Source organism: Serratia sp. NPDC078593 (genome assembly GCF_050268245.1).
Classification (GTDB): Bacteria; Pseudomonadota; Gammaproteobacteria; order Enterobacterales; family Enterobacteriaceae; genus JBNNGK01.
In genome coordinates this window covers 57672-115113 of record NZ_JBNNGK010000002.1, presented here as the reverse complement: position 1 = coordinate 115113, position 57442 = coordinate 57672, and the positions used below count along the sequence as shown (strand labels likewise).

The following is a 57442-nucleotide window of genomic DNA, read 5'->3' as shown; positions in this document are numbered from 1 at the left end:
GATGTTCCTGAAGCCAGGCGATCGCGTACCGGTTTCCAAGCTGACACGCGGCATCAACCTGCAATCCGGTAACGACGCCTGTGTGGCGATGGCCGACTATGTGGCCGGCAGTCAGGACGCGTTCGTCAACCTGATGAACACCTATGTTAAGCAGCTTGGTTTGAAAAACACCCACTTCTTAACCGTTCACGGGCTAGATGCAGAAGGTCAATACAGCTCGGCGCGCGACATGGCGCTGATCGGCCAAGCATTGATCCGCGATGTGCCGGATGAATATGCGATCTACAAAGAAAAAGAGTTCACCTACAACAATATTCGTCAGATGAACCGTAACGGTTTGCTGTGGGATACCAGCCTTAACGTAGACGGTATCAAAACAGGCCATACCAACGCCGCAGGTTATAACTTGGTCGCATCGGCAACCGAAGGCCAAATGCGCCTGATTTCCGCCGTGCTCGGCGGCCGTACCTATAAGGGCCGTGAAACCGAAAGTAAGAAACTGCTGACTTGGGGCTTCCGCTTCTTCGAAACCGTTGCGCCATTGAAAGCCGGTAAAGAATTTGCCTCTGAGCCGGTGTGGTTTGGCGATGCCGACCGCGTGGAGCTTGGCGTTGATAAAGACGTCTATCTGACGATCCCACGTGGCCGAATGAAAGATTTGAAAGCCAGCTACGTGCTGAACACACCGGAAATTCATGCGCCATTGGCCAAGAATCAGGTGGTCGGCAGCATCAACTTCCAACTGGATGGGAAAACCATCGATCAACGCCCGCTCGTGGTGTTGAATGAAGTGAAAGAAGGCGGTTTCTTCAGCCGCATCGTGGATTACATCAAACTGATGTTCCACCACTGGTTCGGCTAAACTTGAAATCGGCGATATTGCCCCCATATTGCAAATAACACTAACTCCCGCCCCGGCGGGAGTTATACTTTACAGAAGACGTAACGCTGGAGCACACATGCAAAAAACTAAACTGAACGAACTGCTTGAATTCCCTTGTTCTTTTACCTACAAGGTAATGGGCTTGGCGCAACCCGAGCTGGTAGACCAGGTAGTTGAAGTGGTGCAACGCCATGCTCCGGGGGATTACACACCACAGGTTAAACCCAGCAGCAAAGGCAATTATCACTCGGTGTCTATTACAATTACTGCCACCCATATCGACCAGGTGGAAACGTTATATGAAGAGTTGGGTAACATTGAAATTGTTCGCATGGTACTGTAATTTCAGCATAAAACTCTGCTTATCAACCCGGGCCAGACGATCCTCTGCCCGGGTTGCGCATTTTTGGTCAGCTAAATGCTGGTCGCGAGCGGGAGCGCCCGGTATAATGACTTTACCACTTCTGTAACCTGACGATGACTCGTTTGCAACACAATAAGATCATACTGCGTCAGCTGGGGTTGCAGCCCTATGCGCCTGTATCCCAAGCCATGCATAACTTCACCGATCGCCGTACCGAAAGTACGCCAGATGAGCTGTGGTTGGTGCAGCATCAGCCTGTATTCACCCAAGGCCAAGCCGGTAAAGCAGAACACGTTTTGATGCCAGGAGAGATTCCGGTAATCCAAAGCGATCGCGGTGGCCAAGTGACCTACCATGGCCCCGGTCAGCAAGTGATGTACGTGATGGTTGATCTTAAACGCAACAAAGTGGGTGTACGTCAACTGGTCACCGCGCTAGAAGATACGGTCATCAATACCCTCGACCATTTTCATATTCATTCGCGTGCGCGCCCTGATGCACCCGGCGTGTATGTGGGCGAGCAAAAGATTTGTTCTCTGGGCTTGCGGATCCGTAAAGGAAGCTCCTTTCACGGTCTGGCGCTCAATGTTGCCATGGATCTCAGCCCATTCCAGCGTATTAACCCTTGTGGTTACGCCGGAATGCAGATGACACAGATCGGCGCGCTGGTGCCCGGCGTTGGCATAGACGACGTTCATCCAATCCTGGTACAGAAATTTGTTCATCTACTCGGCTACCAGACGGTCGAGTCTCGTAACTGGAACCTGCACGACTATGAGTAAACCAATTCAGATGGAACGCGGCGTTAAATACCGCGATGCAGACAAAATGGCGTTGATCCCGGTTAAAACGGTGGTCACCGAACGGCAGGAGCTGTTACGTAAACCCGAGTGGATGAAGATTAAATTGCCAGCGGATTCAACACGCATCCAAGGCATCAAAGCGGCTATGCGTAAGAATGGTTTGCATTCGGTGTGCGAAGAAGCATCTTGCCCTAACCTGTCTGAATGCTTTAACCACGGCACCGCTACCTTTATGATTTTGGGTGCCATCTGCACCCGACGCTGCCCATTCTGTGACGTTGCACACGGCCGCCCGGTCGCACCCGATGCGCATGAACCGGAAAAACTGGCCCAAACCATCGCCGATATGGCGCTGCGCTATGTGGTCATTACCTCGGTTGACCGTGATGACCTACGCGACGGTGGCGCACAACACTTTGCCGATTGTATTACTGCCATTCGCGCAAAAAGCCCGAACATCAAGATCGAAACGCTGGTGCCCGACTTCCGTGGGCGCATGGATCGTGCGTTAGACATTCTGACGGCGACACCACCAGACGTGTTCAACCACAATCTGGAGAACGTGCCGCGAGTCTACCGCCAGGTTCGTCCTGGTGCGAATTACGAATGGTCATTGAAGCTATTGGAACGCTTTAAAGAAACCCACCCAGATATTCCAACCAAATCCGGTCTGATGGTGGGTCTGGGCGAAACCAATGCTGAAATCGTCGACGTCATGCGCGACCTACGCCGCCACGGCGTCACCATGCTGACTTTGGGCCAATATTTACAGCCAAGCCGCCACCACTTGCCGGTGCAACGTTATGTCAGTCCGGCTGAGTTTGACGAAATGAAAGAAGAAGCATTGGCGATGGGCTTTACCCACGCGGCCTGTGGCCCGTTTGTGCGTTCTTCTTACCATGCAGACTTGCAGGCCAAAGGCATGGAAGTGAAATAACCTTTAAATTTGATAATAGTTATTTTTTGTTACGCTTCACTGAATCAATAGGCAACAAAAACGGATGCGTCAACGCATCCGTTTTTATTATTTAACGCATCACAAAAATCAGCGATCTTTCTTTTCGACTTGTTGTGCAGCGGTCGAGTTAGCGCCACTGCTCTGTGACGGAGACGCATCATCGCCCAGCGCTTTTTTAAAACCTTTCAACGCGGCCCCAAGATCCGCCCCCAAGGTACGCAATTTGCTGGTGCCGAACAGCAATACGATTAACACCGCAATCACCAGCAGCTTGGTAATACTGATACCTTCCATACTCACCTTCTTTATTCATACCAGCTGCAGAATGCAGCGAAGAAATAAAACTTGCCTGCCATTATTTACCTACTTTCTTTAGGGTAAAACAACCGCAACGTGTAACAGAGTAAGACGGTAATCGCCCCGCGTATCATGCAATAGCTTCTGTAAAATGGATGACACAAGGTGTAAAATCGCCCGCGACGGAGATGACATTCCTCCATAACCGCCTTAACGGGCTGATGATGTCTACGTAACCTCTCAGAGAGGTGCGTAGCGTTGCGCCTTAACCTTTCTGAGCCCGTATCAATAACCGAAAGAGTTTTCTACCATGTTGAGTTCGTTACTGGCTGTTTTTATTGGCGGTGGTTTGGGCAGCGTATTGCGTTGGGCGATCAGTATGAAACTGAATCCGCTGCATGCACATATTCCGGTCGGTACACTGACGGTTAATCTACTCGGGGGCTTTATTATTGGCTTAGCGATGGCGCTGTTTAGTCGCGTCCTCTCTCTCGACCCGACCTGGCGTTTATTGATCACCACCGGCTTTTGTGGCGGCCTGACCACTTTTTCAACCTTTTCGTTAGAAGTGGTGTATTTGATGCAGGACGGCCGCATGCTTTGGGCACTGACTAATGCACTGATTAACCTCGCCGGCTCACTGGTGATGACTATCTTGGCGTTCATGTTAGTCAGTTGGATCACCGGCCAGTAACCCCCGCTTAATGTTTTCTTAATCTTACACATGAATAATCTCATCCAGTCGCGCTAACTGGATGAGAGATCGCATGCTAATTTTACCGAAAACCACGTCGGAAACGATGGCCACCCTACTCTGCCTGGCGATTGTCGTCGCCTTTATCAAAGCCTATCTTTTTACCTGAAACCATTTACCACTGAGCGCTGGGCGCCAAGCGCCTATGCAATGCTTTTGGTAAAACACTCCACAATCGCCCCACCTTCCATTACAATTGAGAATGAACGTTCACACTCAAAAAAAATACAGACATTGCTATAGGATGGGAGATGCTAACTCCAACAGAAAGCCGACGTATAAAAGCCGAACAGCGCCGCAATCAGATTGTCGACGCGGCGAAAACCTGTTTTCGCCAACACGGCTTTCACGGTGCCAGCATGGCGGAAATCGCCCAGCGGTCGATGCTGAGCGTTGGCCAAATTTATCGCTATTTCGCCAATAAGAACGCCATCATCGAGGAAATCGTTAACCGCATCATTAGCGAAAAAATGCATCGTTTAGAAGACATGAGCGACCATATCAACCTGATAGCCGGCACGCTGGCTGCTCGCGCCTTGTATCAAACAGCAGGCCAAAGCGAAAATGATCACCTATTGATGCTGGAGGTCACTGCAGAAGCAACGCGCAATCCGCTGGTAGCCAAAATGCTGAGTGATGCCGAAGCACGCCTGTTTCGCCACGTATGCCACAACCTGAAAAAACTCTACCCTCATTTCAGTGATGCCGACATCGCCGCGCGGGTTGAATTTATCGCAGTTCTCAGCGAAGGCACCGGCTATCGCATGTTAACAACGCAAAAAGCCGATATTAAGCTGCTGGAAGGATTATACCAGCAAGCCCTTTCCCACCTGTTCCGCGAGCCAGAAACCCCTCATGACTAAACAACAACACCGTCAACGCCTGATGTATGCCGTGGTGCTCGGCCTACTCGCGGCACTTGGCCCTCTGTGCACCGATCTCTATTTACCGGCGCTGCCCGAACTGGCTGGGGAGCTCAATACCGCCACGGCCACCGCTCAGTTAAGCCTGACGGCAGGATTACTGGGGCTAGGGCTCGGCCAACTCATTTTTGGTCCTTACAGCGATAAACTGGGGCGTATGCGTCCACTGCTGCTGTCGTTACTGTTATTACTGGCAGCCTCACTCTGGTGCGCCTTGGCACCGAACATCGATCAGTTGCTGATTGCCCGCTTACTACAAGGATTGGCCGGTGCCGGCGGTGCCGTAATTTCACGAGCCATTGCGCGCGATCTCTATTCCGGCCATGAACTGACCCGTTTCTTTGCCTTACTGATGCTGGTGAACGGATTAGCGCCGATCGTCGCGCCTATTCTTGGCGGCTTATTACTGAAGTTTATGGATTGGCGCGGTATTTTTGGCGCGTTGGCATTAATCGCGCTGTTGCTGTTTACGCTATCGCTATGGAAGCTACGTGAATCGCTACCACAGGAACGACGCAGCCAAGGCGGTATTCTGACAATGTTGTGCTCATTGGGCAGCCTATTGCGCCAGCGCCAATTTATGGGTCTGTGTCTAACGCAAGGCTTCGTCATGGCCGGCATGTTCGCTTATATCGGCGCATCGCCTTTCGTATTACAGGAAATCTACGGGCTCAGCCCACAAATGTTCAGTCTGTGTTTCGCTATTAACGGCATCGGCTTGGTGATTTCCGCACAAACCGCAGCGCGCCTGAGCCGTCGATTTGGCGAGTTACGTGTACTTAGCGCCGGGCTAAGTATGGCTGCGGTATCATCACTGCTGTTATTACTGGCAGCGTCACTGCATGCTCCATTGGTGATGTTGTTAGTGCCACTCTTTTTCTCGGTAGCCGTGATTGGCACGGTAGGGCCGACCGCTTCTTCCTTAGCCATGCAAAGCCAAGGTGACAAAGCAGGCAGCGCATCGGCATTGATTGGCGTTTGTATGTTCGCGCTCGGTGCGTGCAGCGTACCGATTACCGGGCTCGCCGGCACCTCTAGCGTATCGATGGCACTCACTATCGTCGGCTGTTATTTCATTGCGATCGTACTGTTTACCACATTCGTACGTAAACGTGTCAGTTGAGATAGTGGCAATAAAAAACCCGCTCGTTGAGCGGGTTTTAACAATATTGGCTACTGTAGCTTAGATAGCGATAACGTTAGCAGCAGATGGCCCTTTGGCACCGTTCGTGATTTCAAATTCTACACGCTGGCCTTCAGCAAGCGTTTTGAAACCATTGCTAGCGATGGCAGAGAAGTGAACGAAAACATCCTTGCTACCATCTTCTGGGGTAATGAAGCCAAAACCTTTAGATTCATTAAACCACTTAACGCTACCTTTAATCTTAGACATCAAACTTACCTTTAACGTGAATGTAAGACACAAAACGTGTGTCTCATACAGTACAGCAAGTAGACGGGATTTTGTCCACCACCGAGATCACATAAAACCAATAAACAGTGAAATAATCGGCATTCGCTCTGTTAGCAAGTCGGATGTTTGCAGAATCTATGACGATACTCTTTTTACTGCTGTCATCACCGAACTTGGGGCAAGTACACCGCTGAACACGATCGCGCAACCGGCACATGGCCGAGCATCGGCACCCTGTCCATATTTGGCATTCCGCGCTATCATAAGCAGCGTATTGAACAAGTTTATGAGAATAATGATGAACGGCAAGATAACGACTTTTTTTGAAGACAAAGGCTTCGGCTTTATTACCGATGAGAACGGGGAAAATCGTTATTTTCACGTGATTAAAGTACAAAACCCGGAGCTGATTAAGAAGAACGCAGCGGTAACCTTCGAACCCACCAACAACACCAAAGGGCCATCCGCCTTCGCGGTGAAGGTATTAGCGCCAAGCAAATACATCATCATCGCCAATGAACGCATCAAAATCAGCAGCATTAAATCTTTTCACACCTTCACAAAAGAGGTACCGGTAAAAGCCGAGGTGGATAAAGAAAATACCGTGCTATCGGTGGGGCTACTGATGAACCGCATTCGTCCACAAGCCACAGAAGAGCCGCAAGCCATGCAAAGTTTGCGTATGCTGTCGATCGTGACCTTCCAGAATGTCACCCATACTTTCTCCGAACACGAAATCGATATGGATGATACGCTGAGCGCGCTAAAGCGCCTGTAATATCCCGCGCGCGAAAAAGAAAAACAGTAAAGCTATTTTAAATCACCTGTGTTAGCGTGGATATTCACCTCACACAGGTAACCGTTATGTCTGACTCGCGCAGTGCCAAAGGCTTTACCAACCGCACCACGCCCATTGCGTGCCCCAAATGTGCCTATGTCACCGATCAACAATGTTCACGCTTGCAACAGAACGTGGTTCTGATCTGCCCCAATTGCGGCGTAAAATTTAAACCCCAACAAAACTGAACCGCTATTTAAACAGAATATGATCGATGCTGGTGCCATTAACGGCATTGAAAGGTTCGACACGGTTGCGGCCCAGTGATTTAGCACGATACAACGCAATATCAGCCATATTAATTAGCTGTTCTAGCGGCTTAACCTCATTCATCGCCAAACTGGCAACCCCGACGCTGATGGTCATTTTCAGTGGGCTGTGGTCGCCAATGTTAATTTCCGCTTTCGCAACCTGACGCCGTAAATACTCCCCAAGCGCCACGGCATGCGCCGCCAGCGCCCGTGGCAGCATAATAACAAACTCTTCGCCACCAGAGCGCCCAAGCAGCTGATCGGGGCGCAATTCACGGCGCAAAATATGGGTCAAATTCGCCAACACCCGATCGCCAATCACATGGCCGTGGGTATCGTTAATTAATTTGAAATGATCAACATCGATCAACAGCAATGAAACGGCTTCTTTCGAGCGTTGCTTATGTGCTAACAACTCACGCGCTTTGCGCATGAATGCGCTACGCGTTAGCGTACCGGTGAGAAAATCATGATTGGCGCTGTGCTCTAATCGCCGCATCAACTTGCGATTGACCGCAATCGAACTGGACAGAATCAGCGGCCCCATGACCAACATGGCGATGCCCAACCGTGCCGACATCAGCGTATCCAATGGCACACCGTGCGTACCCGGCGTGCCATAAAGCATCAAATTGGCTGAAATGCTGCTTATCTCAATAACGCCGGTCAACAAGGTCAACAGCGTGACGGTAAACAACTGGTAGCGTACCGCACACCAAAGCAGCGCGGGAATAGCAAAAGCAATAGCGCCGGGTCCACCGATATATACGCTGACGAGCAATGAGCCAATCAGCGCCAACAGCGGCAAACTTGCACTCAATTGCCAGTTTATCCGCATCTGCAATAAAGGTTTCAACCGCGGCGCGGCCAACAGTACGGGCAATATTAATAAGGTGGTGGAAAACTGTTCGGTGAACCATGCCAGCCAAGCGGTGACCATCGTATTATTATACAGGCTGTCGGTACGGAACACCGACAGCGTCGAGGCCACAGCCGCACCGGCTAGGCTAGCGGAAAACAGATACAAAATCGCCTGCGGCTTACCCATTCGCCGCTGAGACTTCGGCAACAGCAACATCACAACATAGCCGGTAGCAATCAGCGACATATTACAAGCGTTAAGCCACAACGCCAGCGCTAACCCCTCCCCCGTGCTCAAATCAGCACAAATCATACCCAAATAGGTCGCCAGCCATCCCAGTGGGGTGGCATAAGTGGGTTTGCGCAGTAACAGTCCAAGCAAAATGGCATTGACTGGCCAGAATAAAGACAGCGCACCTATCGGCCGCGAGAATATTCCAACCAAGGAAAGCAGGAAGGTGAGCAAAAAAAGGTTAATAAGTTGAAGGGCAACCGGCAGACCATGTTTAGAGATTATCCTGGCGTTCATTGTCTGAGCCTCGCGCGCATAATAACCAAAGTAATTGTGTGCATATTCAATGACCCAGCGAAACAAGTAAGATAAATAAGCCAGATTGTGGCTTAAAAAGCCAGATAAAATAAATCACTCAGTGCATTAACGCTTATTTAACAGAATCATCTTAAGATACGTCCCCCGCGGAGCGGTTCTACACCAAACATCCCGCCCCCCCATTAATAAAAAGCTGTGTAAATTTCACCAATAGCCTGATGGTAATAGCATAGCGCAAGCCACTGTAATCTGAAACAAACCATTACTCACTTTATTATTAAGGTTACAAGCCGCAATTTGCAGAAGAGTCAGTGGTTCCTCAGCAGATTCACGCTCAGTCAGCTCCCAGCAAACACCGTGATATCTGTAGGTAAACGTGATAAATCAGTAGCGATCTGTTTCGCCTACGCGCTACAGCGTTAGAATAAAGCACAAGCGGCATGCGACGACAGGTAGATCGCGGCAACCCACGCTGCAACGCCGGCCAATTACGGGTGGAGCACCAGCACAGACACCGCGTCTTGGTGCAGGGTTAAACATGGTGTACTGAATAGATAAAAAAAATCCCGCACAAGGCGGGATAAAAATAACAGGGATGGGTAATACACTACAGGAATGGAATAACACACAACATCATCGGGTGAGCTAACAGTAGCAATTCGAATGTATAGAAGTGTCATTACACGGTAAGTTTGTTGCGGTAGATGTAACGCCGAATGGAAAGTATGAACCTTACTGCTATCCGATAACGGTAGCATCAAAATTTGTTGCCGGTCTTTCCCGGCTGTCATTGAACACCAAGCGGTAACACTTACGGCTACATGGAGTGTAAATGTAAGTGCCGCGCCTGTTGTGAACAATCAAAAACGCCACGCGCCCTTTATCAAGCGGTTCGTTTTAATCCATGCGAATAATACCCAGAAATAGCAATATAACAATCATTAAATAGGTATGGATATATTTCCCGCTCTTACATGCTGTAATAATCACCATGATTTAAAAAATCTACTGAAAAAGTGCCATAGATAACATTTAGAGGCTTAACTCCACCCTCCCCGCCCCACAAAACCACCTTCACTGTGATAAAAATACTATAAATTTAAAAAAATAATCGCAAGATTACTAAAACAAGCCAGCAACCCGACCGTTTTCTTATAAAAACAATCACCTTGCCACACCATTACTTTAAGGTTACAAACCATAAAAAATGCGCTTAAAAAAGGTAACGCGAACCCCTAATCAATAAAAAGCATAGAGTTGCAGAGCGGTCAATCATGCACTCACCCTAAATAAAATAAATTTTTGTATTAAAAACCAACCTAAAAAGGAGCGAAATGAATATTAAAAAAACAGCAAATCACAACAATCAAAACTAAACATCAACTTTTTTGCACAGTATTCCTAATAGCCTACACGCCTATATAGATAGAATGTCATCCCAAAAAAACCTTACATCTAAACACCCCGTATAATTATGAAGTTTCTTAAAATCACCTTCCTCTATTGATTTTTTATTTATCTATTGCAATTATATAATTAACACAGTGATATAATTTCATCATGAGTGTTTTTTGTAACAATCTATTTTCCAGATTATCATCAACATTATGGATAAGTAGTTTAATATGGAATTTTAAAAAATCATGACCATATATTTTTTCTGTGAAGATAATTTTTTTTCAAGCGGCGCAGTTGCATTGCTGCAATCCCACAATGTATTGGCGGAAGTCATTGATAGAGATCGGGCGAATCACTCATTTAGCAAAGATGATGTGGTTATCATTGAAACCACCTGTGATTTAATTATAAAGAATATGGTAACGCAGGCAACGCATGATGGAGCGAATTTTTTATTGGTTTTTGACATACCTTGTCATATAACCCAATCTGTAATTTGGTCACATAATCATTTTTCTAAAAAAATTGACAAACACACACTTATCAATCTATTACAGCACATAAAGATTCATAACAATAAATATCGAGAAGATCTAAGCTTGTGTGAAATTCAAGTCATGGTGCTACTATTAAAAGGGAGAAAGACAGATGAAATATCATTGAACTTTGGCATACCATTAAAAAAGGTACTGGAGCACAAAAACAGCGCCCTTATAAAAACGGGCATCATTAATGACAACTCACTCTACCTATTAAATTTTAAAAAAATAATTACCGCACAATATTACTGCGAGCATGCGCAAGTAAAATAAAAAACATTACACAATTAACACCAGGGCTTCCCCACCTCAATGAGGCAAAAAATGACAGCATGACACGTTACGCCATGCCATCATGATTAAAAAATATCAATTAAACGTCACCATCATTTCTGTTGAAGCGCGAACCGTCCCCATGGGTAACGTTTCCCCACCGGAGCATAATCGCCATGTTATTTGGTTCGAATGGCTGGAGCTTGATTCGCCACTCGTAATATGACCCACTTTAAACGGGGTACTGTCGAAAGAGATACCATTATTTGTATTGCAGGCACCGCTGCCAGTCACTGCGTTATCGATTTCACCGGTGATATAACCGCCCCCCTGGTTTAGCGACAATTTATTTTTATCGCCATCAAACAATCCTGAAAGTGCACGGAATTGAACATTCACATTTGCGTTAATCATATTGCTGTTTTGCGTGCAGTTCGTCACCATCGTTTTCACTTGCTTTGCCAACTCGGCTCCAGGCTCCACATTGCGTTCCACATAGCCAAAATCGACATTAGCATCCGTTGTAACATAACACTCCAACGACGATATTCTCAGTTGAATATCACTCGGCAAAATGGATTGTGAGCGGTCTCCTTTTACCCCCCCTTCAGTGAAACTTGCAAAATACATAGGCGGTAGCTTGGTCGTCCCATCTTTTTGATTACCATTGGTGACAATGGTCCCCCCCCCCTCGGCTGTCACCTGCCGGTCTTTATCGTAAAAAGACGAGGAACCCGCATTGCGCGGGGTCAAACACCAAACGTAGCCTTCACTATTTGGGCTCACAATGGTATCACCGTTCGAGGTTGTTGCTGTTGAACTGGGTAAGCCCAGGCTCCCCGTCAACACTTCAGGTTTTCCCCGATGGCCATAAACCGCAGATACTGTAGCTCGTGGTACCAAAGCGACACCCTCAGCAATTTTTATCCCCCAATGCCCTTGCACCTGCGTTAACGAAGGAGTCGTGGTTTTCATACAACGGGAGTTAGAGTTAGAGATAGCGGCGACGCCATACATTAATCTCATTCCCAATTGGTCAAAATCGCCCGACAAGTTGACATGGAATGGCAACCCCTCCCAAACCACCCCCGACCCTTTACCTATAGTGATCACCGTGGCTGTTTCCCCTTGTGCAGAAGCACATATAGCCAGTAGCGTAATAAAAACACGCTCTGTTACGCGGCGCCATAAGCACATTTTCCCTGATTGCATCTTCCCACCTCCCTTTTGATAAAACATGTTATTCACATGGATTATTTATGTTTTTTTTCACAGGCAACGGTCAATTGCCGGATCGGATTATTTTCAGAAACGATCACCCCCGCCAACTGGAATGCAGCCAGACACTGCTGATCTGGCGATTTGCCCCATTTCACCGTTAAATGTCCGGATTCCGGCAACCCGCCCAGATAGGACTGGCCCGCATCCCCAACAATACTCGCGATCTCCTCACCATCTTGGGGCTCTGCCAGTGCGACCACCGCCCCGAAGGGAACGACCCCATCATCCAGGCGTAACGTAATCAATGCCTGCAAGCCTACACGGGTAGCAAAATTAGCCATTACCACAGCCCCCTTGGTGGGATAAACATCGATGCTTGATTGGGTAATATCCACATCATCAGGCAACGTCGCTGGGTTCAGAATGATGTTGTTCTTCTGGTAATCCGACAAATACGGCACCACCGCATATCCCCGACTATCAATCTGAGTATTGCCATTCATCACCGTAGTGCCAACAGCACCCGGTGCGCGGATTAAGGCCACCGAGCTACCTAACGTCTGACTCAGCGTGGCACCTTGTGGATGTATCACTAGCCCACCGCTCGCGCCCACATGCAATGAGCGGTACTGTGCTGCATGGCTATAGCCCATATTGATCGCGCCCTGGCTACCCTGATAACCCAGATTCAGGGTGCTGCTGGCACCATTGTCACCGGTGTTTCCATTCGTCCACCCCTGCATCGCGCTGTAAGACAATCGGTTGTCAAGTGCACTGCCGTTAATGCCAGCCTGCTGTTGTACACCACCGCCATTGCTGTGGGTCATTTGGTAGCTAGCGTAGCTGTTACGCGCCACCTCAGAGTGGCTGAACAGACTCAATGGCACCTGAACATTCATGGATAACTGCCGATTTTCCGGCCAGTTGCCATCCCCTTTCACGCGGTCGATGCTATAAGCGAGGCCGTAGCTGATGCTGCCAATACTGCCGTTAAAACCGGCAGACAGGGTATTATTCACCTGTTTTCTGCCCCAATAATCATCACGGGAAGAGGATAAATAGAGAGCCCCCCACTCCCCCATTTCCTGACTAATACGCATTTGAAAACTACTGCGGCGACGGTCTAGCGCCCAAGGCACCTGCCCCTCACTGAGCTGATACCCCAAATTATTAACGTCTGAAAAACTGTAGTAATTGCGCGTTGAATAACGATACGCCGCCAAGTCGATCGCCGTTCCGGTACTGAGCAAGCTTTTGGCATAGCGCAAACGATAGGATGCTCCCTGTTCACGCGATGACCGATGACGCAACTTAGCATTCGCTGCGGTTATATCCGCCGATATTGCGCCAAAATTACCCAGTGATACGCCACTGCCCACGACCGCAGAGAAGTAGTCTTTCGCGAGCAATCCGCCGCCATAGAGCGTCACATTGTGGGGCAAACCATAAATCAGTGTCCCCAAGCCAAACGTCAGCTTCTGCGAGCCATCAGTCACACCGCCGTGATAACGCCCCGTGGTAAGTTCGTACTTTAGCGCCCCCGGCCGCAGCATGGTCGGCAATGATGAATATGCAATCGTCTGCGTACGAACCCGACCATCCGATTCAGTGATAGTGACCGTCAAATCACCCGCCAAACCGGTTTGGTAAAGATCGCTAATGGTAAAAGGGCCTGGAGCAACATAAGTCTGGTAAATAACATTACCATTCTGGCTGATCGACACCCGGGCATTGGATTCGGCAATACCTGAAACGATCGGGGCGAATCCTCGCAGGCTATTGGGCAGCATGGGCTCACTGGAATTCAGCTTTACGCCGCGAAAGGGAATGCTGTCGAACACCTCATTACCGGTCGCATTTTCACCTGCCAATATTTCTGAACGCCATGGCCGAATATCACGCTGAATATAGGTATTCATAAACTGGGTGTTATGCAGCCTCTGCCGGCGTTGACCCGCGCTTTGGTATTCATTTTGTGTATAAGTTACATCGCTGCGCAGCCGCCAAGGACCAACATTGAAACCACTTCGCACGTTAGCAAAAATGCTAGTTTGCTGACCTTTCCAGTCACTTTGCCGTGCATCCTGCCAATTGCGATTGCCGTTTAAGGTATAGTTGAACAACAAAGAAGGCATACCATCGTCCCATAAAGCAGGATCAACATAGCCGCCTATTTTCGGCTGCATGGCGATTTGTGGAATGCTCAATTCAAGCCGTAGCTGGGAAAAATCAAATTTTATTTGTGCCTGCGGGATCCGCGTTTTCAGATTATCAACCGGCACATCCCGCGGCAGGTTCTTAAACGCGGGTAGCGATTCGGTATTAACGCCGACATAATGCAAAAACTCAGGTGTCAAAGCTGGGGTTAATGCGCCCTGCGCATTTTTTTGGAAAACCAATGTGTGTTGCCCACGATCGCTTTGGTTAACAAACACGCTCACCAAATATTTACCCTCCGCTATTTGGCCGGCAGTTTCAAACTGGCTCAAATCAACGGACTGCGCACCCTGCTGGCCATTAATCCGCAACAGACCCGGATCAAAATAATCCCGCCCCCAAGCGGGTAATACACCGCTTATAATCAATACGCTCAAGCCGATTAGCCTTGAGCTGGTTTTAACGGTAAAAATATCAGCGCCACACGCTGAAAGTGTCCTTGTCATGGTTCTATGTCCTTATCATTTTGGGCCCCAGTTTATGAGTTACAGGGCCTGACGTTGCCACGGCGTATCCCAGCCGTCTTCATCAATCAGTTGCCAGCTCACCTCACCGGCGGCTTGATCTGGCAAGACATAAGCTTGTTGCCCCTTTGGCGGCACCATCACGCGTAAACGCGCTTTATCCAGCAAGTCATTTCCAATCTTTAAACGGGAAAACGTCAGCCAATAGGGTGTGGGGTTTTCAGCGATTAACCTCTGGCCCTCTCGCCGAAAGCGTAATTGATGGGCAACCTCAGCCACCGCGCGTGGCTCCAGACTTTTCGGCCGATAAAACAATTTCAGGTTGCTCACTACGGTTAAGGTCAGCTGTTGTGAGACGGTGCTCTGCTCTTGCCCCTGCTGTAACGGAATAGCTTTTAACGAAATAAAAAAAACCGATTCGCGATCCTCAGGCAAGGCAACCTGAGTACGGCGTATACGCAGCGTCAAGGCATCACCAGGGTCAAGCCGCTGCAAGGGTGGCGTAACAATAAACGGCATCGGCGTTTGCCCATCATGCGGCAGCACGCCGCCAGTCTTAACATCAACGGGCTGGATCCACGACTGCATCAAATAGACATTTTGCGTCTTGTTATTGGCCGTTAGCGTCACCCCTTTCTTCTCTTTCTCCGGAAAGATCACCCGCAGTACATAAAAAGAGATGCCTTGAGGTTCTTCCTTCTGGTTCGCTACCGCACCGCTGCTGGCCAGCGAGGCGCCCAACAGCCACAGCATCATAAGTTTCTTCATAAATCGTCCTTAGTCCTGGGCCATCGCCTGCCGACAAAAGGTTGAAATGCCGCCGTAATCGGTAACCACTTGCCACTGCCCTTTCACCACACGCTGCGGGGCTGGGTAATCTTGTTGAGTGAAGGGGGCGATCATGGCCGGCCAGCGATCGAGGTCAATGGCTCGTTCGTCGAATGCTAGCGTTGCCAGCGTTAAGGCGTACGGCGTTGGGTTCACAACTTGCACGTTGTTCCCTCGCTGTTTCAACCGTAATCGACAGCCCGCCTCTTCTGCCGTCATGGCTAACCCTGCTGGGCGATAAAGCAACTTGATATAAAAACGAAACCCCATTGACAGTTGAATACCGTTCTTTGATTGCGCCTCTTCTATTTCACCCGCGGGTATCGCCAACGCAGAAAGATAAAATACCGATTCACGATCGTCCGGCAGGACGGTGTTCCCGCTGCGCAAAACCCGCAGACTGTTTTTGCTCCCCGGTTCTAGCCGAAATAACGGCGGCGTGACGATAAAGGGGGCAGGCTGGATATTGTCCGGCGAAATTTGGCTACCGGCCTGAATCAAATAGGTTTTCTCATCCTGATTTTTAATCGTCAGGCTTTGCGCCGTATCCGATGCCTGGAAGATCAACCGGGTAGGGGTAAGGCTAACCCCCCCATGCTGAACCGCCGGGGCGATAGGTAAATACCCGCCGACAAGCAAAATCACCCCACGATAAAACAACCTTTTTATCTTTTTATTCATAAAATTCAGCGATAGGTGAAATCAAAAATAATGCGTGCCGTCAACCTGCCGGGTTTTATCGCACTTGATCTGCAAGCCGTATTGGAGCCACAGGACACACCGACATACAAAGGTAAATCAGTATCAACCGGCACCACATTCGCCGGTCCAACGGATAAATAATCCCCATTTTTTACTTCTTTCTGCCCATATTCTGGCGGGGTATCTCCCTGAGTCAGTAAGATGCCAATACCTATTGCCTGTGAATCGGCACTGCGAAATAGCCATTTGTTATCGCCACTCGCGGCAAATCCTTCACCCGTCACCCTGACCATCGGCTTTAAATCACCGCCAACCACGCCATCACACTGGCGAACCTGAAGAGTAAAGGGCTGGGGAAGCGCCACCACGTTACCCACGCTCAAGGCGGACAACGATACACTGCCCAGATACACACTGCTTTTATCCAGACTTAGTTCACAGGTTGCCGGAGTAAGTACAGCGGCAAAGTTAATCCTCACGCCGTGCGCGGGGAAAAGCGTGAGTAAACAAAGGGAAAATGCGACAGGTAATAGCATACGCGGCTTAAGGCAACGGATATTCATAACTGTCGATACCTCCCTGATCATTAATGGTTTTCCAACTTATGTGCCCGCGGGATAGCGTCGTCGGGTAGGTGTGTGAACCAAATGGCTTCAGCATCAATGCGTCAGGTGAAATGAGCGGTAAGGTTTTCCCAGCAAAATTCAATCCCGCCAAACTGACAAAATAAGGCGAAGGATTAGTGACCGTTAACCCAGTCGCGGAAACGGCAAATTTAAGGCCTTTCTGGGCTTGAACGCTACTACCGGATAATCCGGCTGGTCGATAAAATAATTTAATAATAGTGCCTACGCCCAATTGGACCGCACCACTAACTTTTTGCGTGAGGTCGTCACTCCCCGTCGCCTGGCTTGCGGGAATGGCGCGAGTATTTAAATAAAAAACCGATTCACGATCATCTGGGAGTGATTCACCTTTTAACGCGATACGCAGCTGATTAGTGCTTTGTGGCTCCAAGCGAAAAATAGGTGGGGTAAGCCAAAATGGCGTATTTTCACTTCCATCAATGGTCTTACTAATATTTGCCTGAACCAAATAGGGTAAATTCGGCAGGGTATTACGTACGGTAGCCGTAATACTTTTTGCTCCCTGAGGGTAAATCAACCGAGTGGCATTAATACCAAACCCTTCCGCCTGTGCCGGTAATGTCATAACCGCACTTGTCACCATCAAACAAAGTGTTCTGATGAAACCTTTCATATGCCGCTTCCTGCTCTTTTAAAAAGGCAGACATCATGCTGTCTGCCATAAAAATGATCAGTTGTAGACGAAGCTGAATAAAATAGGTGCGCTAACATGGCCAATGTCAACATTATTGCCTGTTACCGTCGAGGCTAAACCGGCCTCAAGGCTTAATGTTTTAGAATTAAATTCATCGGCAGAAGTCGTGCCTGCTGTGGCAACCTGCAATTTATCGCCATTGGCGATATAATCCGTTTCACCTTTTAGATTTAACATGATACCCGTATTAGTACCGGTGGTATTAAAAATACTGGGGTTACCACCCAAGGCCTGCCCGCTAATCTTAAGACTAGCCGTATCGCCGGCAGCAAGTGGTACATCGCAATTATTTAACCCTACGGTAAAAGGCTTAACGCTATCCGCAATCGGCGTAGCAACGGTAGTAAAAGCTTTAGGCGTATAGTTGCCTAAATCAAGATTATTGGTCGACAGCGATACATCGCAACTTGCCGCAACGACATCCGCCGTAATCATGATTTGAGCATTGGTCCCCGCATGGGAATAACCACTTACTGAGAGTAAAAGCAAAGCAACAGGAACCAACTTTACAATAGAATTACGCATAGAATTCAATCCTTCCTTAAATTGAAGTTAGAGATAGCATGATCACGTTATAATATGTACCCCACGAGCGCACGAGTACATCCCTCATGTGTTTCACACTAACAAAACAACCATTAAATGAATTCACTTAACAGCAGAGCCATTATAGCCATACAATTTATGACGAATTAGTTAATTTACGCGCAAATACGTATTTTGGGATTCTTAATGAATGGGAATCCTAAATTTGAAAGCTTACCGATAGATTTCCGATGACACATTGAAAAACATCCAGAGCATACTAATACCAGATAACAGCCGGACCCGAACTATTGGACGATAACGTTATTACTCATGACGCTAAACAAACACATCGCATACTACAGAAAGAATACCGTCCCCCGCCACCCTCATTCCAAAATGCCAAGCTGAGCCCCCAATATCCACACCAGTCTGCGTCAAAGAAATTGAATTGCCGCAGAACTTTCATTAACGTTTCGTTTTTTCATCGTCACGCCCTAAAGGAAATAGTCTTTGGCGCCGCCCCGTTGATTTAACAAAAAAGGGATACCCAAAGGTACCCCCATCAGCACGTCATTTTTCAACATTCTTTGTGGGGTGAACGCTTGTTATTTTTTTGCCGGAGGGTACATTTCCGCAATGCGCAGTTGATAAACCATAGTGGCATTTGGCGGCACACTAGGTGGATAGCCCTTTTCTCCATAGGCCAGTTCTGGTGGCACCACCAAGGTTAAAGAACCGTGGTTACGTAATACCTTTAGCGCTTCTTGGAACAGAGGAGGAAACTTATCGATACTCTGGCTAAGTACCGCACCGTTGGCTTCCATATCTTGTATCACCACGCCATTAGTCAGCGTTTCTTTCACCACCACATCTAAAGCCGCTCCGTTAGGGATCGGGCTATCACCCGCGTAGTCAACGCGGTACCAGGCACCTGTAGCGGTGCGCTTAACCCGCGAGTCTTTTTTGAAGCTGGCCAGATAGGATTCCCCTTTTTTGGCCTGTTCCGCCATCACCTTCTCTCTGGCGCGCGTCACCAAACTTTCGGAAGCCATTAAAGCCTGGTTAAGCTGATCGTCGGAAAGCTGCCGCTGGCCGGAAAAAGTATCGATAATACCGGCCAGAATGACCTGCTTATCGGTATTCACTCCCCACTTTTTACGCTCTGCTTGCATCTGCAAAATTTCCTCGCCCAACGAGACACCGGCGGCATAATCCTGCCGGCCAGATGGTTTTTCCAAGGTTTTCTTGTTAAGCAGCACTGGCGCTTTAGCCTGCAAAGCAGCCAGTTCTGCGCGCAATGCAGTAACAGTGGCCACATTGCTTTCCACCTCGTTCTGTAAAGCCTGCCGCTGCTGTTTCAGCTCTTCTTGCTGTTGCAGCTGTTGCTCACTGTGTTCTTGAGCGCGAACCAACTGCTTTTTTAAATTTTCACTGCTGATATTCACCATTTGATAATTTTTTTGCGCACTGGCAAGGTGAGTTTGCAGCGTGATTTTGTCTGCCTTCACAGCCTGCAACTGCGCATTTAACCTGCCGATAGCCTCCTTGGTCTCTTTCGTAGTCAGGCTTTTCTTCTCCGCGAGCGCCGTTTTTAATGCATTCACTTGCGTTTGCAATGCCGTATTGTTGGTTTTCAGTGCCAGTGCCGCTTGCTGCTCCCGTTTCAGGGTTGCCACAACCTGTTGTTCTTTTGGTGTAATCGCCAGCGCTTGACGCAGCCCTTGAGCTAACTGGCTCAATCCTTTCATGTCCGGTACTGGCACCGGTTGAGGCAATGCCATTTTTTCTGCCAGCGACGTTTGCAATACACGGACTTTTTGCTCCAACTGAGAAATGGTGGCTCGCTGGCGCTGCAACTCGGCCTCTTTAGTTTGCCAGCGCAGTGTCGGTGTTTTACTTGTTTTTTCGGCACTGGGCTGTTTTTGCCCAGCGTTAGCTTGGCCGGTGTTTTTTTGCGGCTTTGATGATACCGGTGCAGTCTGCCGCGATTTTTGGTCATTGTATTGTTCGGCAAACTGCAGCAAAGCGGGCACCCCACTATTATCGGTAGGCGTAGCGGCCAGTGCCAGCGGCCCCACGAACAAATTCCCCGCTACCATCATGCCCAGTAAGGCGCGGCATGACGACAGCCCCGTAATCTGGGGGAAACGTCGTTGCCCCCTCATTCACTCCGGCCCTCATGTTGGGCTAAATGGAGCAATACCGCCTGATTAATTTCCGCACATAATAAGCTGACTTTATAGTGGTACAAGGCGTCGACGGTACCTTGAGTTTCACCGTTAACCTTGTTGCGCAGGCTGGCGTATTGCGCGGCATTGCCCATCAGTTGATCAAAGGTTTGCTGGGTTGCCTGATAATCCTTGGTTTTCAGCGAATTCAACACCCCCAGTTCTTGCTGACACTGCTGCAGCCGTTTAGCCTCCTGTTCAACCTGCGCCTGCGGATTACCCACGACGGCTTTGCCTGCCGGGGTAGGGGCCGGTGCACGGCAGGCACTCAGTAACAGGAGCATGCCCAGCAATGCCCATTTCATCGAATACGCTGTTTTCATCTTACGGTTCCTCATTGGATATCTTATATCCCTGGTTTTAAGTTAACGGACTGAGTTACAGAGTTAATTGGGCGGAAGCGGCTGATTTTTAAATACATTGACTACGCTAAGGCCACCACTCAACAGCCAGTAATTTAATTCGATATTCTGACTAATATTCAGTTTTCGCATAGCCGCTCGCTTATGAGCACTCACGGTTTTTTCACTCATATTTAACTGCAAGCCGATAGCATGGTTATTCATTCCCGTAAGCAAATGCCTCATCACCTGATATTCACGCCGGGTTAATATCGGCGGGTTAACGGTATGCGTATCAGGTTCACTCGGCGTGCCCATTTTTTCCTGAATTAATAATGCTTGGTCAAGTAAATAGAGTAGGCTCTCCAGGCTTTGAGAGCGGCTGATAAAAACCGTATTCTCTTTAGAGAGTCGCGAGGGATAAATCTGTGCATGGTAATGATCATTAATCAAAAAAACGCGTTGTCGTGACGGACAGGAAAAAGTATAGCCATAGCCCATTTTTCTCCCGAGTTCCTTTGCGACAAACGCGATATCGGCATGGTTTTTATACGCGATATTTCTGGTAAACAGCGTATTAATACCCCGCTGGTTAAAATACTGACTTATCCCTTGTCGTAATCCCTCAGCGAAATATCGATCGTTATCGATTAATAATATGGTAACTGTCACGTTCACCTCCAGTTTCAATCCATATTCATTCAGTAATAGTCGTGTTCAGGTTGGCGCCGTTCGTGTTTAGCCGAAAAGCGTTAAACCTGCTTCCCCGACCGTGCCAGTCAGCATAATGGTAGCGAGTCATATCAATATAAAGCAATTTAATTCAAATAATCACCATTTAACAGAATATAATTCTGATAAACAAGTGATTATTAGTTTTTTTAAATTAAAAAAGTGATTTTTAAATCCATGCTACAACCGAATGTTCTTATTGCTGGACAGCAAAATTAGAGGGTAAGAACATTAATTATGTGGGACGGCAACCTATCGCTAGCCTATTAACCATACTGAATAACACAAACCAAATAAGGCCATAAAAGTGAGTTAATCAATACGGTATTATCGTTGATTTTTTTTATACCAACATAAAACTCAATTCCTGGGACTTCTGGGGACACCGCAGCATTCCAGAGATCTTCAGGCAGATTATCGATGGGATGGGTAATGACGCTGTGGATCGTGATCATTTTCATACCATGTATGGCTTTTGGTGCAATAATAAAATGAGCTCGTCGGTTCAGGTGGTATACCTTATTCCCAGTCGCCACCGTTCCTGCCATAGAAAAAAAACCATTCTGCTTGCCGGTCAGAAACAAAGTAACGGTGGCATCGGTATGAACCATGCTGAGAGGATCACTTACCGCTGCAGAGTGTTGTTCAAATCGGGATATACAGCTATAAGGCTGCAGATCATCACGACCGTAGCTTAAAAAGGCAAAAGAGATAATCATTAAAAAAGCCACTGCGAGGGCAATAGCGTAATAACCCGCTTTCATGACTTCCTCCTTGTTAGTTTTGTGACTATATACCGCCCGTTAGCGCCAATGGGGCTTATTAGTGAATTCGCTGCCCCCTCGTTTCGCAGCACAAGGGTAGGGGGCGATCGCAAGCGTGATGCGCGGGGTCTTTTCCAAATGGATACACGCCCAATGTTGGCTAAGCCCAGAACTCAGTCCACCGGAGTGCTGGGTAGCTGGGCTCCCCCAGTGGGTCGCACAGGGTCTATTTCGCCGGGTATAGGGGCTAAGACCGCACCGTGCAGGTTCATCTGCGTTCACCGAGCCATGATGCTAGGTAGATATGCACCGATGTTTGATAATGAGTGGGGCGCGGACGGTGATGCCACCACGGAAGACTAAGCGCCAATTCTCCAGTCCAGGTTCAGTCCGGCCGCACCAGATTTTATCGGGTGGGCAGTTCATCACCTTCCAGACCCCAGTGCGGTTTGACTAAATCTCAGCGCCGCGAGCAGGGGACTGCGATATCAGGCATGGACTGGCGAGGTGCGGGGTCCCCCCGACCCGAGATCTCAGTCCCACGTCGCCACGATAACCCCGGACCCGGAGTAAGTTCCAGCGTTGGATTGTGTATCGTCGATAGTACTGAGTAATTCAATCTCTGCGGTTGGGTCTGCGGTTACGGACACACTCGTCGTACCCACACGTTGTATATACAGCTTGGAGCCGAGCGTAGCAGTCCCATTGCGCAACTCTATATCCGACGGGGTAGTCAAGGACACAGACGCGTTCTCACTACATGTGACCGTAGCACTCCCCCAGGCTCGGGACTTGACCGTTCCGATGCTGAGGCGGGAGTGTTCAATTGCGCGAGGGACAGACACAGAGCATTCCACCGGAGGGGGGGAGATTTTACAGTTAAAGGAATAGTGCTCATACCATCCAGCACGAGATGGATTGCTATAATAATGGGTGGAGAGCATGCCGGCGCACCCCATATACATGCCATTGCTGTCTACATAGGGAATGCGTACATTTTTCAGACGGCGGAATAATTCTTCGCCCATTGCGTCTACTCCCGTATTAGGGGTAGGTGGGTAGGGGACACCAAAGCAGGTATTCAGAGGGCCGGTGACGCCTCCATTGCCCTCGTAACCGCTCAGGATGTACCGATGTCTAGGCCGTTTGTCCGTTGTGGTGCCAGGCCCTAGATTGACGATGAGACGGCAGACCCCCGCTTCTATTATAGGGGAGTCACCCAACCCGAATTTTTCGGTTCCGTCAAAATTCATCGTCACATACGGTTGGGGGGGGGCACTGTAGACGCCCGAGATTTCAAGGGCGTGCCCATAGGTGGGCATTAGGAGGAGTGATAAGGATGAATACAGGATACGGGTAGGATTTGTCATTGTCATATGTGCGGGTCCATGATCGTCAAAGGGGTAAGTCGGCAAAGCATGCCGTTAGCCCATGTTGTCCACCGTGCCTGATACGCCTGCACCCGTGCAGCGGTTTCTGTCGCAGACAGCCCCCGCCGCCGGGCTTGCTCGTAAAGCCGCAAACGTCGTGCACGATAATTTTCTACTGCGCGGGGCGCAATGGTGGTCCCCTCGGGGATAAACCACACGCCCAGCCAGTCAAAGCCGTGTTCAATTCTTCCCAATTGGGTTTTATCCGGATGGGTTTCAAAGCCACCCAGATTGAAATAATGGTGCAGTTGCTTAACACCGCGCCGCAGTTGCCAGCGCGTGCGGGTCAGCAATACAAAGTCATCCATATAGCGCGCATAAAAGGTGCCCGGCTGCGCGGCAAAAAAGCTGTCGACGTGGTGCAACAGGCTGGCGCCGATCAGCGGACTCAGCGCACAGCCGCGGCAGATGCCGTGCGGCGGGGTAAACATCTCGCCCCCCTCCTCAACGCTGTAATACACATACTGCTCAATCAGGCCGGCCAGCACCGGGTCATCAAGGTGCTGTTGCACCAGGCTCAGCACCTGCTCTTTACGGATATGGCGGTAGTAACCGCGGATATCCGTGCGGTAAACAAAAGCGTACTCGCCGGCGGTGAGCGCCTGCCAGACCTGCGCCACCGACTGCCTGCCCCCGCCACGCCCTTTGAGGTGAGCGCAGCGTGGATGGGTGGGCAGCAGTTGTTCCACCTGCAGGGTGACCCATTTCAGCACCAGCGCATCTTGCGCGCTCCACTGCACCCAGCTTCTGTCGTACCGGCGGTGAAGCTGCATCGGTTGCAAGCGGTAATTGCCAGCAAGCACTCGCCGGTACAGCGCTTCCCCGCGCTCTTGCCAATGAAAGCGCAGGTGCCAGACATCCGCATTGGGCGGTGCATGGCGCCGTCGTTTCCCCAGCCAGCGATAGGCTGCCAGCCAGTCGCGTTCAGCCTTATTCATACTCTAGGCGGAAGGTAGCAATGGCGCTGAACGGCCCGCGCTCTATGCGCCGCCCGGCAATTGCCGCCGGCTCGCCCTGCACATAGGCCTGTACCGTCAGGGTGTTACTGCCAGCAACCAGCCGCTGTCCCTCACCAGCCTTATTCAACGGCAAAGGTTGGCCAGCCTCGGTTTCCATGCCGATCGCGATGCCGGATGCCCGGCTGCCGCCGTCAATCGCCAGCAGCCCCTTCAGGCTCGGGTTTTCCGTGCCGCTGAAGGTCACCTTGACCGTTTTACCCAGGCTCAGGTCACACTCCGTCAGGCGGATCTCGAACGCCTGCCCGTGGGTGCGCGTATTGGTGTACAGGTATTTGTCGATCACCGTGCCAAAGTCCAGCTGCACACGCTCATCCCCCGGCGCGATCACGCAGGGCTCCGCCACCAACGCGCCATGCAGGCGCACGTTGTCGGCCTGCACCACGCCGCTCAACGCCAGCAGCCCCGCCATCAAAACCGCGTTCAAATGCCTCTTGCGCCCGTTCATTGGTAAACCGCCTTCAACGTAGCCGTGGCCTCAAACGGCCCTTCTTTTAACGTCGCCCCCGGCCGTTTGACCGGTACCGCCTCAAGCTGCGGCGGATGCGTCAGGCTGATGGCGATCGGTTGGTTCAGCGCAAAAGGAACGCCGTTTTGCTTAATCTGGATAGCCAGATCGGTCACGCCGGTCACCACCGCCGCCCGGTCGTAATCCGCCGGGGTGCCGACGATCTCCAGCGTCATCACCCAGTTACCGGCGTTGCCATCGCAGGTGATCTGGTAGTTCATCGGTTGCAGGTAGTTCACCCCGTCGACCTTTGTCACCCCCACCCGGTTGCCAAAATCAACCTCCACGTCCGCCCCGTTATTGATGGTGCAGGCCGGGGGTTCGACCAGCGTGCCAAAAAACGCCATGTTCTCCGCCGCGCGCCCGGTCGCGCTCAGCATGCCGCCGGCCAGCAGCACGGTGATACCCAAATAGCGTTTCATCGGTATTCCACCTTCATCGTTGCACCGGCGGAAAATGCCCCGCCGCTCAGCCTGGCGCCGCTGCGCTTCACCGGCACCGCCTCGAGTTTTGGTAACGTGGGGTAGTTGAAGTTCAGCCAGCTTTTAATAGGTAACCGCTTGCCGTTATTCAGCAGTTCAATACCAAAATCTGTTTTATTGGTTTTCAATACCCCGCCGTCAAACGCCGCGCCGCTGCCATCAATGCGTATCCGCGCCGCCCCTGACGCCTCGCCTTCGCACTGCACCGAGTAGACGATCGGCATTTTTTTATACTCGCCGTCCACGCGGGAGGTCATCACGTCGTTGCCAAAATCCACTTCGATCAGGTTGTTGTTGTTGATCTCGCACGGCGGCGCCGTCAGCGTAATTTTGACCGTCACCGTCGCGGTGGCCGTTTTCGCCATCGCCGGGGCGCAGCCGCCCCAGACCATCAACGCCAGGCACAGCGCCGGCCTGCATGACCTCTCCGCTTTCATAACGCCCGCCTTAGTCATAATTGAGCCTGAAATCCACATGGGCCGTATAGGCACCGGCCTGCAACGGCGCCCGGGTGCGCTCCGGCGTCACGATATAGTCAAGCGTCTCTTGCCCCACCGCCAGCATCAGCGGCGCACCGCGATGGCCCAGGCGAATATCCCGGCCACGCGCATCCGTCATGCGTAACGCCACGCCGGAGGCCCCGCGCACCGCGATTAACTGCGGGTTATCCGCGTCCGCCGGGGCGACAAAACTGAGCGACACCGCCGGTTGCTGCGCACTCCACAGCAGAGTGCCGCTGCGTTCATCACGGTTGTTCGCCGGGCTGCGCAGGCAATCCTGCAAGCGCAACTGCACCGCCACCGGCGTGCCCTGCCCGCCCACCTGCGCCAACCGTGCGGTGCCGGTTTCCCCCAGCCACACCTCCTGATACGCCGACGCCATCTCCAGACGGCAAGCGCTCTCGGTCAGGGCACCCCGCACATGCAACACCCCATTGGCGCCGTCAACGTTCCAGTTATCCGCCGCCCGGGTCTCTGGCAGCAGCGCCAACACGCTGCCGACCACCACCGGTACCATCAGTACCGCCGCCACCCTGGCCAACAGGTATTGCCGTTCAGGGCAACACAGAAAGCCGCTGCGTTGTTTTTGCTGTTGCATGCTCCGTTCCCTCTTTATGCTCGGTTATCAGCTTGGCTTGACGGGTTTGGCCTTGCACTCGGCCCCGCTACAGCTGAACTGCAACTGCGGGCGACCGCCGTAGTCATTGACATAGGTCAGCACCGGCGCATTGCCCAGCACCGAGACACCGACATTCAGCATCTCTTTACTCTTTGGCGCGATCATCACCGGTTCAAAGCCCTTGGCGCTCGCCGCCCCGGGTTTACTGCCGGCATCGACAAGGGTGATGTAATACGGCGTCGGGTTATTTACCTGGTATTTATCGCCCTGCTTGCTCAGCGTCAGCTGCTCCTGCCAGGGTGCTGCGCCGCCGGTGCTGTTCAGCGCTTTGGGGCGGTAAAACAGTTTGATGCGCGTTTGTAACGCCAGCTGCAGCGTGTTGGGCTTGTCGCTCTTGGGCGGGATCTCACGCAGGTTGAAATAGAACAGCGTTTCGCGATCCTGCGCCAACAGGTTGGCGGCCGGTAACGCCTGCACCTTGACCTGGCTTTTTGCCCCCGGCTCCAGGCGCTGCACTGGCGGCAATACCGTCAACGGCGTGGTGATTTTATTGCCCTGCGCATCTTCCACCCAGCCCTGGGCCAGATACGGCAGTTGTTTGTTTTCATTGCTGATACTCAGGCTGGTCGATTTATCGCCGCCGTTAAACACCACCCGGGTGCGATCCAGCGCAACCGCTGCCTGCGCCTGCTGAATGCCCAACACCCCGGCCAACAGCCCCCCCAGCAGGGGGAAAAAGGATTGTTTGCTTACCTTCATCTTGATGATCCACTCTCTGACATGCGTTAAATTCGATAAAAAATAGGCCGGAGGGTAAAGAAGCCGTTCCGGCCTGCCACTGTGGCGAGTGCGTGTTCGCTGCCATCGTTATTCCGTCGCCGCGTCCGCCGGCAACAGGCGGCACGGCAACAACAGGTTGGCGAGATCGCCGCGCGGTATCTGCGCCGGCAATGTCAACGCACATTGCGCCCGCCCGTTCCACCGCACGGTCATTTCCTCGTTCGGGTTAATGCCGCTCAGGTACACATTGCCGTCGTCGTTCACGATGCCCACATCCTGCTTTTTGTGGTTTTGCACCGTGGCACCAAACGGCGGCGTGGAGCCGTCCGCCAGGCGGATCACCGCCATCGCTTTCTCACCGGCGATCACGGCAAATCGGCGGTAACCGATCGCCCCTTCGGTCAAGGTTGCCTGCACCACCGAGCGCGTCGCTTCGGCATTGTCCGGCAACTTGTTAAGGTCGATGCTGACCTTATTGCGGTAATAGCTGCCGACATCGGTCACCACCGCCTTGCCAAAGCGATTGGTACGCGTCACCGCCCCGTAACCGCCGATCGGGATATCCGCCACGCCGTCGGTGTCTACCATCATGCGGGTGCCGCCCATCATCCCTGACCGGTGCAGCGCCGCGCCGTGCAGGGTCGCGGTCGCCCCCCCCTGCAACGACAGCCCGGCGGACGAATAACGCCCTGCCTGATAGCTGGCATTGGCGTTCACCCGTGCCATATCACCCTGATGGGTGTAATAACCACTGGCGGTTGCGCCATCGCGGTTGATGCCGCTGTTCAACTGATAGCCGTCGCCGTTATCCAGCCGATCGTAGTAGCCCACCTGATGGGTGTTGTCGTTGCGGTCAAAACTGCCGCTGTAACTGAGCGACCCACTGCTGCCCCACGGCATCGACAACGAGAGGTACATGCCGTCGTCGTTGACGCCGTTATACGTATTGCGATACCCGGTCAGCGACAGGCTCAGGTTCCTGAAGCGGCCGATATCAAAGTTGCGCGACAGCGTCAGGGTGTAACGATCGTTGGCCGCGCTGTTCCAGTAGGTCTGGTGGTTGTAGTTCAGATAGGCACTTAATCCCAGATCGCGGAAGTGCTGACTGACACTGACGGTATACATCTCTTTGCTGTTCTGATTGCGCGTGCCGTAAGTGCGAGCATCCAAATATTCGCTCATCGACATGTAGTTGCGCTCCGAGAAGCGGTAACCGGCGAAGGTGACCTGGCTGTCATACTCGTCAAAGTTTTTCGAATAACTCAGCCGGTAAGAACCGCCGCTCAGCGTGCCGTCCTCCTGTTGCGGCAAGCGTGCCCGCGACTGGGTGACGTCAAATGACAATGCACCCAACATCATCAGATCCCGGCCGATCCCCAGCGCTAACGCGTTGTAATCACCCCCCGCCACGCCGCCGCCGTACAGCGACCAACCGTTATTCACCCCCCAGGAGAATTCCCCGGTGGCAAACAGCGGTCCGTTGGTGTGGTGCTGCCAGTCCGAAGGACGGCCGCTCGCCACTTTGTAACGCACCGTTCCTGGCCGGGTCAGGTACGGAATGCTGGCGGTATCGATACGGAACTCCTGCACGCTGCCGTCCTGTTCTTCCACCCGCACATCCAGTTGCCCCGACACCGCGTCGTTAATGTCCTGAATACGGAACGGGCCGGACGCCACCTGCGTTTCATACAGCACCCGCCCCTGCTGGCTGATCACCACTTTCGCGTCGGTGCGCGCCACCCCGGTAACCTCCGGCGCATAGCCGCGCAGGTTCGGTGGCAGCATGCTGTCATCGCTGATCAGGCTGGCACCGGTAAAGCGGAAACTGTCAAAGATGTCGGAATAGAGGTAGTTCTCCCCGACCGTCAATTTCGCGCCCAAACGCGGGATCGCCCGGTAGGCGTAATAGCGGCTCCAGTCCCAGCTCTGATGCGTCCCCTGCCCCGTGCCGGTCTGGTGTTCCAGCCGCGTCTGCCAGTCGGCCCGCAGACGCCAGGCGCCCAGATTGGCTCCCAGCGTGCCGTTGCCGCTGACGTTATAGCTCTGCTGGCCGCGCTGTTGCTGGCGCCGGGTCTGCGCATTGAGGTAATAATCCAGCAGCAACCCCGGCACACCGTCATCCCAGCGCGACGGCGGATCCCAGTTGTCTGCGGTATACTCCAGATAGGCCTGCGGCAGACTCACGCTCAGGCTGGCGGAGCCCAAATCGGCACGCGCCGTGGTACCCGGCAGGCTGTCCAGCGACAGGCACGCGCCCTGATGCCACCAGGTCAGTTTTTCTTTCACGTCTGGTTTTAAGCCAAACTGTTCCACCATCGCCGGGCTGATACACGCGGCGCTGTCGCTGGCATCGTTCTCCGCCGGATAAAAAATAACGGATTGCTCGGGTAACTCCTGCTTATTAATTCGTACCTGCATCAGATAATCACCCGGCATGATATAACCGCCGCGCGCGAACTGGCCCAAATCAATATTATCCCGGTCTTTTACATCCAGAACGTCGATATTAAATTGCACCTCTTCCGCACTGGCATCATACCCAACCAAACCCAGTGCGCAGGCAATATACAGACCCACAATACGAGGGCGGAAGGGTAATACATTCCAGTTCGGCATCATCATGCTTATCAATCCCTTTTATTTTTACACCGGCATTCTCAATAAAAAGCCGTGTATGCCCGTGTGCCGTAAAATAAATGACCGGCGCATCGGTATAGACCTTGCGATAGGGTTAATTCACTTTATTAAAAACAGATCAGTAATAATCCATTTTAAATTTAATGGTTGAGGTGTATTCCCCACTGCGTAATCGCTGTTGATTACTAACCAGCCGCAAAGAGTAATTTAATTCCCGGTCACCGACGGTAATAGGCTGCAAAGGCGTTGGATTTCCTGGCATCACGATATTGCCGATACTGTCCGTAAGCTGCAGCGCAACACCGCGCGCCGCGCCATCGACACCAAATAAGCCATTATCCACCCGGCCATCGAAGGTCACCTGAAAACGTCGCCACTGCGGTAAATTTTCATCGATGCGATCCAGCACGCAATTGATTAATTTAATGCTGAATGGGCGAGTCAGCCCTTGTCCGTCACGCACAATTTGGCTCAACGGCAGTACCGACATATCAATCGTCTGGTCGCGACTGTGGGTATCAATGGCACAGGCCGTTTCGATGACAGCGCCTTGCATGTTAACCCGGCCCGAGCCAGACGACGCGGCCTGACTCTGTTCAACGGGTGACAGCATTAACAGGCAAAGCGCCGTATACCCTATTTTTAGCGGTTCCACTCTTACCTCTCCCTCAAGCAGCACTGGTACAAATGCATGCGGGGCATGACCCGCATGCACAATTAGTCCTGTCATCAATCCCGATTATTTGTAGTTCAGGATGAAGTTAGCCACGCTCTGGAATTTGCCCGGGACAATAGAGGCCTCATCACCGCCGTCGCCTTTCAGGTAGGCGCTGAAGGCCAGGGTTGCATCGGTTGCACCGGCGCTAATCAACTGGCCCGCAGTCGGTTTACCCAGTTCAATCACATTGTTGCTGCCATCGGTAATCGCAATGCTGGCGCCTTTGGCATCACCGGTCATGCCCAACAGGCCATTCTTACCGGCCGCACCGTCAAAAGTGGTGGTGACGGTTTTAGCGGTGTCCAAGCTGCATTTTTCCAGTTTAATCTCAAACGATTTCGGGTCAGAGTTACCGCCGTTAAGCAGGGAAACGTTAGACACCGAGCCCAAATCTACGGTCTGATCGATAGACTTAGGATCAATTGAGCAAGGTGCGTCAATAATAGAACCGGTAAAAGTAACGGTACCGTGTCCCTGATCGGCAGCGTGTGCGCCAGAAATAGTACCGAAAGTCATTACGGCGACCAGCATAATTTTATTGAGTTGCATTATGTAAAATCCTATTAAATCGAGTTAGTTAAGTATGTCACCCGGTACCGGCACAGCCTGATACGCATATTATAGAGAGCCAGTGTGTAGGTACTTCGCCGCACTCCCTGGCAACGAGACACAGATTAAACGCCAAAAACAAAAACAGCAAAATAAACCACAAAACACTAAAAAATAAGAATAAAAAACTTAAAAATCACAAATGATTATATTTTAATTTTGTAAATTAGGAAAAATAAATCATAAAACAGTTTTTTATAATTTCCAATTAAATATAAAGTACATGTTAAAAAAATAAACTTGACCATCATGAGATTTTTCTTGTAGATTTATTTAACAACCAGGAAAAGTAAGCTTGTTTTTATAAACAACAACAACAGCAACCATCCGGTAAGCCCTAATGAAATATATAATAAATTTAACCATCGTTTTTGATTTAGATAACAGAAGATTATCCCTGTATAACGACGAGCGTATCTTTATTGAACTCACTAAACCTGCAACCCGTTTACTTATAGAACTCATCAAAAACAACAGAATAAATAACTCAAGGGAGGAGTTGTTAAATAACGTTTGGGTAGATTATGGTTTTACCGCCTCTAACGCCGGTTTAAACAACTATATTAGTGAATTAAGAAAATCATTTACTACACTGGAAATGAACAGGGAAGTGATAATAACCATACCAAAAGTTGGGTTTAGAATGGATGCAGACATTCAATCCATATTGGCTACACACGGTAGAGAAATACTTGATGAACAGCCACCGCAAGAAGATCCAGACAATGTGTTAGCAAAAATAGACCAGCCAAGTGCTAAACATGAAGAAGATGTACAAGAAGACCTAGCACAACAAACGCGACAACCGGAACCTGCTCCGCTCTATAGGCACTTTCCCCAAGCAAAAATAACAAGAATACCGCCCAAGTTTGTAGTTTTGCTGTTACTCATGTCGCTTTTGCTCATTATCGCTCTGGTTATAGTTAAAAACGGTGAAACCAAAGCGCAGCTAGTCCCGCTGTACCGGGATGGCGAGTGTCACGTTTCAACCCTCAGCGCTAATAAAGGAAAAGGCGATATGGTAAACACGGCGCGTAGCTACATTTCCCGATTAAATCTTGATTGCCACAATACCAAATATGACATTTTATATACCGAGCAACGGCCAGGGGTAAGCATAAAAAACAGAGTATTTATCGTTGCATGCGTAAAATCGGATGACGATGACAATGAATACAGTTCATGCTCTAACTATAAATATAATCAGGTAACCATGAAATGAAAAAATTTGCTTACTCATTAGCACTGTTTTGTTTGTTGATTTTTGTTTCATTCTTTATAATCCACCAGCATGACAGTATAGATACTGATACCTTTCGGTGTTCCGCTTTATTCGAACAAGAATCTTTCGTGAAAAATGATATCAACCATCATGAATATCCATTAAAAACAAATATTTACATTGCTTTATTCCTTAAAGATAAGGAAAGTGGTTTTTTTTCAATATCAGGAACGGTAGAGGATAATAAAAAGGTTTACACCTTGAGTAGAAGGAGCACTTTCACTATTGCGCCAAACACATTACAAGGTATGAAAATGGTCACTGTCACCAACGAGATTGTTGCTCCCATAGATGATACTCCGCAAGAATTTTGGCGTAACCATATATCTCCGGGGAAACCCGGTACGGTTTTTTACATTGATACATTAAAAATAAACAACAATACAGTAATGTTTAAATCACCGTTATTCCCCCTTCTTGTTTGTGTTATACAAAAGCATTAAAAAATTTAATATTTTTTAAAAGCAATATACATTAAAAAGCTCCTCACCAAAGGCTTAGATTTCCTAAGCCTTTCCCTCCTTTCAGTAAACAATTTATCAATTGTATATTCACCAAGCTACCTATCCTGTATATACGTTTAAAAAACTAACAATAATTGACTTTCCCCCGAAAAACAGTCCCAGTCTACACTGAGGTATTCGGTCTTTCTTTTCTCTCACAAAGAGGCATGCCGGTCATGAAAAAGACCCGTTATACCGAAGAACAAATAGCGTTTGCATCCGCTACTTCCAGAAGGGAACCGCGAACCTGACACTCAAGCGTCTGGATCTGATTGAAAGGATGGATGATATTATAGCAAAGCACTCTCGGGGAGGCCGGCTAGTTCACGCTAACATTGATAGGCGTTGAGAAATTCTACTTACACCAGCCGTTACACGAACTTTTTCAACGTGTGGTTTTGGGTGAAAAAATTGATATAACTCATTGAGTTTGAATGGTACGCCCTACAGGGCTCGAACCTGTGACCTACGGCTTAGAAGGCCGTTGCTCTATCCAACTGAGCTAAGGGCGCATTGAGATGCGGTAATCGGAGTTGCGGGTTGGATTATACGGTCCAAGGTTACTGAGTCAATGCCTTTTCATGGTGTTACCGCAACCAGCGTGTTTTATGCTGTTTTTTTATTCACCCAAACGCTTTATTCGCCAATAATTCCGATTTCGATAATGCGTTTTGGTTCGACATAACAGCATTTTTATATAAAAAATCAATAAATTAAGATAAATTACCTTCACTATTAAATGCATATCCTTTATTCAACGCCTGACAGCACGCCCAGCTTCTGACAAAATAGCATCATACCCCCGCTTTTTTTAATTGATGGATTTCCATACCGATGGCAGCAAAGATTATTGATGGTAAAACGATTGCGCAGCAGGTTAGAAACGAAGTGGCTGAGCAAATTAAGCAACGTCTGGCCGCGGGTAAACGCGCTCCGGGCTTGGCGGTGGTGCTGGTTGGCGAAAACCCGGCATCACAAATTTATGTCGCGAGCAAACGGCGTGCCTGTGAGGAAGTCGGTTTTATTTCGCGCTCTTACGATTTGCCCGCATCCACCAGCGAAGCCGAACTGTTGAAACTGATCGATCAGCTAAACGCTGATAATGAAATTGACGGCATTTTGGTTCAATTACCGCTGCCTGCCGGTATTGATAATGTCAAAGTACTGGAGCGCATCAGCCCAGACAAAGACGTCGATGGCTTCCATCCCTACAACGTTGGCCGCCTATGCCAACGTTCACCGAAGCTGCGTCCTTGCACCCCTCGCGGTATTGTCACCCTGCTGGAACGCTATAATATTGATACCTACGGCCTAAATGCGGTGGTGGTCGGCGCATCCAACATTGTGGGTCGTCCAATGAGCATGGAACTGCTGTTAGCGGGCTGCACCACCACCATCACCCACCGGTTTACTAAAAATCTGCGCCATCATGTTGAGAATGCCGATCTGCTGGTGGTTGCCGTGGGTAAGCCGGGCTTTATTCCCGGTGACTGGATCAAACCTGGGGCGATCGTGATCGATGTCGGCATTAACCGCCTGGAAAGTGGTAAAGTTGTCGGCGATGTGGATTTTGATGCCGCGTGCAAGCGCGCCGCCTTTATCACCCCGGTTCCGGGTGGCGTTGGGCCGATGACCGTTGCTACACTGATCCAAAATACCTTGCAAGCCTGCGAGGAATATCACGACGTTCAACCTAAATAAGTAAGGCAGTATGGAAATTTTTAATCTGGAAAATCACCCGCATGTCGAACTGTGCGATTTACTGAAGTTCCAAGGCTGGTGCGAGAGCGGCGGTGCCGCCAAAGAAGTCATCGCCGAAGGGTTGGTAAAAGTGGACGGCAACGTAGAAACACGCAAGCGTTGTAAGATCGTCAGCGGCCAAAAAGTCAGTTTTAATGGTATGCAAGTCACAGTAACAGACTGATTGACTGTCTAGACATGCCGGGGCTACCATCCTGCCCCGGCATAGGTTAATGCTCCTTTTCCACCACTTATTACGTCAGGTTTAAGCTGTATGTGAACGTTAATGCTCCAGAGCAACAAAGCTAACATGCTCAACCTGTCGCAACATGCCATATAACTCATGCAGTGCAGCAGGTCTTTTGATTGTCAGCTTTAGGTTGACCTCTATTTTGTTCTTTTTTATATCACGTATTGTCATGGCATCAATAAAGTCTCTCCGTTGGCTAAGTTCAGCCATGAGTGCGGGTAAGCCTTCCTGTTCATCCAGTATCAGACGGGCTCTAACCTGGCCTAAATATTGATGCTGTAACGGCAATAACACGATATAGGGACTACATTTTATCGCGAGCAAAAACAGCGTCGTCGCCAGTAGTGCGTGAAGATAAAAACTGGCGCCACAAGCGATGCCGATACCGGCAGAAGCCCAAACGATTGCCGCCGTAGTCAAACCTGATATGGCATCGTCTCGCCGGTGTAATATTACCCCTGCACCTAAAAAACCTACGCCACTGATAATCTGAGCGGCCAAACGCATCGGATCGCTACGAATATTGACGGAGATCTCCGCATAATATTCCGCAGACTGAATTGATACGATCGTGAGCACACAGCTAGCGACAGCAATAATGACACAGGTTTTAAACCCGACGGGTTTGCCCTTGGATTCACGTTCTAAACCAATAACGCCACCAAGAAAAAACGCTGCCAATATTTTACCCACCGTCGCCAAATGGAGTGCTACCCAATGATCCAGCAGCGATAATAGGCTATCCATTTTATATCCTTATGGCATATCAGATTACGGTTTCGCCGTCTTTAACCCTGTCGCTGTTTTTTCCCGAGACAGATCATCTTTAAAAAACACTAAGAAGAACAGTGAAACGCCCGCCGCGATAATAGCGGAGAAGATCCAAAAGTTTTCCCACTGAGGTAATGCTTCCGCTCCCTGCTGCGTTACCGTTTGGTTGAATATCTGCCCACATACGGTAGAAGCAAATAATAGACCAACGCCATTCGAGACAATAAACCGCAGGCTCTGAGCCTGAGCTTTGATCTCCGGCCGTGCTTTGCGATCGACATAAATGTCACCCACAGTGAAGAAAAAGTCCCAACAGAATCCCTGTAACATCAATCCAATCAGGATAAACATCATGTTGGCATCAATGGCTGCGTGAGCGAAGAAAAGCGATCGGATAATCCAACACACAGCTCCCAGCATTAACGTGATTTTGAAACCAGCCTTCAATAAGAAGAATGACAACAAGAACATAAAGATCACTTCACAGGCGATTCCTACCTGCATCATGGATGCCGCATTATCAAAGCCTAACGCCTTCAGGAATACCGGAATATAAGCCGAATATGCCGTTTTGGGGATCATCAATACAAAAATGCTCAGCATCAAAATTGAGAAATTGCGATCTTTAAATAAGGATAATGCATCTAAACAGAATAAATCACGCAGGGTAAACGCATTTCCTTTCGCTTTTGGTGGTGTATTAGGTAAAGTGAAACAATAAAAACCGAGTACCACACCAGCTGCCGATGCAATATACCAAGTCATGGTGTCACCGGAATATCCCATTTGCCCGATGATAAAGCCTATCGCCATAAAGCCGAAAGTGCCAAACACGCGAATGACCGGAAAATATTTCACCCCATTAATATGGCTAAAGCTAATACTGTTAGCCAATGCAGTTGTCGGATAGAACAGCAACCCAACCAAGAATATCATTGCCAAGGTCATACTGGTGTTTTGCGCTTCAATAAACTGCGGTACGCATAGTATTACCCCGGCATTGATCAAATGCAGGATCCCCATCACTTTTTGTGATGCAAAAAATCGATCCGCAACCATGCCGATGAATAACGGCGACATGATCGTCGCCAATCCCAAGAGTGCATAAGAAGAACCAATGATAGTCGCCATGCCATAAGTACTCAGCACTAGCCCCATAGTCATATTCCAGGCACCTTGCATGAAGTACTGCACAAACATCATGACCAGTAACCGAGGTGTTTTGTTAAAATCCATGTTGAACCTCCGCTAGTTAACACTGATGTTCATGCCGTCATAGGCAACGGTGATGTTTTTATCCCGACAAGCCGCTACCAGCTCGTCATGCAACAGCTTGCCACTGTGGGAAACGTGGGAAACCACGAGCTGACTCGCCGCATGCAGGCAGTGCATCGCTTTCAGTTTTTCCTGTGCGGCAAATACGGTTTCCAAACTCATGTGGTTATCCGTACGGGCATTGCCGTTAAAACCATAAGTGCACTCAAGCACCACCAAATCTAATGATTTGCCGTCTAACCATTGCCAAGTCAGTTCAGGAAACCAGCCGGAGTCATGGCCATAAAAGAGTGTTTTTCCCTCTTTTTCGATCACATACACATAGCACAACTCCCATTTCGCATGATTCGCAAGCAATGGTGTGATCTTATAACCGTGGCTTTCTACCGTCACAAAAGGCACTAAACAATGAAATGCGAACCGCTCCTTGCTATAGCCGGGTAAAACGGCTGCACAACCATTGATCGCACGATCATTTCCGTAAATAGACAAGGGATGATCAATGTTAAAACCATAGCCTTCCATCCGGCTGAACAGTTCGCCAACATTGAAGTGATCCGGATGCGTATGGGTAAATAACAGATCGGTTATCTCCGTGGCGTCTAGCCCATCGCGTAATAGCTGCTGGCTAAACTCCGGGGCAACATCAATTAACATGACATTATCAATAATCGCAGAGGAGTGTGTACGTAAGTCTTTTCCCTTCAACAAGCGTGCTTGCTGACAGTGTTCGCAACGGCAAAATGGGTTGGGGATCCCTTCCGAGGCAGCCGATCCCAAGAAATGTATGTTCATTTTTATCCTTATTATTTAGCTATTGTTATCCCACGTTCCCTCCCCCACGTTGGCTAATTCAAGCCGGCAGCAGGAAATTGGAACGTGTCAATATTACAGTGATGAAGAAAAAACGAACAAGCTTCTATTTCTAATTGGTGATGCGGTTCAAAGAATTTGACTTAGTATTCATTTTCTAAAAATGATAAAAATTCATGCTGCGCTAGTCAGACGAACATGCGTAAAAATGAGCAGCAAAACGCATCAAAGTTTGGTTCCCCAAATGAGGTGGAAAAGATCACGGTGGTCGTTCACTTTTTCCGATGTTAGCATCACACCAAGTACGCTCTGGGTAATGAGAAATGGCAACTATCAAGGATATAGCGAGGCTTGCGGGCGTATCACACGGCACCGCATCTAATGTGCTTAACGGACGTGGTAACGTTAGCGTTGAAAAGATTGAAGCCGTTAAACGCGCCGCGCAGCAAATGGGCTATCAGATCAATGCGCAGGCGCAATCGCTGCGCGCCAGTAAAAATAGTGGGATTGCCCTCATTCTGCCAAGCATCAATGCAGAGCAATATCATCAACTTTATTGTGGACTACAGCAGTCACTGATGACAGATTTAGATCTGTACGTTACGGGTGACATTCCCAGTGCTGAGCAACGAATTCTGCAAACGCTCGCGGCTAAGTCCTATCAAACGGTTATCACCGTTTCCTGTCTAAGCGAGAGCCGGCTTTATTATCAAGCACTCCGTTTGCCAGCAGAACAGATCTTATTTGTCTATCGCCATCCCGAAGGGGCGCAGGCATGCTTCAGTCTTGACTTCGCCCAAGCAGGAGCCGATCTTGCCACAGCAATTGCATTGCAAAAACCTACCCAAGTCGGCGTTTTTTGTGACCCGCTCCCTTACGCCAATAGCCATCTTTTTGTTGATGCCGTAAAAGATACATTTATTAACCTTAGCCCTTCAACGCAGTTAACCGTCATCTCTTCCCCAGCCGGCGAATGCCACACCGCCGCTTTTTCATTTTTTACCGATCAACCCCCACAGATTTTGATCGCTATGGATTGCGACAAAACCCGTGATCTAACCCAAGCTGCCTATTTGGGAAGTCTCAGTTCTTGCCCGCCAATTTGGCAACTTTGCGGTAACGATCCTGCTATCGTTGCGAACCAATTTAGCTATCAAATGGATTACGCACGGCTTGGCGCCGAAATAGCGGGCTATATTGAGGCTAAAGGCCGCGCAGAACCTACGGTAACATTAACAAATCGTGGTTTTGCACTGGGGGAAGTACAGAGTCGGGCAATCCCGGTTAACAGCGAAGTATTGAATATGCTCATACTGCCCAGCCCGTCGACAGATGCTTTGAAAAAATTGCTGCCGCATTTTACTCGTCAAAGCGGTATAAAGGTTAATCTTGCCATTTACCCTTATGCTGAAATATTCGACATTCTCTCAAATCTATCCCTACATCCCCATTACGATCTACTGCGGATAGACATGGCCTGCTTCCCTTGGCTCGCAGAGAGGACCCTTCGCCCACTGGCTGATATCAATGCATCACTATTGGCCTTGCAGCAGCATTTTTCTCCTGAAATCAACGCGCACTTTAGCCAAATTGACGGCAAGGCCTATGGATTGCCGTTCGATGCCAGCACTCAGTTACTGTTTTATCGCCGTGATTTATTTGAAGACCCAACCATTAAGCGCATGTTTTATGAAAAATCCGGTAAAGAACTCGCTATCCCTAATAACTTTACCGAATTTGATGCCATCAGCGCTTTTTTTACCGCTATTCATCAGGCTGGGGATCCACAACGTCCTCTTGGCTCATCAACGATGCTTAGCAATTCTGGGTTAATTGCTACCGAGTTTCTCCTCCGTTATTACGCGCTGGGAGGCCGGTTGGCTCAGAACGATCTCGCTCCCCGTCTTGAGCCAGAGATAGCCACAAACGCTCTTCGACAATATCTCAACCAATTAGTCATCACTGCCAACCTCAACAGTGAATGGTGGGATGAACCCGTGGCTCTATTTGAGCAAGGGCAATTAGCGATGCTGATCATGTATATGAATCTCTTTAATGATGTCGCTCACAGCCCAATATCTCCAGCGATAGGTTCTGCCCCGGTACCTGGCGGCGTTCCACAAATGGGCGGTGGCTCACTCGGCATGTCTCGTTTTAGCCAAAAAAACACGGCGGTAACGCAGTTTTTTCATTGGCTGTATTCACCGGAAATCACCACTAATCTGGTATTACTCGGCGGCAATAGCGCCCATCAAAGTATCTATCAAAATCAACGCATTCTGCATCAATACCCTTGGCTCGAACAATGGCGTAATACCCCAGGCACAGGCATTCGTGAAACGCACGGATTACGCGGTGAACGGTTTAACTTACGCCTTGCTGAGTTCATTATCGGGCAAGGCATTACCAACGTAGTGAACAACATCATGACGCCAGAACAAGCTATCATCTATATCAATCAACGATTGCTCAACGAAACCCTGCCCTAAAAAAAACCGGCTGGCTCTCGCCAACCGGTTATTTATACGGACAACCTGGCTAACTACTTGCGCCGCCAGGTGGTGCCTTGGGCACCGTCTTCCAGCACGATGCCCATCTCGTTCAAACGGTCGCGGGCAGAATCCGCCAGTGCCCAATCCTTGGCTTTACGTGCATCGTTACGTTGTTTAATCAACGCTTCAATCTCTGCCACTTCCCCGTCGTCTGCTTGCGCACCGCTTTGCAAGAAAGCTTCCGGCTCCTGTTGCAACAAACCGAGCACCTTAGCTAATTTACGCAATTCAGCGGCCAGCGCATTGGCGGCCGCCGCATCTTCGCTCTTCAGGCGGTTCACTTCACGCGCCAAATCAAACAGTGCGGAGTACGCTTCTGGCGTATTGAAATCGTCGTCCATCGCTTCACGGAAACGTGTTTCGAATGCCTCACCGCCAGCCGGCGCCGCCGACGCGTCAGTGCCGCGCAGTGCGGTATATAAACGTTCCAGCGATGCACGCGCTTGCTTCAGGTTTTCTTCGCTGTAGTTCAACTGGCTGCGATAGTGCCCGGACATCAAGAAGTAACGTACGGTTTCCGCATCGTAATAGTTCAAAACGTCACGAATGGTGAAGAAGTTGTTCAGTGATTTAGACATCTTCTCTTTGTCGATCATCACCATACCAGAGTGCATCCAGTAATTGACGTAAGGGCCATCATGAGCACAGCTGGATTGGGCAATTTCGTTTTCGTGGTGCGGGAACATCAGATCTGAACCGCCACCGTGAATATCGAAATGCGTTCCGAGTTGTTTGCCGTTCATCGCAGAACATTCGATGTGCCAGCCTGGTCGGCCTTCACCCCACGGTGACGGCCAGCTAGGTTCACCCGGCTTGGACATTTTCCACAATACAAAGTCCATCGGATTGCGTTTCACATCGTCCACTTCAACACGCGCACCGGCTTGTAATTGTTCCAGATCCTGACGTGACAGCAAGCCGTAGTCAGGATCGCTGTCGATGGCAAACATCACGTCGCCATTACTGGCAACATAGGCGTGATCGCGCGCGATCAAACGCTGAGTAATTTCGATGATCTCGGCAATATGCTGTGTAGCTCGCGGCTCTTGATCCGGGCGTTCGATCAGCAACGCGTCGAAGTCGGCGTGCATTTCAGCCAGCATACGGCTGGTCAATTGATCGCAGGTCTCACCGTTTTCAGCCGCCCGGCGGATGATCTTATCATCCACATCCGTCACGTTACGCACATAGTTCAAGTCATAACCGAGATAACGCAGGTAACGCGCCACCACGTCAAAAGCAACAAAGGTGCGTCCGTGACCAATGTGACACAGGTCATAGATAGTTACCCCGCACACATACATACCGACCTTTCCGGCATGAATAGGTTTAAATTCCTCTTTCTGACGACTCAGGGTATTAAATATCTTTAGCATCGGGACATTCCGTGGTGTGCGTAGTAACAGTGTTAAAAATAGAATCAGCGTATTGAACCGCGAAGGCCGATCTAATGCAAGGTTAAGGCCACGCTTTGCTGTATATGGCGGCCAAAAAGTACCTAAAATCAAGCTTCATTTCGTACTTTAGTCTAACAAAACCGCCATCAGCAACGGCCTATGCTGCCCACTACTGACTCATTAATAGAGATATGTTATAAAGTCGGTCTGATTGTTCACACCTTTATACCCGTCATACTTCACGTTGCATGTGTGTTGGCTGCGCTCGTTCCCCCGAATCACTTACCACAGTAAGCTCATCGGGATTCACGTCCTTGCCGCCTTCCTGCAACGCGAATTATTTAGGGTATATATGTGGCATCTCACTTCACCTTGTTAGGATTAAAACTATGGTTACTTTCCACACCAATCACGGCGACATCGTCATCAAGACCTTCGCAGACAAAGCACCGGTCACCGTTGAAAACTTCCTGAACTATTGCCGCGCAGGTTTCTACGACAACACTATTTTCCACCGTGTTATCAATGGCTTTATGGTTCAAGGCGGTGGTTTTGAGCCGGGCATGAACCAGAAAAACACGCAGGCGCCAATCAAAAACGAAGCAAACAACGGTCTGAAAAACACCGTTGGTACCTTGGCGATGGCACGCACCAACGATCCGCACTCTGCGACTGCCCAGTTCTTCATTAACGTCGCAGATAACGACTTCCTGAACTTCCGTGGCGAGAACGCGCAAGGCTGGGGTTACTGCGTATTTGCTGAAGTCGTTGAAGGTATGGACGTCGTCAACACCATTAAAGGCGTGAAAACCGGCCGCAGCGGCATGCACCAAGACGTGCCTGTTGAAGACGTGGTCATCACCCGCGTTAGCGTCAGCGAGTAATCGCAACTGCATGAGCACCTTGTTCATCGCAGATTTGCATCTCAGCGCACAGGAACCGGCAATTACTGCCGGTTTTCTGCGTTTTTTGCAGCAAGAAGCAGTCCATGCGGATGCGCTATATATTCTTGGCGATTTGTTTGAAGCGTGGATTGGCGACGACGATCCCGAACCGTTGCACGGCGAGATCGCCGCGGCATTGAACACGCTGCAACGCGCCGGTGTTCCCTGCTATTTCATCCACGGCAACCGTGATTTCCTGCTCGGTCAACGCTTTGCCAAAGCCAGCGGCATGATACTGCTGCCTGAAGAACAGGTTATCGAACTGTACGGCCGACGCATCTTGATCCTGCATGGCGATACGCTGTGTACCGACGATCGGGCATATCAGGAATTCCGCCACAAAGTGCATAAACGGTGGATTCAACGGCTATTCCTCGCCCTGCCTTTGCGCTGGCGCTTGAAGATTGCCGCCAATATGCGGGCGCGCAGTCAGCAAAGTAATCAGCATAAATCATTGGAGATCATGGATGTCAATCCGCAAGCTGTTGAGCAGGCGATGGTCCGCCACAATGTGCATTGGATGATTCATGGCCATACGCATCGCCCTGCCGTGCACAAATTGTCATTGAGCTCTGGCGACGCGCACCGCGCAGTGTTAGGTGCCTGGCACGTTGAAGGCTCGATGATTAAAGTCAGCGCCGATGCCGTCGAGCTGATTGCCTTTCCCTTTCAAATGACTGACTCACCGCCGCGGTAAAAATTTCGCGATTTTGACGGTGAAAACCCTCGACGCAACCGTTTTCCTTGCCGTTTACCCATGATATGCTCTACGCCCTAAAACGGTCTGCCGTCGTAGACAACAGGCCGACGCTGGTACACTCTACAGGAGCCTTACACCCATGGGAGCCAACGCTGCTTCAGCCACCAATGCTGGGGCTAAAATCGCAATTGTAATGGGATCCAAAAGTGACTGGGCCACCATGCAATTCGCGGCCGATATTCTGACCTCGCTTGATGTCCCGTTCCACGTCGAAGTCGTTTCCGCCCACCGTACGCCGGATAAACTGTTCAGCTTTGCCGAACAGGCGAGTCGCAACGGCTTTGATGTGATTATCGCCGGAGCCGGCGGTGCCGCGCACTTGCCAGGTATGCTGGCGGCGAAAACACTCGTTCCGGTGCTGGGTGTGCCGGTGCAGAGCGCAGCGTTGAGCGGCGTTGATAGCCTGTATTCCATCGTCCAGATGCCGCGCGGCATTCCGGTCGGTACGCTGGCGATTGGCAAGGCTGGCGCAACAAATGCCGCGTTACTGGCGGCGCAGATTGTGGCACTGCACGATACCGCACTGGCGCAACGTCTGGCCGAGTGGCGTCAATCGCAAACGGATGAGGTGCTGAACAACCCAGATCCCAGGGAGGAAGCATGAAGCCGGTCTGTGTATTAGGCAATGGTCAGTTGGGGCGTATGCTGCGCCAAGCGGGTGAACCCTTAGGCATCGCCGTTTATCCCGTCGGATTAGACGCCGAACCGGAAGCTGTCCCTTATCAAAACAGTGTGATTACCGCTGAAATTGAGCGCTGGCCGGAAACGGCACTCACGCGCGAACTGGCAACGCACAACAGCTTCGTTAATCGCGATATCTTCCCGCGGTTGGCCGATCGCCTCACGCAAAAACAGTTGCTCGACCAGCTCAACTTAGCGACCGCACCGTGGCAACTGCTGACGGATGCCGCTGAGTGGCCGCAGATATTTAGCCAGCTGGGCGAACTGGCAATAGTCAAACGCCGCGTTGGCGGCTACGACGGACGCGGGCAATGGCGCTTGCGTCCAGGCCAGCAGAACCTGTTGCCTGACGATGCCTACGGTGAATGCATCGTCGAGCAAGGCATTAATTTTTCTGGTGAAGTATCACTGGTCGGCGCACGCGGCCACGATGGCCAATGCGTATTTTACCCGCTAACCCACAACCTGCATGAAGACGGTATTCTGCGCACCAGCGTGGCATTACCCACGCCAAACCCGGCACTGCAACAACAAGCTGAGCAAATGCTCTCGGCGATCCTCAATGCGCTAAATTACGTCGGCGTCATGGCGATGGAGTGTTTTATCGTCGGTGATCATCTGCTGATTAACGAATTGGCACCGCGCGTACACAACAGCGGCCACTGGACGCAAAATGGCGCGTCAATCAGCCAATTCGAACTGCACCTGCGGGCGATCCTCGGCCTGCCACTGCCAACGCCGGTGGTCAATACACCGTCAGTCATGATCAACCTGATTGGTACGCAAGTGAACAACGCGTGGCTGGCGTTGCCGCTGGTACATTTGCATTGGTATGACAAAGAAGTTCGCGAAGGCCGTAAGGTCGGGCACATAAATCTCAACAATCCCGAGGCGAGCGCGTTGAAACACACGCTACAGCAACTCGCACCACTGCTGCCGCCCGACTATCACAGTGGTTTGGCCTGGGCCCAACAACAGCTTTTGTAATCGGTATCGCTGGTACCATTACCCGGGCGTAGCATGGCTGCGCCCGCCCTCACTCGCATTCGTTTAACTCAGGCGAAACTCTTCACTACTACGTCTAGCCCGATGACTTTGCCGTGCATGTAGGGGCGTAGCATGGCTGCGCCCGCATTTACCCAGCTAAAATAACGTGGTTAATCCTGATAACTGCGAAACAGCGCCTGACCGCGCAGCAAACGCACACCCAGCCAACCGCCACACAGCGACAGCAGCAGCGCACTCAATGCCGGTAATGACCACCACAATATCGGCGTCGGCTGCCACGGGAAGTCGAACACGCGGCTTTGCAACAACCACAGTGCCGCCTCCGCGCCGACGGCGGCGGCAATCCCCGCCACAAACCCGAGCAGCGCAAACTCACACCATAGCGTGCTGCGCAACAGACGTTTACCGGCACCCAAGGTGCGATAAACCACCAGTTCCTGCCGCCGTTGTCGCATACCAACCTGCACCTGTGCCAGCAACAATAAACCGCCGCAGATCACCACCAAGACCACCATCACTTCCAGAGCACGGCTTACCTGCTGCAAAACGCCGCTAATCTGTTGCAGGATTGAACCAATATCCAGTAGGCTGAGCGTCGGAAATTGACGATTTAATTGCGTGAGCATGCTGCCGTCGCCGTCATAGCGGAAGCTGGTCAGCCAAGTTTGCGGTTGACCGTCGAGCGCGCCCGGCGGGAAAATAAAGTAGAAGTTTGGCTTTAAGCTTTCCCAATCTACCTGCCGCAGGCTGGTCACTTTGGCGTTAAATGATTGCGTATCCCCACTGAACGTCAACGTATCGCCCAGCTTAACGTTTAATCGTTCAGCCACGCCTTCATCCATCGACACTTCGCCGGTTTTCGGTGGCCAATCACCCGCCGTCAAGGGGTTATGCGCCGGTCGCTCTGCCAACCAGGTGAGATTCAGCTCACGGTTTACGGCCTCGCCGCCAGGATCGTCTTCATGTACCCGTTCGGTCGCTGCCTCTTGGTTTATTTCCGTCAGTCGTACCCGCACAATCGGATAGAAAGTTTCCAGCGCGACCTGCTGCTGTTGCAGGAATGCCTTCACCTGCGGTACCTGTTCGCCTGTCATGTTGAGTAAGAAATAATTCGGCGTCTCCGGCGGTAACTGTTGTTGCCAACGATCCAGTAAATCCCCGCGCAGTACCAGCAGTAACGCCAGCAACATGAATGACAACGAAAACGCCGCCAGTTGGCTAACCGTCACCCACGGCTGATGCAACAGACGATTGATCGCCAGCCGCAACGCCAAGTTACGCACGGTGATACGACGCAGCAACAGTAAACTGCCCCAGCCAATGCCACCCAACAGTAACGCCAACACCACCATACCGGCCAAGATTGACCACAAAAGTGTGCTGGCTCCCATCAGCACCGTCAGCAATACCACCACCACCACGGCGGTGACCGGCAAGAAATAGCGCAATGGCCAGACGTTAGCCACCACATCACGCCGTAACACGCGCAACGGCTGAGTTGCCAGCAGCTGACGATACGGCCGTATACCCACCAGCACAGAGATCAGCACCAGCGCCCCCATCGACCACAGCCACGGCCAGCCACCAGCCGCAGGCAGCTCACTCGGTAACACCGGTGCCAACAAACGGATTAACAGCGCTTCAAATGCCAGCCCGATCGCACTGCCGCACGCGGCCGCCAACGACAATACCGCCAGCCATTGCCCAATGATCAAACGACGCAACGCTTTGCGCCCAGCGCCTAAGGTTTTCAGTACCGCAATCAGATCGTAACGGCTGCGGCAATAATGGCTCATCGCCACCGCCACTGCGGCAATCGACAGCAGCAGCGTCAATAATGCCGATAACAGTAAGAATTGCTGCGAACGTTGCAGTGACTTACCCAGCGCACTGCCTGCATCTTCTGGCCCCTGCCATCGTTGGTCGGCTTGCAGTTGCGGCATCAACTGCTGTTCGTAACGCGTCAGATCTGCCGGTGCGCCGGCAAACATATAGCGATAGGTTAGCCGGCTCCCCGGCTGCACCGCCCCGGTTTTGTCAACATCGGCCATATTGATGAGAATGCGCGGCGCGGTCTGGAAAGGATTAAAACCGGCGTCTGGCTCTTGAATAACTTCCCCGGCAATGCGCAATGTCGTGTCGCCCACCTCCAGGTTATCGCCGACCTTAATCGCCATCAGCGCCAACAAACGCGGGGCAACTAATACCGTACCAGGCTGAGGCTTAACGTTAGCTGGGCGTGTCTCGAGTAAGCCATACAGAGGATAAGCCAGATCGGTCGCTTTAACATTGACCAACTGGGGACGATTGCCTGCGTAAGTCATCGTCGTAAACGACAGTTGGCGACTCACCTGTAAATCCTGTTGTTTTGCTGCCAGCAGCCAATCTGCCGGCACCGGCCGCGCACTGCGCAGTACCCGATCGCCAGCGATAAAGTCACGGCTTTGCTGGCTCAACCCTTTATCCATTCGATCGCTGATGCTGCCCAGCGCCAGCACACAAGCAACCGACAGCGTCAACGCCAGCCAAACAATCAACAGTGACGGAGAACGCCACTCACGCCAAAACCAGCGCCCAATCATGCTTCCTCCCACAGCTTGCCTTCGCGCAGGCGCAAGCGTCGCTGGCAACGCGCCGCCAGCGTTTCGTCATGCGTCACCAATATCAAGGTGGTAGCAAAGTCACGATTAAGCGAAAATAACAGTTCAGCAATCCGTTCACCGGTTTGACGATCGAGGTTACCGGTCGGCTCATCGGCAAACAACACCCGTGGCCGACCACTAAAGGCGCGCGCCAGCGCAACCCGCTGCTGTTCGCCACCGGAAAGCTGTGCCGGCAAGTGGTTAAGACGCTGACCTAACCCGAGTTGTTGTAACAGTTGTCGCGCCTGCTCACGGCTTTGACGATCGCTCTCCCCACGCAACAACGCGGGCAATTGCACATTTTCTAGCGCGTTAAGCGTTGGTACCAACATGAATGACTGGAACACAAAACCCACATTTTTGGCGCGCAGCGCGGCGCGGCCTTCCTCATCCAAGGCGGTCAGCGATTCCCCCAATAAATGGACATCACCTGCGCTGCCATCGTCCAACCCGGCCAATATCCCCAGCAAGGTTGACTTGCCTGAACCTGACTCACCAATCAAGGCAATTGTTTGTGCGGGTTTGACAACCAGCTCGACTCCGGTAAGGATGGTGAGCTGATGCTCACCCTGACCAACGTGTTTACTAAGATGATGAACTTCAAGAACGTTTTCCGCTGGCATTTTCCTTTCCTTTTGCTGTTAAGCGTGTTCGGTTTACGTGCGGCTGCCGCCGATACGTTATTGATTCTTGGCGATAGTCTCAGCGCCGGTTATCGTCTGCCGGTGGCGCAAGCCTGGCCAACGCTCATGGCCGATCAATGGCAGACAGCCGCTGATACACCTTCGGTGGTTAATGCCAGCATCAGCGGCGATACCGCCGCGCAAGGGTTGGCACGGTTGCCTGCGTTATTAAAACAGCATAAACCACGCTGGGTGCTAATTGAACTGGGCGCCAATGACGGCCTGCGCGGCTTCCCGGCACCAGAGATACAGCGCGATCTCAGCCAGATCATCACCCTGACGCAGCAGGCGAAAGCGCAGCCGCTGCTGATGCAAATCCACATACCGCCGAATTACGGCCGCCGTTATACTGAGGCATTCAGCGCGATCTACCCAAAACTTGCCGAGCAGTACAACATTCCGTTGATACCGTTCTTTATGGAGCAAGTCGTGCTAAAACCGGAGTGGATGCAAGACGACGGGCTACATCCCAACCGGGATGCACAGCCGTTTATCGCCAACTGGATGGCGGAACGCCTGAAACCACTAGTAAAACATGAGTCTCACTAAATAGGGTTGTACACTAGGTAAAGTTATGCAAAAAGCGGTATTAATAACCGGTTGTTCAAGTGGCATTGGCCTGATCGCAGCACAGGATTTGCGTCAACGCGGGTATCGCGTATTGGCGGCCTGCCGTAAAGCGCAGGACGTAGAAAATATGCAACAGTTTGGCCTGGAGGGCATTGAGCTGGATCTGGACGACAGTGCCAGCGTTGAACGCGCAGCGGCACAGGTCATCGACATGACCGGTGGGCGATTGTACGGCTTGTTTAACAACGGCGGTTTCGGCGTTTACGGCCCGCTCAGCGGCGTCTCCCGCCAGCAACTCGAGAAACAGTTTTCCACGAATCTGTTTGGCACCCATCAGTTAACGCAATTACTGCTGCCAGCCATGTTGCCCCATGGCGAGGGGCGTATTATTCAGACCAGCTCAGTGATGGGGTTAGTCTCCAGCGCCGGGCGCGGTGCCTATGCCGCCAGCAAGTTTGCGCTGGAAGCCTGGTCTGATGCATTACGCATGGAATTACATGGCACCGGCATTCAGGTCAGCCTGATTGAGCCCGGCCCGTTGACCACCCATTTCACACAAAACGTCAACCAAACGCGCAGCGATCGGCCGGTACACAACCCCAGCATTGCCAAACGTCTGACATTGCCGCCAGAAGCGGTGCTGCCGAAACTGCGACACGCGCTTGAAAGCCCGAAAGCCAAACTGCGTTATCCCGTCACCTTGTTGGCACACGCGTTAAGCGTCTTGCGCCGCATTTTGCCTGGCCGCGCGCTGGACTGGTTATTACGCAGCAACGGTTAATTCCATTACCGGGGTTGAAGGGGCTCGCCCCTGCCCCCACCTAGTCTTACATCGACTCGCAAGATCAGAGAGAAACTCATGCTAGCACCGACTGTTATTGATATTAACGAAACTAACCTGCATCAGACGTTGGAACAATCGATGTCCATTCCGGTGCTGTTTTACTTCTGGTCTGAACGCAGCCAGCACTGCCAGCAACTCACGCCGATGTTGGACAAATTGGCCGCGGAATACGCGGGTCAGTTCATACTGGCAAAGCTGGATTGCGACGTTGAACAAGCCATCGCCGCGCAGTTTGGGCTGCGATCGCTGCCAACCGTTTATTTGTTTAAAGATGGCCAGCCAGTAGACGGTTTCCAAGGGCCACAGCCAGAAGAGGTGATTCGCGAGTTTCTGCAACGCTTCCTGCCAAAAGAAGAGGATCTCAAACTGGCGCAAGCTAATGAGTTGTTGCAAGAGGGCAAAGCCATTGATGCCCTGCCACTGCTGCGCGAAGCCTGGCAGAGTAGCAATCAACGCGGTGATATTGGCCTAACGTTGGCAGAAACCCAACTAACGCTGAACCGCCTTGATGAAGCCGAAGCCGTGTTAGCAACCATCCCGTTGCAAGATCGTGATACCCGCTATCAAGGTCTGGTGGCACAGATTGAATTAATGAAACAGGCTGCCGACACGCCTGAGATTCAGCAACTACAACAGCAGGTCGAACAAGATCCCGCCAACGTCGACCTGGCGGTACAACTGGCGTTGCAATTACATCAGGTTGGGCGCAATGAAGAAGCGCTGGAACGCTTGATGGGGCACTTGAAGACAGATTTGGCTGCCGCTAATGGCAACGCACGTAAAACGTTGATGGATATTCTCGCCGCACTCGGCACCGGCGATGCACTGGCCGCTAAATATCGCCGCCAACTGTATGCGCTGCTGTACTGATATATCTTGTTCAGCTAAAGAACCGCAGAGGAAGCCTCGCAATGAGGCTTCCCTTTTCAGGCGCGTCACGACTTCCGCAATCGCGCTCGTAGCCAGTAAAAGAGCACGACGCTTAGCGATAAACCCGTACGCCCCCCGCAACCCCTTGTGGGCTAAACAACACCTGCCAAAGCTGAATATTACGTGAACGGAATGCCCCGGCGCAGGCGTTTAAGTAATAGGTAAACATCCGCTCGAAACGCTCGCCGTAATTATCGGCTAATGTTGGCCAAGCCTGTTTGAAATTCTCATACCATGCCATCAGGGTGCGATCGTAATCTGCGCCAATATTGTGCCAGTCTTCCATCACGAACCGCCCCTCACTGGCATCGGCAATATGTTTCACCGACGGTAAACAGCCGTTTGGGAAAATATATTTATCGATCCAAGCATCAACATTCAGATCGGTTTGGTTAGAGCCGATGGTATGCAGTAAAAATAAACCATCTGGTTTTAGATTACGCGCCACCACGCTGAAATAGGTCTCGTAGTTTTTCGGCCCAACGTGTTCAAACATGCCAACCGAAACGATGCGATCGAACTGTAAATCAAGATCGCGATAATCTTGTAGCAGAATCTCCACCGCCAGCCCGGCACAACGCTGCTGCGCCATTTTTTGCTGTTGCGCGGAGATAGTGACCCCATAGACATTCACACCGTAATTTTCTGCCGCGTACTGGGCTAACCCACCCCACCCGCAGCCAATATCTAGCAGCGACATACCCGGCTTGAGCTGCAACTTTTCGCAAATCATCTTCAGTTTGTTCTGCTGCGCCTGTTCCAGCGTTTGCGCGTCTTTCCAATAGCCGCAGGAATATTGCATATACGGATCGAGCATCTGGCTAAACAGATCGTTGCCAATGTCATAATGCTCTTTGCCCACCTGCCAGGCACGCTTACGCGACTGCCGGTTGAATAGCCGAGCATAAGCAATGCGCGCAATATCAGTCAGACTCTGCGGCAGACGTTTATCAATACCGGCTTGCAGAATGCGGGTAAATAAAATATCCAACCGTTCGCAATCCCACCAGCCATCCATATAACTCTCGCCAAAACCCAACGACCCCTCTTGCAGGATACGTTTAAATAACGCAGGGTTTTTCACTTTAATATCAGATGGCTGGTTACCGTTAATACGCACACCTGCTTCGGCGAGCATCTCTTCCACGATCGCATACCAGCGATCTTTATTCTGCGACAATTCATTGATGTTAATCGAGTCCATAACCATCCTTGCCGTAAAAGAGGTTTCAAAAAGCATAGTCGCAAATTGAAATGACAAAATTTTGAACGGAAAACCCGCGTTAACTAAACTGTAACCAAGAACGGGAACGTCATGAAATGAATTAAAATTATTAGCAACATGCCAAATTGGAATAATTAAACATGACGTGAGGTTGAATCATTAGGCATTCCCCGACGCGTGACGTAAAATCTATTTACATATGTCTGACAGGAGGTTATGCCATGTTTACCCTGATACCGATCATCATCATTGTGGCGCTTATCGTAGTTTTTGCTGGCGTCAAAATTGTACCGCAAGGTTATCAATGGACGGTGGAGCGCTTCGGCCGTTATACCAAAACCCTGATGCCCGGCCTAAATCTGGTTGTGCCATTCATGGATCGCATCGGTCGTAAAATCAATATGATGGAGCAAGTGCTGGATATTCCTTCACAGGAAATTATCTCGCGCGATAACGCCAACGTGGCGATCGATGCAGTCTGTTTTATTCAAGTGGTCGATCCCGCGCGTGCCGCGTATGAAGTTAGCAATCTTGAATTGGCGATTGTTAATCTGACCATGACCAACTTCCGTACCGTTTTAGGCTCAATGGAACTGGACGAAATGCTTTCACAACGTGACAGCATCAACAGCCGTCTGTTGCATATCGTCGACGAAGCCACCAACCCATGGGGCGTTAAGATTACCCGTATCGAAATTCGCGATGTGCGTCCCCCTGCCGAACTGGTCGCCTCGATGAACGCCCAAATGAAAGCGGAACGAACTAAACGTGCCGACATTCTGGAAGCCGAAGGGGTACGTCAGGCGGCGATTTTACGTGCCGAAGGGGATAAGCAGTCTCAAATCCTGAAAGCAGAAGGCGAACGACAATCCGCGTTCCTACAGGCAGAAGCGCGCGAACGTGCCGCCGAAGCCGAAGCCCGCGCGACACAACTGGTTTCTGATGCCATCGCCAGTGGCAACATTCAGGCCGTTAACTACTTCGTTGCACAAAAATATACCGATGCCTTGCAGAAAATTGGCTCTGCGAATAACAGTAAAGTGGTGATGATGCCGCTTGACGCCAGCAGCCTGCTCGGATCGATTGGCGGTATCACCGAACTGCTGAAAGACAGCAAAGGCAAGTAATGATGCTTGAACTCATTGCAGCGAATCCTCACTGGTTCTGGCTGTCACTCGGCGGCCTGCTACTGGCCGCAGAAATGCTCGGAGCCAATGGTTATCTGTTATGGAGCGGCATCGCCGCCGTGGTGGTCGGTGCGATTGTTTGGTTGTTGCCGGCGATAGGCTGGGAGTGGCAGGGATTCCTGTTCGCCATTCTGATGATGTTGGCGGCCTATTTGTGGTGGTACTGGCTACGGCAACGCGCGGTGATAACCAGCGGTGTACAGGTGCTGAATCAACGTAATCGTCAGTTGATTGGCACCCGCGCCACACTGAGTGAACCGATCCGCAACGGTCTGGGCCGCATCAATATTGGTGACAGCAGTTGGCGCGCTCAAGCAGCAGAAGATTTACCGGTGGGAACCGACGTTGAAGTGGTGTCGGTAGAAGGCGCAACGCTGGTGATTCGGGCCGTAAAACGTTAATGATTATGACAGCAGCCTGCCAGATTATTAATGATCGGGCAGTCTGCGCCATCATCCCCCGGGCACTGCTCAGCCAGTTGCAACAACCGCAGGCGCATGTCGCCCAGCTCCTGAATATGCTTTTCAATATCAGCGACTTTCTGCAAGGTACGCGCTTTTACATCCGCACTATGCCGCGCGGGATCGTTGAATAATGCCACCAGTTCGCGGCACTCTTCAAGGTTAAAACCCACCTGACGTGCCTGGCGCAATAACGTCAGTTCTTCAATATGCCGGGGGTTATAACTGCGATAACCATTTTCGGTACGGATTGGAGCGGTAACCAAGCCCTTCTCTTCATAAAAACGAATGGCTTTACTGGTTAAACCGGTTTTTTTAGCAACATCGCTAATATTCATTTTTGCTCCTTGACCTTCCCCTGACGGTAAGGTTTAAGCTCATTCTTAATGAAAAATGTTGAGGCGGTCAAGCCTTAATCAATACTCTTAAGCAAGGAACTCAACTATGTCACAAACTACCGTACTGGCATTACAGGGGCTGTCCTGTATGCACTGTGTCGGCAATACGCGTAAAGCGTTAGAAGCCGTGCCGGGCGTCACCGCCGTGGACGTCACTATCGATAGCGCCACGGTGACTGGCGATGCCACGCCGCAGCAGCTGATTAACGCGGTGGAGCAAGCCGGCTATCATGCCAGCGAAGCAGGAGCAGACAGCCACCCAAAAACTGAGCCGTTGACTGATGCAACATCTTCGTTGCCGGAAACACAGACAGCGGCACAGGGTTTATCTCCGGCAATCCAGCATCAAGACGACGATAGCGTACAGCTTTTGCTCAGCGGCATGAGCTGTGCCAGTTGCGTCAGTAAAGTACAAACGGCATTGCAAGGCGTAGCTGGCGTAGAGCAGGCGCGGGTCAATTTGGCTGAACGCAGTGCACTGATCACCGGTAATGCCGATCCGCAACAGTTGATCGCAGCCGTCGAAAAAGCCGGTTACGGCGCGGAAATGATTCAAGATGAAACCGAACGCCGTGAGCGCCAGCAGCAGACCTCGCAGGCGAATATGAAGCGTTTCCGCTGGCAGGCGGCGTTAGGGCTGGCGCTCGGTATCCCATTAATGGCATGGGGGTTGCTGGGCGGTAGCATGTCACTGACGGCACAAAGCCAATGGCCATGGTTAATTGTCGGCCTGCTTACGCTGGTTGTGATGGTATTCGCCGGCGGGCACTTCTATCGCAATGCCTGGCGAGCGCTGATGAACGGTGGTGCGACCATGGATACGTTGGTCGCCCTCGGCACCGGCGCGGCATGGCTGTATTCGATCGCCGTCAACCTGTGGCCAAATTTTTTCCCGCCAGAGGCGCGGCATCTTTATTACGAAGCCAGCGCGATGATCATCGGTTTAATCAACCTTGGCCATGCGATGGAACAACGCGCGCGCCAGCGTTCCTCACAGGCGCTGGAGCGGCTGTTGGATCTGACGCCGCCGACCGCCCGTGTCGTTACAGAAAACGGTGAACAGAGTATCCCGTTGGCGGAGGTACAGCTAGGCATGACGCTACGCCTGACAACGGGCGACCGAGTTCCCGTTGACGGTGAGATTATTCACGGTGAAGTGTGGATCGATGAAGCGATGTTGACCGGTGAAGCCGTGCCGCAACAAAAAGGCATCGGTGATACCGTGCATGCAGGAACCGTGGTCGACGACGGTAGTGTACTGTTCCGCGCTGCGGCTATTGGCACGAAAACCACGCTGGCGCGCATCATTAAACTGGTACGGCAGGCACAAAGCAGTAAACCGGAAATTGGCCAACTGGCAGACCGCATCTCTGCGGTGTTTGTCCCAACGGTGGTGGCGATTGCCCTGTTCAGCGCCGCTATGTGGTATCTCTTTGGTCCACAGCCGCAACTGGTTTACACGTTGGTGATCGCCACCACAGTATTGATCATCGCCTGCCCTTGCGCACTCGGCTTGGCGACACCGATGTCGATCATCTCGGGTGTCGGCCGCGCCGCCGAATTGGGTGTGCTGGTACGCGATGCGGATGCACTGCAACAGGCCAGTAATTTAGATACGCTGGTGTTCGATAAAACCGGCACGCTGACCGAAGGCCAGCCGCGGGTGGTGGGAATCATCACGTTCAATCAGGTCAGTGAACAACAGGCATTGTGCTGGGCGGCTGCGCTAGAACAAGGCGCCAATCACCCGCTCGCTCGCGCTATTGTCGAGCATGCCGAAGGGCGGAGCCTGCCGCCGATTGAACAGTTCCGTACCTTGCGGGGTGCGGGCGTCAGTGGTGAAGCCAACGGCGTGAAACTGTTGTTGGGCAACGTCCGGCTGTTACAAGATAATCAGGTCGCTACGGCAGAGTTAGACCACGCGCTACAACAACAGGCAGAGCGCGGTATCACGCCGGTACTGCTGGCGGCCGACGGTAAACCCGCCGCGCTGATCGCCATTCGCGATCCACTGCGTAGCGACAGCGTAGCCGCGTTACAGCGCTTGCATCAGCAAGGCTACCAGTTGGTGATGTTGACTGGCGACAACCCAATCACCGCCAAGGCAATCGCCAAAGAGGCGGGGATTGACCGCGTCATTGCTGGCGTGATGCCAGACGGCAAAGCGGATGCCATTAAGCAATTACAAGCTCAAGGGCACCGCGTCGCCATGGTTGGTGACGGTATTAACGACGCACCCGCGCTGGCACAGGCCGATGTCGGCATCGCCATGGGCAGCGGCAGTGATATCGCAATAGAAACCGCAGCGATTACGCTCATGCGCCACAGCCTGAACGGGGTAGCCGACGCGCTGGCGCTATCAAAAGCCACGTTGCGGAACATGAAGCAAAACCTGCTTGGCGCATTCATTTACAACACGCTGGGTATCCCGATTGCCGCAGGTGCACTGTACCCGCTGACCGGGACGCTGCTGAGCCCCGTGGTCGCAGGCGCAGCGATGGCACTGTCATCAATTACCGTGGTCAGTAACGCCAACCGGCTGTTACGATTTAAACCTAAACAGTGATACGTGAGGGGCTCCCATCGCTGAGCCCCTTTTCTTTGAGATAATTCCTTCCACTTTCAGGCTTTCTTGTCTGCCACAGAGCGTTTAGCATGGGGTAAACGCTTTCCCCGCGGCGTTGATGAAACGCTCGGGATCATCAGGAGCCACGCTGTATGGGTCAACTGCTACGTCGCATCGCCGCTTTCCTCG

At 51.0% G+C, this 57442-nt stretch carries 56 protein-coding genes, 1 tRNA gene, 1 pseudogene and 1 riboswitch (2 of these 59 only partly in view); of the genes and pseudogenes, 26 read left to right on the top strand and 32 right to left on the bottom strand.

What is annotated here, in order from left to right; all coding sequences use genetic code 11:
* The 4 genes from dacA to lipA form a co-directional block, all read left to right on the top strand.
* On the top strand, positions 1–862 hold the 3' portion of the coding sequence (dacA, locus tag ACQKDS_RS02585; protein ID WP_399665426.1) for a D-alanyl-D-alanine carboxypeptidase DacA. Its footprint begins 350 nt before the window's first position; 862 of the gene's 1212 nt are visible here — the last part of the coding sequence; the start codon falls outside the window, past its left edge; its stop codon occupies positions 860–862.
* A 97-nt stretch (positions 863–959) separates the two neighbouring features.
* Positions 960–1226 (top strand): DUF493 family protein YbeD, encoded by a 267-nt coding sequence (ybeD, locus tag ACQKDS_RS02580; protein WP_399665423.1) that lies wholly within the window; start codon positions 960–962, stop codon positions 1224–1226.
* Between the two features lie 134 nt (positions 1227–1360).
* Positions 1361–2029, top strand: a complete 669-nt coding sequence (lipB, locus tag ACQKDS_RS02575) for a lipoyl(octanoyl) transferase LipB (RefSeq protein ID WP_399665420.1) — start codon at positions 1361–1363, stop codon at positions 2027–2029.
* Positions 2022–2987, top strand: a complete 966-nt coding sequence (lipA, locus tag ACQKDS_RS02570) for a lipoyl synthase (protein WP_399665418.1) — start codon at positions 2022–2024, stop codon at positions 2985–2987. The genes lipB and lipA overlap by 8 nt, the downstream gene beginning before the upstream one ends.
* 108 nt (positions 2988–3095) lie before the next feature.
* Here lipA and tatA read toward each other — a convergent pair whose 3' ends face one another.
* The gene (gene tatA, locus ACQKDS_RS02565; protein WP_399665415.1) at positions 3096–3302 is read right to left on the bottom strand and encodes a Sec-independent protein translocase subunit TatA; all 207 of its coding nucleotides are present in this window, start codon (positions 3300–3302) and stop codon (positions 3096–3098) included.
* A 178-nt stretch (positions 3303–3480) separates the two neighbouring features.
* Positions 3481–3543: riboswitch (Fluoride riboswitch) on the top strand.
* A 72-nt stretch (positions 3544–3615) separates the two neighbouring features.
* On the opposite strand from tatA, the gene crcB reads away from it, so the two are divergent.
* From crcB to ACQKDS_RS02550, 3 genes are all read left to right on the top strand, one after another.
* Positions 3616–3999, top strand: coding sequence for a fluoride efflux transporter CrcB (gene crcB, locus ACQKDS_RS02560; RefSeq protein WP_399665412.1), 384 nt, complete (start codon positions 3616–3618; stop codon positions 3997–3999).
* Between the two features lie 311 nt (positions 4000–4310).
* Positions 4311–4922 carry a TetR/AcrR family transcriptional regulator gene (locus tag ACQKDS_RS02555; RefSeq protein ID WP_399665410.1) on the top strand — a complete coding sequence of 204 codons (612 nt, stop codon included), beginning with the start codon at positions 4311–4313 and terminating at the stop codon, positions 4920–4922.
* On the top strand, positions 4915–6105 hold the full coding sequence (locus tag ACQKDS_RS02550) for a multidrug effflux MFS transporter (RefSeq protein ID WP_399665407.1): 1191 nt from the start codon (positions 4915–4917) through the stop codon (positions 6103–6105). The genes ACQKDS_RS02555 and ACQKDS_RS02550 overlap by 8 nt, the downstream gene beginning before the upstream one ends.
* Positions 6106–6165: 60 nt before the next feature.
* On the opposite strand, the gene cspE is transcribed toward ACQKDS_RS02550, so the two are convergent.
* On the bottom strand, positions 6166–6375 hold the full coding sequence (cspE, locus tag ACQKDS_RS02545) for a transcription antiterminator/RNA stability regulator CspE (RefSeq protein WP_002210315.1): 210 nt from the start codon (positions 6373–6375) through the stop codon (positions 6166–6168).
* A 319-nt stretch (positions 6376–6694) separates the two neighbouring features.
* Here cspE and ACQKDS_RS02540 point away from each other — a divergent pair, with 319 nt between their 5' ends.
* Both ACQKDS_RS02540 and ACQKDS_RS02535 read left to right on the top strand, forming a co-directional pair.
* The gene (locus ACQKDS_RS02540) at positions 6695–7174 is read left to right on the top strand and encodes a cold-shock protein (protein ID WP_399666207.1); all 480 of its coding nucleotides are present in this window, start codon (positions 6695–6697) and stop codon (positions 7172–7174) included.
* 86 nt (positions 7175–7260) lie between these two features.
* Positions 7261–7422: a YnfU family zinc-binding protein gene (locus ACQKDS_RS02535; protein ID WP_399665397.1), complete on the top strand. Its 162-nt coding sequence runs from the start codon at positions 7261–7263 to the stop codon at positions 7420–7422.
* 4 nt (positions 7423–7426) lie between these two features.
* On the opposite strand, the gene ACQKDS_RS02530 is transcribed toward ACQKDS_RS02535, so the two are convergent.
* Positions 7427–8875: a diguanylate cyclase gene (locus ACQKDS_RS02530; RefSeq protein WP_399665394.1), complete on the bottom strand. Its 1449-nt coding sequence runs from the start codon at positions 8873–8875 to the stop codon at positions 7427–7429.
* A gap of 1664 nt (positions 8876–10539) precedes the next feature.
* Between ACQKDS_RS02530 and ACQKDS_RS02525 the strand changes: the two genes are divergently transcribed.
* Complete coding sequence (locus ACQKDS_RS02525) at positions 10540–11106, top strand: helix-turn-helix transcriptional regulator (protein WP_399665391.1); 567 nt, start codon at positions 10540–10542, stop codon at positions 11104–11106.
* A gap of 96 nt (positions 11107–11202) precedes the next feature.
* On the opposite strand, the gene ACQKDS_RS02520 is transcribed toward ACQKDS_RS02525, so the two are convergent.
* The 20 genes from ACQKDS_RS02520 to ACQKDS_RS02425 all read right to left on the bottom strand — a co-directional run bounded on the left by ACQKDS_RS02520 (position 11203) and on the right by ACQKDS_RS02425 (position 31711).
* Positions 11203–12318 carry a hypothetical protein gene (locus tag ACQKDS_RS02520; protein ID WP_399665388.1) on the bottom strand — a complete coding sequence of 372 codons (1116 nt, stop codon included), beginning with the start codon at positions 12316–12318 and terminating at the stop codon, positions 11203–11205.
* A 41-nt stretch (positions 12319–12359) separates the two neighbouring features.
* On the bottom strand, positions 12360–14921 hold the full coding sequence (locus ACQKDS_RS02515; protein ID WP_399665386.1) for a fimbria/pilus outer membrane usher protein: 2562 nt from the start codon (positions 14919–14921) through the stop codon (positions 12360–12362).
* Between the two features lie 108 nt (positions 14922–15029).
* A complete protein-coding gene (locus ACQKDS_RS02510; RefSeq protein ID WP_399665383.1) occupies positions 15030–15776 on the bottom strand; it encodes a molecular chaperone in 747 nt (248 codons plus the stop codon).
* Between the two features lie 9 nt (positions 15777–15785).
* A complete protein-coding gene (locus ACQKDS_RS02505; protein WP_399665380.1) occupies positions 15786–16517 on the bottom strand; it encodes a molecular chaperone in 732 nt (243 codons plus the stop codon).
* A gap of 5 nt (positions 16518–16522) precedes the next feature.
* Positions 16523–17101: a fimbrial protein gene (locus ACQKDS_RS02500; protein ID WP_399665377.1), complete on the bottom strand. Its 579-nt coding sequence runs from the start codon at positions 17099–17101 to the stop codon at positions 16523–16525.
* On the bottom strand, positions 17082–17798 hold the full coding sequence (locus ACQKDS_RS02495) for a molecular chaperone (protein ID WP_399665374.1): 717 nt from the start codon (positions 17796–17798) through the stop codon (positions 17082–17084). Before ACQKDS_RS02495 ends, ACQKDS_RS02500 begins: the two co-directional genes overlap by 20 nt.
* Before the next feature lie 57 nt (positions 17799–17855).
* Positions 17856–18404 (bottom strand): fimbrial protein, encoded by a 549-nt coding sequence (locus ACQKDS_RS02490; RefSeq protein ID WP_399665371.1) that lies wholly within the window; start codon positions 18402–18404, stop codon positions 17856–17858.
* 608 nt (positions 18405–19012) lie between these two features.
* Complete coding sequence (locus tag ACQKDS_RS02485) at positions 19013–20572, bottom strand: FKBP-type peptidyl-prolyl cis-trans isomerase N-terminal domain-containing protein (RefSeq protein ID WP_399665368.1); 1560 nt, start codon at positions 20570–20572, stop codon at positions 19013–19015.
* On the bottom strand, positions 20569–20958 hold the full coding sequence (locus ACQKDS_RS02480) for a hypothetical protein (protein WP_399665365.1): 390 nt from the start codon (positions 20956–20958) through the stop codon (positions 20569–20571). Before ACQKDS_RS02480 ends, ACQKDS_RS02485 begins: the two co-directional genes overlap by 4 nt.
* Positions 20959–21021: 63 nt before the next feature.
* Positions 21022–21648 (bottom strand): response regulator transcription factor, encoded by a 627-nt coding sequence (locus ACQKDS_RS02475; RefSeq protein ID WP_399665363.1) that lies wholly within the window; start codon positions 21646–21648, stop codon positions 21022–21024.
* Between the two features lie 326 nt (positions 21649–21974).
* Positions 21975–22472, bottom strand: coding sequence for a hypothetical protein (locus ACQKDS_RS02470; RefSeq protein WP_399665360.1), 498 nt, complete (start codon positions 22470–22472; stop codon positions 21975–21977).
* Positions 22473–23844: 1372 nt separating this feature from the next.
* A complete protein-coding gene (locus ACQKDS_RS02465; protein ID WP_399665357.1) occupies positions 23845–24840 on the bottom strand; it encodes a reverse transcriptase domain-containing protein in 996 nt (331 codons plus the stop codon).
* Positions 24833–25330, bottom strand: a complete 498-nt coding sequence (locus ACQKDS_RS02460) for a fimbrial protein (protein WP_399666204.1) — start codon at positions 25328–25330, stop codon at positions 24833–24835. The genes ACQKDS_RS02465 and ACQKDS_RS02460 overlap by 8 nt, the downstream gene beginning before the upstream one ends.
* Positions 25331–25362: 32 nt before the next feature.
* Positions 25363–25848, bottom strand: a complete 486-nt coding sequence (locus tag ACQKDS_RS02455) for a fimbrial protein (RefSeq protein ID WP_399665354.1) — start codon at positions 25846–25848, stop codon at positions 25363–25365.
* The gene (locus tag ACQKDS_RS02450) at positions 25845–26345 is read right to left on the bottom strand and encodes a fimbrial protein (protein ID WP_399665351.1); all 501 of its coding nucleotides are present in this window, start codon (positions 26343–26345) and stop codon (positions 25845–25847) included. The genes ACQKDS_RS02455 and ACQKDS_RS02450 overlap by 4 nt, the downstream gene beginning before the upstream one ends.
* 10 nt (positions 26346–26355) lie before the next feature.
* A complete protein-coding gene (locus ACQKDS_RS02445) occupies positions 26356–26925 on the bottom strand; it encodes a fimbrial protein (protein ID WP_399666202.1) in 570 nt (189 codons plus the stop codon).
* 108 nt (positions 26926–27033) lie between these two features.
* Positions 27034–27786, bottom strand: coding sequence for a fimbria/pilus periplasmic chaperone (locus tag ACQKDS_RS02440; RefSeq protein WP_399665348.1), 753 nt, complete (start codon positions 27784–27786; stop codon positions 27034–27036).
* A gap of 108 nt (positions 27787–27894) precedes the next feature.
* Positions 27895–30429 carry an outer membrane usher protein gene (locus ACQKDS_RS02435; RefSeq protein WP_399665346.1) on the bottom strand — a complete coding sequence of 845 codons (2535 nt, stop codon included), beginning with the start codon at positions 30427–30429 and terminating at the stop codon, positions 27895–27897.
* 133 nt (positions 30430–30562) lie between these two features.
* Positions 30563–31099, bottom strand: a complete 537-nt coding sequence (locus tag ACQKDS_RS02430; protein WP_427622504.1) for a fimbrial protein — start codon at positions 31097–31099, stop codon at positions 30563–30565.
* A gap of 84 nt (positions 31100–31183) precedes the next feature.
* Positions 31184–31711, bottom strand: coding sequence for a fimbrial protein (locus ACQKDS_RS02425; RefSeq protein WP_399665340.1), 528 nt, complete (start codon positions 31709–31711; stop codon positions 31184–31186).
* A 400-nt stretch (positions 31712–32111) separates the two neighbouring features.
* On the opposite strand from ACQKDS_RS02425, the gene ACQKDS_RS02420 reads away from it, so the two are divergent.
* Together ACQKDS_RS02420 and ACQKDS_RS02415 are read left to right on the top strand one after the other, a co-directional pair.
* A complete protein-coding gene (locus ACQKDS_RS02420) occupies positions 32112–32993 on the top strand; it encodes a transcriptional regulator (RefSeq protein ID WP_399665337.1) in 882 nt (293 codons plus the stop codon).
* Positions 32990–33496 (top strand): hypothetical protein, encoded by a 507-nt coding sequence (locus ACQKDS_RS02415; protein ID WP_399665334.1) that lies wholly within the window; start codon positions 32990–32992, stop codon positions 33494–33496. Before ACQKDS_RS02420 ends, ACQKDS_RS02415 begins: the two co-directional genes overlap by 4 nt.
* Before the next feature lie 495 nt (positions 33497–33991).
* Here the strand turns inward: ACQKDS_RS02415 and ACQKDS_RS02410 are convergent.
* A tRNA-Arg gene (locus ACQKDS_RS02410) sits at positions 33992–34068 on the bottom strand.
* Between the two features lie 322 nt (positions 34069–34390).
* On the opposite strand from ACQKDS_RS02410, the gene folD reads away from it, so the two are divergent.
* The gene (gene folD, locus ACQKDS_RS02405; protein WP_399665331.1) at positions 34391–35257 is read left to right on the top strand and encodes a bifunctional methylenetetrahydrofolate dehydrogenase/methenyltetrahydrofolate cyclohydrolase FolD; all 867 of its coding nucleotides are present in this window, start codon (positions 34391–34393) and stop codon (positions 35255–35257) included.
* Between the two features lie 10 nt (positions 35258–35267).
* Positions 35268–35480, top strand: a complete 213-nt coding sequence (gene ybcJ / locus ACQKDS_RS02400; protein ID WP_399665328.1) for a ribosome-associated protein YbcJ — start codon at positions 35268–35270, stop codon at positions 35478–35480.
* A gap of 99 nt (positions 35481–35579) precedes the next feature.
* On the opposite strand, the gene ACQKDS_RS02395 is transcribed toward ybcJ, so the two are convergent.
* Genes ACQKDS_RS02395 through ACQKDS_RS02385 form a run of 3 tightly spaced genes read right to left on the bottom strand, consistent with a single transcriptional unit; the run spans position 35580 to position 38387 of the window.
* Positions 35580–36293, bottom strand: coding sequence for an MgtC/SapB family protein (locus ACQKDS_RS02395; RefSeq protein WP_399665325.1), 714 nt, complete (start codon positions 36291–36293; stop codon positions 35580–35582).
* Between the two features lie 24 nt (positions 36294–36317).
* Positions 36318–37553 carry an MFS transporter gene (locus tag ACQKDS_RS02390; protein ID WP_399665322.1) on the bottom strand — a complete coding sequence of 412 codons (1236 nt, stop codon included), beginning with the start codon at positions 37551–37553 and terminating at the stop codon, positions 36318–36320.
* 12 nt (positions 37554–37565) lie between these two features.
* Entirely contained in the window at positions 37566–38387 is an 822-nt protein-coding gene (locus ACQKDS_RS02385; protein WP_399665319.1) for an MBL fold metallo-hydrolase, read from the bottom strand.
* A 341-nt stretch (positions 38388–38728) separates the two neighbouring features.
* Here ACQKDS_RS02385 and ACQKDS_RS02380 point away from each other — a divergent pair, with 341 nt between their 5' ends.
* Positions 38729–40894: an extracellular solute-binding protein gene (locus ACQKDS_RS02380; RefSeq protein ID WP_427622505.1), complete on the top strand. Its 2166-nt coding sequence runs from the start codon at positions 38729–38731 to the stop codon at positions 40892–40894.
* A 53-nt stretch (positions 40895–40947) separates the two neighbouring features.
* Here ACQKDS_RS02380 and cysS read toward each other — a convergent pair whose 3' ends face one another.
* The gene (cysS, locus tag ACQKDS_RS02375; RefSeq protein WP_399665316.1) at positions 40948–42333 is read right to left on the bottom strand and encodes a cysteine--tRNA ligase; all 1386 of its coding nucleotides are present in this window, start codon (positions 42331–42333) and stop codon (positions 40948–40950) included.
* Between the two features lie 410 nt (positions 42334–42743).
* Here cysS and ppiB point away from each other — a divergent pair, with 410 nt between their 5' ends.
* The 4 genes from ppiB (at position 42744) to purK (ending at position 45726) form a co-directional block, all read left to right on the top strand.
* Positions 42744–43238 (top strand): peptidylprolyl isomerase B, encoded by a 495-nt coding sequence (gene ppiB / locus ACQKDS_RS02370; protein WP_399665313.1) that lies wholly within the window; start codon positions 42744–42746, stop codon positions 43236–43238.
* A gap of 10 nt (positions 43239–43248) precedes the next feature.
* A complete protein-coding gene (locus ACQKDS_RS02365) occupies positions 43249–43995 on the top strand; it encodes a UDP-2,3-diacylglucosamine diphosphatase (RefSeq protein ID WP_399665310.1) in 747 nt (248 codons plus the stop codon).
* Positions 43996–44137: 142 nt separating this feature from the next.
* Positions 44138–44662: a 5-(carboxyamino)imidazole ribonucleotide mutase gene (purE, locus tag ACQKDS_RS02360; RefSeq protein WP_399665307.1), complete on the top strand. Its 525-nt coding sequence runs from the start codon at positions 44138–44140 to the stop codon at positions 44660–44662.
* Positions 44659–45726 (top strand): 5-(carboxyamino)imidazole ribonucleotide synthase, encoded by a 1068-nt coding sequence (gene purK / locus ACQKDS_RS02355; protein ID WP_399665304.1) that lies wholly within the window; start codon positions 44659–44661, stop codon positions 45724–45726. Before purE ends, purK begins: the two co-directional genes overlap by 4 nt.
* A 170-nt stretch (positions 45727–45896) precedes the next feature.
* On the opposite strand, the gene ybbP is transcribed toward purK, so the two are convergent.
* A complete protein-coding gene (ybbP, locus tag ACQKDS_RS02350; protein WP_399665302.1) occupies positions 45897–48329 on the bottom strand; it encodes a putative ABC transporter permease subunit YbbP in 2433 nt (810 codons plus the stop codon).
* On the bottom strand, positions 48326–49012 hold the full coding sequence (gene ybbA / locus ACQKDS_RS02345) for a putative ABC transporter ATP-binding protein YbbA (RefSeq protein WP_399665299.1): 687 nt from the start codon (positions 49010–49012) through the stop codon (positions 48326–48328). Before ybbA ends, ybbP begins: the two co-directional genes overlap by 4 nt.
* Here ybbA and tesA point away from each other — a divergent pair.
* From tesA to ACQKDS_RS02330, 3 genes are all read left to right on the top strand, one after another.
* Positions 48983–49621: a multifunctional acyl-CoA thioesterase I/protease I/lysophospholipase L1 gene (gene tesA / locus ACQKDS_RS02340; RefSeq protein ID WP_399666196.1), complete on the top strand. Its 639-nt coding sequence runs from the start codon at positions 48983–48985 to the stop codon at positions 49619–49621. The genes ybbA and tesA overlap by 30 nt on opposite strands.
* Before the next feature lie 25 nt (positions 49622–49646).
* Positions 49647–50423 carry an SDR family oxidoreductase gene (locus ACQKDS_RS02335; RefSeq protein ID WP_399665296.1) on the top strand — a complete coding sequence of 259 codons (777 nt, stop codon included), beginning with the start codon at positions 49647–49649 and terminating at the stop codon, positions 50421–50423.
* Between the two features lie 78 nt (positions 50424–50501).
* Entirely contained in the window at positions 50502–51356 is an 855-nt protein-coding gene (locus ACQKDS_RS02330; protein ID WP_399665293.1) for a co-chaperone YbbN, read from the top strand.
* Positions 51357–51468: 112 nt separating this feature from the next.
* Here the strand turns inward: ACQKDS_RS02330 and cfa are convergent, their stop codons facing one another.
* Positions 51469–52620, bottom strand: a complete 1152-nt coding sequence (gene cfa, locus ACQKDS_RS02325; RefSeq protein ID WP_399665291.1) for a cyclopropane fatty acyl phospholipid synthase — start codon at positions 52618–52620, stop codon at positions 51469–51471.
* 242 nt (positions 52621–52862) lie between these two features.
* On the opposite strand from cfa, the gene ACQKDS_RS02320 reads away from it, so the two are divergent.
* A complete protein-coding gene (locus ACQKDS_RS02320; protein ID WP_399665288.1) occupies positions 52863–53768 on the top strand; it encodes an SPFH domain-containing protein in 906 nt (301 codons plus the stop codon).
* 2 nt (positions 53769–53770) lie between these two features.
* On the top strand, positions 53771–54229 hold the full coding sequence (locus ACQKDS_RS02315) for an NfeD family protein (protein WP_399666193.1): 459 nt from the start codon (positions 53771–53773) through the stop codon (positions 54227–54229).
* On the opposite strand, the gene cueR is transcribed toward ACQKDS_RS02315, so the two are convergent.
* Positions 54226–54627, bottom strand: coding sequence for a Cu(I)-responsive transcriptional regulator (gene cueR, locus ACQKDS_RS02310; protein ID WP_399665285.1), 402 nt, complete (start codon positions 54625–54627; stop codon positions 54226–54228). The two genes, ACQKDS_RS02315 and cueR, sit on opposite strands and share 4 nt — an antisense overlap.
* A gap of 118 nt (positions 54628–54745) precedes the next feature.
* On the opposite strand from cueR, the pseudogene copA reads away from it, so the two are divergent.
* Both copA and ACQKDS_RS02300 read left to right on the top strand, forming a co-directional pair.
* Positions 54746–57253 (top strand): annotated as a pseudogene (gene copA / locus ACQKDS_RS02305) (copper-exporting P-type ATPase CopA); the annotation flags it as partial.
* A 152-nt stretch (positions 57254–57405) separates the two neighbouring features.
* Positions 57406–57442: the 5' portion of a TraB/GumN family protein gene (locus ACQKDS_RS02300; protein ID WP_399665283.1), read on the top strand. The gene runs 767 nt beyond the window's last position; 37 of the gene's 804 nt are visible here — the first part of the coding sequence; the start codon lies at positions 57406–57408; its stop codon lies beyond the right edge, outside the window.

Excerpts from the sequence above, each read along its gene's own strand:
- ACQKDS_RS02470 (WP_399665360.1), bottom strand. The coding sequence starts at position 22,472 with ATGAAAGCGGGTTATTACGCTATTGCCCTCGCAGTGGCTTTTTTAATG.
- ACQKDS_RS02495 (WP_399665374.1), bottom strand. The coding sequence starts at position 17,798 with ATGAAAGGTTTCATCAGAACACTTTGTTTGATGGTGACAAGTGCGGTT.
- lipA (WP_399665418.1), top strand. The coding sequence starts at position 2,022 with ATGAGTAAACCAATTCAGATGGAACGCGGCGTTAAATACCGCGATGCA.
- cfa (WP_399665291.1), bottom strand. The coding sequence starts at position 52,620 with ATGGACTCGATTAACATCAATGAATTGTCGCAGAATAAAGATCGCTGG.
- ACQKDS_RS02465 (WP_399665357.1), bottom strand. The coding sequence starts at position 24,840 with ATGAATAAGGCTGAACGCGACTGGCTGGCAGCCTATCGCTGGCTGGGG.
- cysS (WP_399665316.1), bottom strand. The coding sequence starts at position 42,333 with ATGCTAAAGATATTTAATACCCTGAGTCGTCAGAAAGAGGAATTTAAA.
- folD (WP_399665331.1), top strand. The coding sequence starts at position 34,391 with ATGGCAGCAAAGATTATTGATGGTAAAACGATTGCGCAGCAGGTTAGA.
- lipB (WP_399665420.1), top strand. The coding sequence starts at position 1,361 with ATGACTCGTTTGCAACACAATAAGATCATACTGCGTCAGCTGGGGTTG.
- ACQKDS_RS02450 (WP_399665351.1), bottom strand. The coding sequence starts at position 26,345 with ATGAAAGCGGAGAGGTCATGCAGGCCGGCGCTGTGCCTGGCGTTGATG.
- ACQKDS_RS02520 (WP_399665388.1), bottom strand. The coding sequence starts at position 12,318 with ATGCAATCAGGGAAAATGTGCTTATGGCGCCGCGTAACAGAGCGTGTT.
- ACQKDS_RS02335 (WP_399665296.1), top strand. The coding sequence starts at position 49,647 with ATGCAAAAAGCGGTATTAATAACCGGTTGTTCAAGTGGCATTGGCCTG.
- ACQKDS_RS02525 (WP_399665391.1), top strand. The coding sequence starts at position 10,540 with ATGACCATATATTTTTTCTGTGAAGATAATTTTTTTTCAAGCGGCGCA.
- ACQKDS_RS02455 (WP_399665354.1), bottom strand. The coding sequence starts at position 25,848 with ATGAAACGCTATTTGGGTATCACCGTGCTGCTGGCCGGCGGCATGCTG.
- ACQKDS_RS02480 (WP_399665365.1), bottom strand. The coding sequence starts at position 20,958 with ATGAAAACAGCGTATTCGATGAAATGGGCATTGCTGGGCATGCTCCTG.
- ACQKDS_RS02540 (WP_399666207.1), top strand. The coding sequence starts at position 6,695 with ATGAACGGCAAGATAACGACTTTTTTTGAAGACAAAGGCTTCGGCTTT.
- purE (WP_399665307.1), top strand. The coding sequence starts at position 44,138 with ATGGGAGCCAACGCTGCTTCAGCCACCAATGCTGGGGCTAAAATCGCA.
- cspE (WP_002210315.1), bottom strand. The coding sequence starts at position 6,375 with ATGTCTAAGATTAAAGGTAGCGTTAAGTGGTTTAATGAATCTAAAGGT.
- ACQKDS_RS02535 (WP_399665397.1), top strand. The coding sequence starts at position 7,261 with ATGTCTGACTCGCGCAGTGCCAAAGGCTTTACCAACCGCACCACGCCC.
- cueR (WP_399665285.1), bottom strand. The coding sequence starts at position 54,627 with ATGAATATTAGCGATGTTGCTAAAAAAACCGGTTTAACCAGTAAAGCC.
- tesA (WP_399666196.1), top strand. The coding sequence starts at position 48,983 with ATGAACTTCAAGAACGTTTTCCGCTGGCATTTTCCTTTCCTTTTGCTG.
- ACQKDS_RS02380 (WP_427622505.1), top strand. The coding sequence starts at position 38,729 with ATGGCAACTATCAAGGATATAGCGAGGCTTGCGGGCGTATCACACGGC.
- ppiB (WP_399665313.1), top strand. The coding sequence starts at position 42,744 with ATGGTTACTTTCCACACCAATCACGGCGACATCGTCATCAAGACCTTC.
- ACQKDS_RS02510 (WP_399665383.1), bottom strand. The coding sequence starts at position 15,776 with ATGAAGAAACTTATGATGCTGTGGCTGTTGGGCGCCTCGCTGGCCAGC.
- ybeD (WP_399665423.1), top strand. The coding sequence starts at position 960 with ATGCAAAAAACTAAACTGAACGAACTGCTTGAATTCCCTTGTTCTTTT.
- crcB (WP_399665412.1), top strand. The coding sequence starts at position 3,616 with ATGTTGAGTTCGTTACTGGCTGTTTTTATTGGCGGTGGTTTGGGCAGC.
- ACQKDS_RS02490 (WP_399665371.1), bottom strand. The coding sequence starts at position 18,404 with ATGCGTAATTCTATTGTAAAGTTGGTTCCTGTTGCTTTGCTTTTACTC.
- ACQKDS_RS02460 (WP_399666204.1), bottom strand. The coding sequence starts at position 25,330 with ATGGCGGGGCTGCTGGCGTTGAGCGGCGTGGTGCAGGCCGACAACGTG.
- ACQKDS_RS02390 (WP_399665322.1), bottom strand. The coding sequence starts at position 37,553 with ATGGATTTTAACAAAACACCTCGGTTACTGGTCATGATGTTTGTGCAG.
- ACQKDS_RS02530 (WP_399665394.1), bottom strand. The coding sequence starts at position 8,875 with ATGAACGCCAGGATAATCTCTAAACATGGTCTGCCGGTTGCCCTTCAA.
- ACQKDS_RS02320 (WP_399665288.1), top strand. The coding sequence starts at position 52,863 with ATGTTTACCCTGATACCGATCATCATCATTGTGGCGCTTATCGTAGTT.
- ACQKDS_RS02415 (WP_399665334.1), top strand. The coding sequence starts at position 32,990 with ATGAAAAAATTTGCTTACTCATTAGCACTGTTTTGTTTGTTGATTTTT.
- ACQKDS_RS02555 (WP_399665410.1), top strand. The coding sequence starts at position 4,311 with ATGCTAACTCCAACAGAAAGCCGACGTATAAAAGCCGAACAGCGCCGC.
- ACQKDS_RS02550 (WP_399665407.1), top strand. The coding sequence starts at position 4,915 with ATGACTAAACAACAACACCGTCAACGCCTGATGTATGCCGTGGTGCTC.
- ACQKDS_RS02330 (WP_399665293.1), top strand. The coding sequence starts at position 50,502 with ATGCTAGCACCGACTGTTATTGATATTAACGAAACTAACCTGCATCAG.
- ybcJ (WP_399665328.1), top strand. The coding sequence starts at position 35,268 with ATGGAAATTTTTAATCTGGAAAATCACCCGCATGTCGAACTGTGCGAT.
- ACQKDS_RS02395 (WP_399665325.1), bottom strand. The coding sequence starts at position 36,293 with ATGGATAGCCTATTATCGCTGCTGGATCATTGGGTAGCACTCCATTTG.
- tatA (WP_399665415.1), bottom strand. The coding sequence starts at position 3,302 with ATGGAAGGTATCAGTATTACCAAGCTGCTGGTGATTGCGGTGTTAATC.
- ACQKDS_RS02505 (WP_399665380.1), bottom strand. The coding sequence starts at position 16,517 with ATGAATAAAAAGATAAAAAGGTTGTTTTATCGTGGGGTGATTTTGCTT.
- ACQKDS_RS02435 (WP_399665346.1), bottom strand. The coding sequence starts at position 30,429 with ATGATGATGCCGAACTGGAATGTATTACCCTTCCGCCCTCGTATTGTG.
- purK (WP_399665304.1), top strand. The coding sequence starts at position 44,659 with ATGAAGCCGGTCTGTGTATTAGGCAATGGTCAGTTGGGGCGTATGCTG.
- ACQKDS_RS02365 (WP_399665310.1), top strand. The coding sequence starts at position 43,249 with ATGAGCACCTTGTTCATCGCAGATTTGCATCTCAGCGCACAGGAACCG.
- ACQKDS_RS02485 (WP_399665368.1), bottom strand. The coding sequence starts at position 20,572 with ATGAGGGGGCAACGACGTTTCCCCCAGATTACGGGGCTGTCGTCATGC.
- ACQKDS_RS02315 (WP_399666193.1), top strand. The coding sequence starts at position 53,771 with ATGCTTGAACTCATTGCAGCGAATCCTCACTGGTTCTGGCTGTCACTC.
- ybbA (WP_399665299.1), bottom strand. The coding sequence starts at position 49,012 with ATGCCAGCGGAAAACGTTCTTGAAGTTCATCATCTTAGTAAACACGTT.
- ACQKDS_RS02385 (WP_399665319.1), bottom strand. The coding sequence starts at position 38,387 with ATGAACATACATTTCTTGGGATCGGCTGCCTCGGAAGGGATCCCCAAC.
- ACQKDS_RS02445 (WP_399666202.1), bottom strand. The coding sequence starts at position 26,925 with ATGGTACCGGTGGTGGTCGGCAGCGTGTTGGCGCTGCTGCCAGAGACC.
- ACQKDS_RS02500 (WP_399665377.1), bottom strand. The coding sequence starts at position 17,101 with ATGAATATCCGTTGCCTTAAGCCGCGTATGCTATTACCTGTCGCATTT.
- ybbP (WP_399665302.1), bottom strand. The coding sequence starts at position 48,329 with ATGATTGGGCGCTGGTTTTGGCGTGAGTGGCGTTCTCCGTCACTGTTG.
- ACQKDS_RS02440 (WP_399665348.1), bottom strand. The coding sequence starts at position 27,786 with ATGAAGGTAAGCAAACAATCCTTTTTCCCCCTGCTGGGGGGGCTGTTG.
- ACQKDS_RS02420 (WP_399665337.1), top strand. The coding sequence starts at position 32,112 with ATGAAATATATAATAAATTTAACCATCGTTTTTGATTTAGATAACAGA.
- ACQKDS_RS02425 (WP_399665340.1), bottom strand. The coding sequence starts at position 31,711 with ATGCAACTCAATAAAATTATGCTGGTCGCCGTAATGACTTTCGGTACT.